The following is a 56,246-nucleotide window of genomic DNA, read 5'->3' as shown; positions in this document are numbered from 1 at the left end:
CGTCTGCCTGCTGGTCGACCTGTCCTACTCGATGGCGCTGCGCGGCACCTGGGCGGCGGCGAAACAGACCGCCCTCGCGTTGCAGGCGTTGGTGGCCTCGAAGTTCCCGCAGGACGCCGTCCAGATCATCGGCTTCTCCAACTACGCCCGGGTGCTCCAGCCCGACGAACTGGCCGGCCTCGAATGGGACATGGTCCAGGGCACGAACCTGCACCACGCGCTGCTGATCGCGGGCCGCCACCTCGACCGGCACCCCGACTTCGAGCCGGTCGTCCTGGTCGTGACCGACGGCGAGCCGACCGCCCACCTGATGCGCGACGGCAGCCCCCGCTTCGAGTGGCCTCCCTCGAAGGAGACCCTCGAACTGACGTTGGCCGAGGTCGACAAGATGACCCGCCGCCGGGCCACGCTGAACGTCTTCATGCTGGCCGCCGACGACCGCCTGCGGGCGTTCGTCGACGAGGTGGCCAGGCGCAACGGCGGCCGGGTGTTCGCCCCCGACGTCGACAACCTCGGAGAGTACGTCGTCAGCGACTTCCTGCGGGCCCGCAGGCGAAAATAGACAAAGGGTGATATCGGTCTAACACCGGGTGAGAGCAGGCTGTCCCGCACCTCACATCCGAGGCCCTCCGGAACCTCATAACGTGCGACTCACCGCAGCGATTGGAGTCGCGCACATGCTTCCGACCTTCGTCCTCGTCATCTCCTTAGTCCTCGCCTTCGGCGCCATGGCGAGCTTCGTCCTCGTGGTGCTCAGCATCAAGCGGGAGGACCGCCGGCGCAGCCTCACCTACAGCCCGCAGAGTGCTCTCTCTTCACTGTCGCGGCGCGTGCTCGGACTCACCGTGGACCACTCGGCTTGCGTGATCCACCCCGAGCACGCCTGCCCGACGTGCGCGAAGATCGACGACACCCTGACGGTGTGACGCGTGATCGCGATAGCCTTCGGCGCATGTCGTTCCTCGACAAGCTGCTCCTCTGGCTTCACATCGCCTTCGCCATCTTCACGATCGGCCCGCTGACCGTCGTCACGAGCTCGATCCCGCGCTACATCCGCAACAAGGACCTGAGCGTCCTGCGCTACCTGAAGCGGATGGGCCGGGTGTTCGGCCTGCTGACCCTGGGGGTCTTCCTCTTCGGTGTGCTGCTCGGGGGCAGCAAGCTCGGAGCGGTCTACCTCACCGTGTCCATGACGCTGTTCATAGTCGCGGCCGTGATGCTCGTCATCATCGACCGCGACACGAAGAACGCGATCGCGGCTCTGGAGAACGACGACCCGTCGGACGACGGGAAGGTCCAGACCGCCAAGATCGCCGCACTGGGCGGCATCGTCGCCCTGATCTGGCTGGTGATCCTCGTTCTGATGGTCTTCTTCAACCCGTAACGGCTAGCCGAGGGCCTGGGAGAGATCGTCGAGGAGATCCCCGACGGTCTCGATGCCGACGGAGAGACGTACCAGATCAGAGGGAACCTCCAGCGGTGAACCCGCCACGCTCGCGTGGGTCATCCGGCCGGGGTGCTCGATCAGCGACTCGACCCCGCCGAGCGACTCGCCCAGGGTGAACAGGCGGGCCCGGTCGCAGACCGCGACGGCCGCCTCCTCGCCGCCCGCGACCCGGAACGACACCATGCCGCCGAAGCGCTTCATCTGCTTGGCGGCGACCTCGTGACCGGGGTGGCGCTCGATCCCGGGGTAGAAGACCTCGATCACCTTCGGGTGGGAGAGCAGCAGGTCGACGACGCGCTCGGCGTTGTCGCAGTGGCGGTCCATGCGCACCCCGAGGGTCTTCACGCCGCGCAGCGTCAGCCACGCGTCGAACGGACCGGCCACCGCGCCCATGGCGTTCTGGTGGTAGGTGAGCTCCTCGCCCAGCGTGGTGTCGCGCGCGACCAGCGCGCCCCCGATGACGTCGGAGTGGCCGCCGACGTATTTGGTCGTCGAGTGGACGACCACGTCGGCGCCCAGCGCCAGGGGCTGCTGGAGGTAGGGGGAGGCGAAGGTGTTGTCGACCACGAGCAGCGCGCCGCCGTCGTGGGCGATCGAGGCGAGCTTCTCGATGTCGGCGATGCCGAGCAGCGGGTTGGTCGGCGTCTCGACCCAGATGACCTTGGTCTCCGGCCGCATGGCGGCGCGCACCGCGTCGGCGTCGCCGAGCGGGACCGGGTCGTAGGCGAGGCCCCAGCGCTCCAGCACCTTGGCGAACAGCCGGTAGGTGCCGCCATAGGCGTCGTCGGGGATGATCACGTGGTCGCCCGGCCTGCAGACCGTGCGGAGCAGGGTGTCTTCGGCGGCGAGACCGGAGGCGAACGCCAGCCCGCGCACCCCGCCTTCGAGGGCGGCCAGGCACGATTCGAGGGCGGTCCGGGTCGGATTCGCCGACCTGCTGTATTCGTAGCCGCCCCGCAGTCCGCCCACGCCGTCTTGCTTGTAGGTCGAGACGGCGTAGATGGGCGGGACCACGGCACCGGTCAGCGAGTCGGGTTCCTGGCCGGCGTGGATGGCCAGGGTTTCGAATCCTTCAGTCATGGGGTCGAGCGTATCGGCTAGGCCGCCTTCTGCTTTTCCTTCGGCCGCAACTCAACGACCTCGGCATCCTTCTCCGGCCTCTCCCGCTCGAACCACGAGAGCAGCACCGGGTCGGCGAACGCCAGGGCGCCGACGAGCACCATTCCTAACCCCACCAGCACGATCGCGACGACGGTCACGACAACCACCTCCACTACCCATGGAACAAGAAGGAGCCCCCGCTCCATCTCGCCCGCGCGAACGGTTCGGCGTCCCGGGGTCGGCCGATTGACCGATGCCCGATCTACCCCTTTCGTCGTAGCCTCGGCGTTCGTGTGGGAACGACTGAGCGTCTGGACCCAGCGGTTGAGCGAGATCGCGCTGCTCGGCGTGCTCGGCCTGCTCTGGGTGGTCGACGCCCTCCTGACGGCCGTGCCGGACGCCGGTGTCGGGCCGATCGTCTGCGTCGTCGGCGGCGGCGCCGGGATCCTGGCCGTGGTGCTGCGCAAGCGCAGAACCTGGCTGGTGGCGGCGGCGCTGATCGTGGTGTCGCTGGCGCTGTCACGGTTCATCGTCGGGCTGCCCAACGTGCGCGCGGTCGGGTTCACCGAGGCGGGCGCGTTCATGGTGCTGACGATCACCGTGCTCCGCCGGGTCGAGCCGATCAGGAACGCCGTCCTGCTCGCCGCCGGGATTCTGGCGGTGCTCGCCACGCTCCCGTCCCTCCGGTTCGAGGGGCCGGTGAACGGCTACGAGAGCGCGGCCAACCAGGCGGCCACGGTCGTGTTCGTCCTCGGCTGGGGTGCGGGCGCGGCGATCGGCGGCTATCTGCGGGTGCAGCAGGAGCGGCGCAAGCTCGGCGAGGAGCGGGTCAGGCGGGGTGAGCGCCTCGACCTGGCCAGGGAGCTCCACGACCTGGTCGCCCACCACATCACCGGCATCATCGTGCAGGCCCAGGCGGCCAGGACCGTCGCCGAGACCCACCCCGAGGCGGTACTCCCGGCGCTCGACGCCATCGCGGGGGCGGGGGGCGAGGCCCTGTCGTCGATGCGCCGCCTGGTCGGGGTGCTGCGCGCCGACGACCACGCGACCCGCAACGTCGGCGTCACCCTCGACGACCTGCGGAAGATGGTCGACCAGTTCTCCCCCGCCGCCACCTTCGACCTCGGCCCGGGGGTGACCTCGCTGACCCTGGCCCCCGAGGTGCTGACCACGCTGCACCGGGTGCTGACCGAGTCGCTCACCAACGTGCGCCGCCACGCGCCGCACGCACCGTGGGTCGAGGTGCGGCTGACCACCTTCGAGGATTCGGTACGTCTCCGCGTCGCCAACCCGCTGTCCGCCGCCGACCCGAGACTGTCCCGGCTCGGCGGCGGGTTCGGCCTGGTGGGGATGGCCGAACGCGTGGAGACGATGGGCGGCCACCTCGTCGCCGGCCCGGTGGCCGGGCACCTGTGGGAGGTGGCCGCAGTGGTCCCGCTACCGGCCCGCTAGGAACGCGAGGAGGTCCTGCCTGGTCACGAGCCCGGCGGGCTTGCCGTCGTCGAGCACGACCGCGGCGTCGGCCTTCTCCAGCGCCTCGATCGCGCGGGCCACCGCCTCGCCCGAGCCGATCATCGGCAGCGGCGCGGACATGTGGTCGCCCAGCGGGTCTTCGGCGTGGACCTTGCCCCGGTAGAGGCCGTCGAGCAGGTCGCGCTCGACGATCGAGCCGACCACCTCGGCCGCCATGACCGGAGGCTCCTCCTTCATCACGGGCAACTGCGAGACGCCGTATTCACGCATGATCGAGATGGCGGTGGATACGGTCTCATGAGGATGCACATGGACGAACTGGGGCAGCACCCCACCCTTGCGCACGAGCACCTCGCCCACGGCGTGCTCGTCGGCGGCGGTCGACAGGAAGCCGTAGTCGGCCATCCACTCGTCGTTGAAGATCTTCGACAGGTAGCCGCGCCCGCTGTCGGGCAGCAGCACCACCACGACGTCGTCGGGGCCGGCGTTGCGGGCCACCCGCAGGGCCGCGACCGTGGCCATCCCGCACGAGCCGCCGACCAGCAGCGCCTCCTCGCGGGCGAGGCGCCGGGTCATGCCGAACGAGTCACGGTCGGAGACCGCGATGATCTCGTCGCAGATGGTGGTGTCGTAGGTGGCCGGCCAGATGTCCTCGCCGACGCCCTCGACCAGGTAGGGACGGCCGGTGCCGCCCGAGTAGACCGAGCCCTCGGGGTCGGCACCGATGATCTTCACCCGGCCGCCGGAGACCTCTTTCAGGTACTTCCCGGTGCCGCTGATCGTGCCGCCGGTGCCGACGCCCGCGACGAAGTGGGTGATCCGGCCCTCGGTCTGCTCCCAGATCTCGGGACCCGTCGAGTGATAGTGGCTGGCCGGGTTCTCGGGGTTGGTGTACTGGTCGGGCTTCCAGGCGTTCGGGGTCTCCCGGGCCAGCCGGTCGGACACCGAGTAGTAGGAGTTGGGGTGGTCGGGGGAGACGGCCGTCGGGCAGACCACGACCTCGGCGCCGTAGGCCCGCAGCACCGCGATCTTGTCGTTGGCGACCTTGTCGGGCACGACGAAGAGGCACTTGTAGCCCTTCTCCTGCGCCACGATGGCCAGCCCGACGCCGGTGTTGCCCGAAGTCGGCTCGACGATCGTGCCGCCGGGGCGGAGCGCGCCGCTGCGCTCGGCCGCCTCGACCATCCGCACGGCGATGCGGTCTTTGACCGACCCGCCGGGGTTGAAGTATTCGACCTTCGCCAGCACCTGCGCCGGCGCGCCCGCCGTCACCTTGCGGAGCCTCACCAGCGGGGTGTTCCCCATGAGCTCGATCAGCGAGTCGTGTACGCGCACCGCGAGAACCACCTTGCGTTTTTGCCGAAGCTTTGTCGGCCGGACGGCAGCCTCAGCCCCAAGTGGGTGGCCGGGACTGAGCTAGTTTCACCTCACACCGTATAGGGGGTTGGGCCGGTGATCTGGACTCCGGGCGCGGCACGGGCCGCCAGGCGCATCGCGACCGCGGCGGCGCTGGGCGGGGGCGGCATGACCGCCCTCGGGGCGGCGGCCTACGCACTCTTGCTGACCGAGGCCGCGGTGGCCCGCCGCATCGTCGGCCGCCCGGCAGCGGAGGACGGGCCGCCCTCCGACGGCGTCTACGGCGACGGGACCGAAGAACCGATCTCCATGGTGGTGCTCGGCGACTCGACCTCGGTCGGGCTCGGCATGACCGATCCGAAGGACACCCCCGGCGTCAACCTCGCCCAGGGCCTCGCGTCCATGGCCGAGCGCCCGGTGCGGCTGACCGTGGTGGGCCGCTCGGGCGCGATCTCCCGCGACCTCGACGCCCAGGTCGACCGGGCCCTCGACGCCCGGCCCGATCTGGCGGTCATCTTCATCGGCGCCAACGACGTCACCACCCAGACCCGCCCGGCCACGGCGGTCCGCCACCTCCAGGACGCCGTGCGGCGGCTGCGCGAGTCGGGGGCACAGGTCGTCGTGGGCACCTGTCCCGATCTCGGCACGGTCCGGCCGATCGCCCAGCCGTTGCGCTGGGTGACGCGGCGGTGGAGCCGTCAGCTCGCCGCGGCGCAGACGATCGCGGTGATCGAGGCGGGCGGGCGGACGGTCAGCTTCGCCGACCTGCTCGGACCTTCCTTCATGACAAATCCGGCAGAAATGTTCGGACCGGATCGATTCCATCCAAGTGCCCGAGGCTACCTACAGGCTGCTTACACAGTGCTACCTTCTGTATGCGCCGCGCTCGATTTGTGGCCTGAGCCCTCCCCCGAGCGCGTCGAAGGCTCGCAATACCTTCTGGCGGCGATGGCCGTTGAGGAACCCGGAACCGAGGTCTCCGCGACCCGCGTCGCAGGCCGGGCGGTCGGTCCCCACGGACGGTGGGCCATGCTGCTCCGCCGCAGGCGTGACGCGGTGTCTCCGCACACCTGATTCCGGTCACCCTCGGCGTCCGGGCCGTCACCCCCTGGAGGAGTGAATCTTGAAACGGCCCCATGCCCTCGCGCTCGCCCTGCTCACCTGTGGAGCCCTGGCCGCCTGCTCGGGCAGTGACGCGGCCATCGCCCCCGACACCTTCCCGACGTGGAGCAACACCCAGATCAACACGGTCAGCCGGACCACCACGGGAGCCGGGGTGGCGGCTCTCACGTCGATGCGGGCCGACGGGGCCCTGGAGACCGTGGTCGTCGAGCTGAACAGCGGAAAGAAGCTCTGGGCCCAGCCCGCGACGATGGCCGGGCGGCTGCCCGGCATGGGGGTGCAGGCCCCAGCGACGGTCGAGACCGCGCCCGACCAGGGCGTCGTGGTCGCGCTCGACCCGGCCAAACAGGGCAGGTGGAACGCGACGCTGATCGCGCGCGAGGCACGTACCGGAAAACAGCTCTGGACCCGTCCGGTCCACTCGACGTTCGGGCCGCAGCGCTGCGGGGTGTACGTGTGCATGTCGGAGCACACCGCCCTGGCGAACGCCCGGATGATCGTGCTCGACCCGCTCACCGGCAAGCTGCTGTGGAAGATGCCCGGCATCGCCGAGGTCGAGTGGGCCGACGACAAGCACGTCGTCATCCTGCGCCTGGCGGCCAATCCCGTCGTCGAGGCGTACACGCTGAAGGACGGCAAGCCCCTGTGGCAGCAGCCGGTGCAGGCCGCCCTCGGCAACGGGGTCGACCTGTCGGGCGGCTGGGCGTTCGGGGTGGCCGGTGACCGGCTGGTGGGCTACATCGCTCCGTACACCCACCCGAAGACCGGGAAGACCTCCACGTTCGGGATGTTCTCGATCCGGATGAACGACGGGGTGATCGACTGGGTCCGCCCGTCGGTGGTGCGGGTCTACCCGAGCGGCAACCCGGCCGTGTCGCCGGTGGTGCGGCCGGTCGACGACGAGGGCACCTACGGCGGGTTCGCCCGGCTCGACGGCTCGACCGGCCGGGTGATGGGCCAGATCACGGCCACCCAGGTGCCCGGTTCCGGCTGGTGGCTGGCGTTCCCCTCAGCGATGAACACCCTCGGGTTCCTCAAGCACAACGCCCCCGGCACCGCCTTCGACCTGTCGAGCGGCCAGGCCACCCAGGCGAAGGGGGTGCGGAGCTGGTCGTTCTGCGTGACCGACCCCCAGCCTCTCGGCAAGGCCGCCGCCGGGTTCTTCTCGGTGGCCTCGCTGTGCGAGTTCGACCTGGCCACCGGCAAGCGCACGACCAGTCCGGGCGCCCCGCCGGCGTGGTTCACCGGCGCCCAGAGCGGCTGGCGCCTGTGGCGCGACGAGAAGGGCGGCCTCCACGGGATCAAGGACAGCACCACAACGCTGCCCGGCATGTACGGCTGATCCTTGTGCAACAGTACAAAGTTCTGTTTTCTGGCACCCTGACACCGACTTCGGGAATCCCAGGTAGTAGCTTGCTGGCAGAGGTCACCGTCTTACAGGAGAGCCCCCATGCCAGAGGCAGTCATCGTCGCGACCGCCCGCTCCCCCATCGGCCGCGCCAACAAGGGATCACTCAGGGACATCCGCGCCGACGACCTGACCGTCCAGATGGTCTCGGCCGCGCTGGCCAAGGTGCCACAGCTCGACCCGAACGAGATCGACGACCTGATGCTCGGCACCGGCCAGCCGGCCGGTGAGCAGGGCTTCAACCTGGCCCGGGTGGTGACCGTGCTGCTCGGGCTCGACCGGGTGCCGGGCACCACCGTCAACCGTTACTGCTCGTCGTCGTTGCAGACCACCCGCATGGCCTTCCACGCCATCAGGGCCGGTGAGGGCGACGTGTTCGTGTCGGCCGGAGTGGAGTGCGTGTCCCGGTTCGCGAAGGGCGCCGCCGACTCGTGGCCCGACACGCGCAACTCCCAATTCCTCGACGCCAAGGCGCGCACCGACGCGGCCGCCGCCGGGGGCACGCCCCCGTGGCACGACCCCCGCGACGACGGGAACATCCCCGACCTCTACATGGCGATGGGCCAGACCGCCGAGAACGTCGCCTCCAGCCGGGGCATCTCCCGCCGCGAGCAGGACGAATTCGGGGTGCGGTCGCAGAACCTGGCCGAGAAGGCGCTGGCCAACGGCTTCTGGGAGACCGACATCACCCCGGCGACCCTGCCCGACGGCACCGTCGTCAGCAAGGACGACGGCCCGAGGCCCGGCACCACCTACGAGGCGGTCTCGCAGCTCAAGCCGGTCTTCCGCCCCGACGGCACGGTCACCGCGGGCAACTGCTGCCCGCTCAACGACGGCGCCGCCGCCGTGGTGATCATGAGTGACGTGAAGGCCGCCCAGCTCGGCATCACCCCGCTGGCCCGGATCGTGTCGACCGGCGTCACCGGCCTGTCGCCCGAGATCATGGGCCTGGGCCCGGTCGAGGCGTCGAAGAAGGCGCTGGCCAAGGCCGGCATGGCGATCGGCGACGTCGACCTGGTGGAGATCAACGAGGCGTTCGCGGCCCAGGTGATCCCGTCGTACCAGGAGCTCGGCATCGACATCGACCGGCTCAACGTGAACGGCGGCGCGATCGCGGTCGGCCACCCCTTCGGGATGACCGGCGCGCGCATCACCTCGACCCTGCTCAACGGTCTGCGCTTCCACGACAAGACGATCGGCCTGGAGACCATGTGCGTCGGTGGCGGCCAGGGCATGGCGATGATCGTGGAGCGGCTGTCCTAACCGTGGAAGTCGGGACCGGCCTTGGTCACGGTAACTCCGATGATCACTCGCCGGTCCCGCTCCATGGCGGCGCGGTAGTCGGCCCAGTCGGGGTGCTCGCCGCTGATGTCGCGGTAGTAGTCGACCAGCGGTTCCATCGCCTCGGGCAGCGAGATCACCTCGGCCGTGCCCTCCAGCTGGAGCCACTGGCCGTAGAAGGCGTCGGTCATCACCGTCAGCACCACATCGGGGTTGTTCCGCACGTTCCTGGTCTTGACGGCGGTCTCCCGGCTGCTGATCACGACCCGATCGCCCGCGCCCACCCCGACCGTGACGGGGGACGACTGGACGCGGCCGTCGGCGTAACGGGTGATCATGACCGCGCGATGGTTGGCGCGGACGAACTCCAGCGCCTTCTGAATCTCCATGAACACAATGATGCGCCCGCGCCGGAGGGGGCGCGGGCGCAGGGATCTCTGACTTAGAACAGGTGGCCGCGTCGGCGACGCTCGTGCTCCAGCACGATGGCGGCGGCGTAGCCGTGGGTCAGCCCGTGTTCGTCGGCGAGCCAGTTGGCACGCTCGTCGCAGCGAGAGAACGACGGACCGTTGTCGATGGCTTGAAACCACTCGGGGAGTTCGCGTCCGGTGATGCTGGGGACACGGGCGATGAGCTTTGTTTGAGTCTCCAGTGAGTGGTTCAACGACATAAGCACCTCCACGGATAGGGCTCTTTGAGTCGACACTGCCTCACTGCCTGGGGCTTGACAAGACCCAACAGACATCTCTTCGTTACGAGATGTTGATCTTTTATTCCTTGCGGAGCAACGAAAAACGCCCCCGGCGCGGTGCCGGGGGCGTGATTCCGTCGTTCGATCAGTCGTCGCCGGAGAAGTACGACAGCAGCCGCAGGACCTCGAGGTAGATCCAGACGATGCTGAGCATCAGCCCGAAGACGAGCAGCCAGGACGTGCGCTCGGGGGCGCCGTTCTGGACCGCGTAGTTGATCTCGTCGAAGTCGAGCAGCAGGAAGAACATGCCCAGCAGGATCATCGCGACGCTGAACACGATCGCCAGCGCCCCGCCGGAGCGGAGGCCGAGCCCGCCCGGCACCCAGATGCCGACGAGCAGGTTGACCAGGATCAGACCGACGGCGGCGATTGCGGCGCCGATCACGAACTTGGTGAACTTCGGCGTGGGCCGGAAGATGTTCAGCGAGTAGACCGCGAGAACACCCAGAACGGCCATCATCGTGCCGACGATCGCCTGGAGGACGATGCCGTTACCGAAGCGGGCCGCGAAGATCAGGCTGATCCCGGCCAGCGCGACGCCCTCGAGCACCGCGTAGGTCAGGATGAGCGCCGGGTTGGTGCTCTGCTTGAAGGTGATGACCAAACCGAGGATCAGCGCGGCGATGAGCGCCACGACGGCGATCCCCATGGGGACCTCCATGATCCACGCCACGCCCGCCGACGCCATGAGCGCGCCGAGAACGATGAAGCCCTTCATGACGACGTCGTCCATCGTCAGGGTGCGGCCCATGTTGGTGGGCGGCGCGTAGGCCGGCTGGTTGTACATGTTCTGCAACTGCTGGGGGCTCGGCGCCGGCCCCGACCACTGTCCTTGGCCGACCGGGCCACGCCGACTGAAAATCGGGTTCCTGCTCTCCACCGCGGTTGCCTCCAACGATGCGGTTTAATGATCAGATTTTCGCCATGGTCCCGTGGAGTTCAGTCCTCCGCAAGACCAAGCGAGGGTTCACCGCCTCCTCAACGAGTGATCCGCCGGAGAAGTTCCGGGGGCGTGATGCGCGGTTTCGGCCCGGATGATGTGAATGATCGCGTTGATCAGCGCCAGGTGGGTGAACGCCTGCGGGAAGTTGCCGAGCTGGCGTCCGCTGACCGGGTCGATCTCCTCGGCGTACAGGCCGAGGGAGCTGGCGAACGAGAGCAGCTTCTCGCACAGGCGCCGGGCCCGCCGCAGCTCCCCGATCTCGGCCAGCGCGCTGACCAGCCAGAACGAGCAGATCGTGAAGGTGCCCTCTTCGCCGGACAGGCCGTCGTCGGTCTCCTTGGTGCGGTAACGCAGCACCAGGTCGTCGACCGTCAGGTCGTCGGCGATGGCCAGCACGGTCGCCCGCACGCGCGGGTCGTCGGGCGGCAGGAAGCGCACCAGCGGGATCAGCAGCAGCGAGGCGTCGAGCGCGTCGGTGGCGTAGTGCTGCCGGAAGATCCCGTTCTCGCTGACACCGTTGGTGCAGATGTCGTCCTTGATCTCGTCGGCGACCGCCTGCCAGGTCTCGGCCAGTTCGGGCTCGCCGCGCAGTTCGGCCAGGCGGGCGCCCCGGTCCATGGCCACCCAGCACATGACCTTGGACGAGGTGAAGTGCTGCGGCTCGCCGCGCACCTCCCAGATGCCCCGGTCGGGTTCCCGCCAGTGCTTCATGGCCGCCTCGACCTGGCGGACCAGGATGGGCCATATGCGGTCGTCGAGCCGGTCGCGCGACTTGATGTGGATGTAGAAGGAGTCGAGGACCGCGCCCCAGACGTCGTTCTGCCGGTGGTCGAAGGCGCCGTTGCCGACCCTGACCGGTTTGGCGCCCTCGTAGCCCTCGAGGTGGTCGAGGATGCGCTCGGTGAGGTCGCGTTCGCCGTCGACGCCGTACATGATCTGGAGTTCTTCGTCGCGTTCGGCGACGTCGGCGATGAACCAGAAGAAGTCGTCGGCCTCCCAGTCGAAGCCGAGCGTGTAGAGGCCCCAGAGCGCGAACGTGGAGTCGCGCACCCACGAGTAGCGGTAGTCCCAGTTGCGCTCGCCGCCCGGGGTCTCCGGCAGCGAGGTCGTCGCCGCCGCGACCAGCGCGCCCGTCGGGGCGAACGTGAGCCCCTTCAGGGTGAGGGCGCTGCGCTCCAGGTAACCCCGCCAGGGGTGGTCGGGGATGTCGCCGCGGGCCAGCCAGTGTTGCCAGTGGTGGGCCGTCCAGACGAGGCGCTTGTAGGCGTCGTCGTAGGTGTAGGGCGGTTCGTGCTCGGTCCAGGAGAGCGCGACGAACCGGGTCTCGCCCTCTCTGATGAGGGTCCGGGCCATCGCGCGGCCGGCTTCGAAGCCGAGGCGCATGTCGGTGGTGAGGCGCAGCCGCAGATCGCTGCCGTCTGCCGTCGCCAGTCCTTGGTGGTATCCCCTACCTGTGTATGACCAGGTCACGGGCTTACGGCCGTAGTCGAGGACCGGTTCGCAGTCCAATGTGATCTGAAGTTCGCCCGACACGCAGCGGACCGTCCGGAGCAGGACGTGGTCGCTGTCGTAGTCGGTGGGTGCTCTCCGGTGGGTGTGGGAGAGCTCGTTCTCGTGGTGCCAGGGGCCCATGAGGAGGACGTCCCTGACGATGATCCAGCCCTGGGGGGTGCCCCAGGAGGTCTCGAGCACCATCGTGCCCGGGAGATATCGGCGGGCGGCCGGGACGAAGGTGTCCGCCGGGCCGAGCCGGAACCGCCCCGCGCCCCGGTCGAGCACCGCGCCGAATACCGACGGGGAGTCGAGCCGTGGCAGGCAGAGCCACTCGATGTTCCCGCTGCTGGCGACCAGTGCGGTCACTTCGCAGTCGGAGAGGAAGCCGTAGTCCGCGATAGGGGGAAAGGGGGAAGATCCGTGAAGCGTGTCCATGTTCCACCCGTCCAATCGCCGTACCGTGTTCCGAGCAACGATACGCCGCGATCAACGCTAGCAAGATCACCTTAACGATGACTCGGGTCGAGTCGTGATGGAGTACGGGCTCCGTTCGGGGGCGGTTCACCTTTCCGGCCGAAAGGACGAGTCGCCACCGCCCTGAACTGGCCGTTCGGCTCAGGCCGGGCAGGGGTGCCGTGACCAGACTTTGGCCACATGTCACGACACTCCCCCCGGCCACGCATCGTGGCGCTCGACGTGATCCGCGGCTTCGCGCTCTGCGGGATCCTGGTCGCCAACGTCCGGCCGATCGCCACCACGATCGGTCTGCTCCCGCCCGGCGGCGCCCCGCCCTCCACGGCCGACCTCTGGCTCGGGCTGCTGGTCGACCACCGCTTCTTCCCCGTCTTCTCCCTGCTGTTCGGGATGGGCTTCTCCCTTCTCTACGAGTCGGCGCAGGCCCGTGGCGTGTCGCCGCGTCTGGTCCTGCTGCGGCGGCTCGTGGCGCTGTTCCTGCTCGGCCTGGCGCACCGGCTGCTCTGGGACGGCGACGTCCTGGCGATCTACGCCGTCGTCGGGCTGGTGGTCCTGCTGCCGTCGTCGTGGCTGCCCCGTCGGGTGGTCGCCGCGCTGTCGGTGGTGGCGCTCGGCCTGGCGCTGGCCTTCGGCGGCGGGATCATGGTGGTCCCGGGGCTGTTCCTGCTGGGATCGGCGCTGGTCAGGTATGGGGTGGCCGACCTGCTGGAGTCGTCCACGAGGGTTCCGCTGATCGTCGGGGCGGTGGCACTCGTGCCCGCCGTCGTGCTGGGCCATCTGCAGGGCTCGAACGTGAACCTGTTCACGGCCGCCGGGCTGGCGACCGCGACCGTCTACTTCTGCCTGTTCCTGGTGCTGCTGCGCAGCCCCCTCCGGGGGTTCCTGTACGACCTTCTCGCGCCCCTCGGCCGCATGGCCCTGACCAACTACCTGACGGCGACGGTGCTGGTCCTGGCCCTGTCGAAGGTGATCGGCGGCACCGCCGAGTCGTGGTCGACGGCGACCGTGCTGGGGGTCGCGGGGGCGATCCTGGGCGTGCAGTGGGTCTGGTCGACGCTGTGGCTGCGCCGGTTCCGGCAGGGACCGATCGAATACGCATGGCGCCAGGTCACCTGGGCAGGCACGGGCATTGCCCGGCAGGCTCCCCCTGTGACTTGATCGACCCATGGTCCAGCGATTACGCCCGTGGGTGCCGGAGATCTGCTTCGCCGGGGTGTTCCTCGTCCTCGCGGTCGCCCTGTGGTTCGTCGAGGACATCGACGGCGTGGTCGAGACCCTCGTCAAAGGGCTGCTCATCGGGATCGCGGTCAGCATCGGCGCCCGATATCGCACCCGCAGGAGATTGGTGGGGCCGGAAGACGGGCCGGGGCCGGGCCCATGGCTCTCGACGCTCTGGGTGAAGCCGGGACACGGGTCACCGCTCGACCCTGCCGCCTGCCCGGTGCCCTTCAGCGGACGCGACCGGGAACTGGCCCTGCTGGGCGAGTGGTTCGACGACCGCGACGCGCCACCGGTCATGGTGGTCGCCGGACCTCCCGGAGTGGGGAAGTCGCGGCTCATGGTGGAGTTCGCGCGGAGCCGTCCGGCGGGCTGGCGGACCGGACGGCTGCGCCCCGGAATGGGAAATGGCCTGATCAGGCTGCTGGAGGTGCGCTGGCGACCGGCGCTGGTCGTGGTGGAGGAGGGCGACCTCCGCGACGACATGGGCGACCTGCTGGCCGAACTGCGCGACCGGCAGGGAGATATGCCGATCCGGCTGCTGGTCGAGGTCCGGCATCCGGGCGCGCTGGCGCCGCACTCCTGGCCGGTGCTGCGCCTGGGCGACCCCGGCGACCTCGACCGCATCTTCCACGACGCGCTGAAGGCGTTCTGGCGGGAACCGGGCGAGGTCCGCAGGCCGGACGGCCCGGTGTTCGAGGTGGTCGCCGCGGCGTTGAACACCGATCCGCTGGCGGACGCGCGGAAGGAGGCCCCCGCGCTGGCCGCGAGCATGCTGGTGGGGGCACGGCCCGCAGTCCTGCGGCGCATCCCGGAACTGGCCGGTGGGAACGCCGGGGACCTGGCGTGGCTGGCCGGATGGACCGCCGACCACGCGGTCAGGCCGCCCTCGCTCGCCGGTCGGCTGCTCGGCGAGGTCGCGGCGGCCCGTCCCGAGCTGATCGGGCTGCTCACCCGGGATCTGTCGATCCCCCAGTCGCGGCGGGCGTTGTGGTGGCTGGCGCTGATCGCGGACGGGTCGCCGGAGGCCGCCGAGGCATTCCTCCGGCTGGCCGTCTCCCATTCCACGCTGCTGCCCCGGGCGGTCTGTTGCCTGGTCGGGGACGGGATGGCCGAGCGGATGGCGGCGCTCGTGGCGGCCCGCGAGTGGACGGCGGAGGAACTCGACGCCGTCGACTCTCCCGATCTTCCTCCGGCCGTCAGATCGGCTCTGGGGGCCCTCACCTGAACGGAACCTGGGAACTTCGGGCCCAGTTTGACCCCGGAGAAATGGTTCCACCAATCTGACTGCGGTTAGGTAACGGTTGCCTCGATCGACTTGGGAGAAATTTGACCGAGGGCTGAAAGATTTCCCCTTCAACACCACCCGCACATGTGGTCACTCCTATCCGGCCGAGACACGGGGCCTCTTCCGGGGCGAAATCGGGAGCCGTTCTTTCCGCCCGGAATGGGCGTCGGCCATGGCAGTGGATCAGCCCTCCACACCTGCTCTGACCTGCGGGAATCATCTAGCGGCCACTACAACACCCGGCTTCGCCGTCGCGGCCCGCGGCGCCGGGGCCGAACCACCCGATGACGGTCGGCGCATAAGCGCCAAGTCGTGTTCGTGCGGCCATTCTGTTTTCCGAATGCTCGCGAAAGTGAGCCGGTTCGGAGAAACTCCCGGAAATCAGATCGTCCGGGCATCTTCATCACTCCGGAATTGGCTGCCACCACGTCCGCGACAGGAATTCAGAGGCCACAACGGGGAAATGCTGCGTAACACCCATCGGCGCCCCGGCCCGACCCCTTCGAATCCATGATCACCATTTTATCGGTCAACCCTTAGTGGCGTTTTCCGTCATCCACTACTACACGCGGGTCCACTCCAAGGAATTCGGCCCAGGAAACGGATTCCGGCCCCGCGGTAAGGCGCGTCCACCGGCCCGGCGGGGAGGTCGGCGAGACGATCACTCACCGTCCTGACAGAACCCCGTTCGGTCACCTGTCCAACTGGACAGATTCTTCGCACCCAGAGGGGTTCCGGAGCTTGACGGAGCCGCTGACGCCCGGCGCCGCGAGCAGCCCACCCGCCCCCGCGCGGCCCGCGCGGAAGGCCCGGACGATCATCGTCGCAGGTCAGTTCGCGCCCATTCCGCGCGTTCATCCTGGAATCACAACAGCCCGTGACCGCATTTCTGCTGGTCACGGGCTGAATTACGCCGCAAAACGGTGCCCCCGGCGGGACTCGAACCCGCACTAAAGCCCTTTTAAGGGGCTTGCCTCTGCCATTGGGCTACGGGGGCGCCGCGATCATACGTCACGGAGCGCACAACTGTAACTGGTGAGACCTTACGCCGCATCCCCCGTACGATCCATCAAACTGGGCGGCAATACAGTAGCAGGGAGAATGGCTTGCGAAACGGGATGAAACAACCACGGTCGCGCCCTTCTCGCCTTCCAATGTGATAACGGCCCGCGCCTGATGGTAGGCGCGGGCCGTTAACAAAGGGAGATGCCGAGGTTACCCAGCGGCAGCGGCCTTGAACTGGTCGCGGGGGTGCTCGATCTCACCGAGCGACACGGTCTCGCGGCGGAAGAACAGCGAGAGGGTCCAGTCGGCCATGACGCGGACCTTCCGGTTGGTGGTCGGCACCCGCGACAGATGGTAGGTCCGGTGCATGAACCACGCGGGCCAGCCGCGCAGCTTGACTCCGTAGACGTTCGCGACGCCCTTGTGCAGGCCGAGCCCGGCGACCGAGCCGACGTACTTGTGGCGGTAGTCCTTCAGCGGGCGCTCGCGCAGGTAGGCGGTGATGTTGTCGCCGAGGACCTTCGCCTGGCGCACGGCGTGCTGGGCGTTGGGCGCGCAGTACTCCCCCGGGTGGGTGAGGTCGGGCACGCCGGCCACGTCACCGGCCGCGAAGGCGCCGTCGACGCCGTCGATCGTGAGCCGGGTGGTCGTCTTGATGCGGCCGCGCTCGTCGAGCGGGAAGTCGCCGGAGTTGACGATCGGGGCGGCCTTCACCCCGGCCGTCCACACCACCGTGGCCGCCTCGAACGAGTCTCCGTCGCTGGTCTCGACGTGTCCGCCGACGACCGAGTCGAGCCGGGTCTTCATCTTCAGCTCGATGCCGCGCTCGCGGAGCTGGTCGGCGGTCCAGAGACCCATTTCGGGCCCGACCTCGGGGAGGATGCGGTCGGAGGCCTCGATGAGCACCCACCGCATGTCGCTCTTCTTGATCGACGGGTAGTACTTGATCGCGTCGTCGGTCATGTCTTCAAGCTCGGCCAGCGCCTCGATCCCGGCGAAGCCGCCACCGACCACCACGAAGGTCAGCGCCCTGCGGCGCACCTCGTCGTCGTCGGCCGACTCGGCCCGGTCGAGCAGGGCCAGCACCCGGTTGCGCAGCGCGATGGCCTCGCCGACCGACTTGAACCCGATGGCCGCGTCGGCGAGCCCCGGGATGGGGAGGGTGCGGGAGACCGAACCGGCCGCCATCACCACGATGTCGTAGCCGATCTCCCGGGGTTCGCCCACGATCGGCTCGAAGGTCAGCGTGCGCTGCTCGTGATGGACCTTGGCGACCTTGCCGTTGAGGATCCGGACCTTGGGCAGCACGCGGCGCAGCGGCGCGACCACGTGGCGCGGCGAGATGCTGCCCGCGGCGGCCTCCGGCAGGAACGGCTGGTAGGTCATGTAGGACTGAGGGTCGATGAGGGTGATGCGGACCGATCCGTCGCGCAGTTCGCGGCGGAGCGTGCGCTGGAGGCGCAGGCCGGTGTACATGCCCACGTATCCACCGCCAACGATGACGATGTGCTTCGACGTGCGGTTCACCACGGATGCCCTTCGTGTGTTCACCTGTGCTTGTGAAAGCATTCACAAGCTACCTGAACAACACCCGCCGAAGCCAATCCCTTCCCAAGGGAACTTGACCGAACTTTCCAGATCAAGAAGTTTCTGTACGTATTCACGCGGCAACTTTGACCAAATTTCCCAACGTGACCGACTTCACACATGTGAAGCAATTCACAAGCCCTCCCACCTGGGAGAACGCGACAGCTCAGGCGACCTCCGGCGAGAGGGTCTCACCTGTCGAGATGGACCCGCCCCGCGCAAGGCCGGCCACGGCTCCATGCCTCGGAGAGCGAGGTGCTGGGCCGAGAGGGAACAGGTCACACGGGCCGACCGTGGCTCCATGCTTCGAACGGCTGGCTACCGGGCCAACGGAACAGGTCGTACGGGAGAGGCCACGACTCCATGCCTCAAACGGCCGAGGTACCCGACCGGCGGAGCAGGTCACACGGGCAGGCTGCGGCTCCATACCTCGAACGGCCGGGCTGGCGGGCCAACGGAACAGGTCGTACGGGCCGATCATGGCTCCATGCCAGGGTGCGGGGCCGACGGAACAGGTCATACGGGCAGGCTGCGGCTCCATGCCTCGAATGGCCGGGCTGGCGGCCGAGAGAGGACAGGTCGGATTAGTCAGGCCACAGCTCTCCCGCCGTTGCGGCGGAACGCGGCGCGGCCGGTTGGCGTCGGCTGCGGCGCCCCGGCCTCGGCGGTGGGCGGTGCCGGGGTGGGCGGAGCCGTAACGGAAGAAGCGCCTTTGAGACCTGAGCGGCGCCGCGTGATGTGTCCACCGAGCGTGTCGGCGGTGCCGTCGTTTTCCACAGGTGTGGTCGGCGGGGCGGGAATCGTCGGTCGGGGGCGGGAGGATCGGTCCCACCATGAGGGCGGGGGCGGCGCCCGTCAGAGGCTCGCCGCGCGGGTGAAGATCGCGTCGAGCATGGGTTCGGTGACGCGGCCGGTGAAGGTGTTCTGCTGGCTCGGGTGGTAGCAGCCGAGCAGGGTCAGGGGGCCGAGCGGGACCTCCACGCCGTGGCCGAAAGCCGGGCGGGGCGTCGGCAGGGCATGGCCGGCGGCTCTGAGTGCGGGCCAGACGGCCTGCCAGGCGAAGCCGCCCAGGGCGACCACCACGCGGGGGCGCACCAGTTGGAGTTCCCTCAGTAGCCAGGGGAAGCAGTTGTCGCGTTCGCCCGGTGTGGGCTTGTTGGCGGGCGGGGCGCAGCGGACGGCGGCGACCATCCGGGCGCCGATCAGGCGCTGGCCGTCGCCCGCACGCACGCTCGTCGGCTGGGACGCCAGGCCGGTGCGGTGGAGGGAGGCGAAGAGCCAGTCGCCGCTGCGGTCGCCGGTGAAGATGCGGCCGGTGCGGTTGCCGCCGTGGGCGGCGGGGGCCAGGCCCACGATCAGGACCCGCGGGTCGTCGTCGCCCCAGCCGGCGATGGGGCGGCCCCAGTAGGTCTCGTCCTGGAAGGATCTGCGCTTCACGTCGGCGACCTCCTCCCGCCACTCGACCAGCCTCGGGCAGGCCCGGCACACCGACTGGCGGGCGGTCAGCTCTCCCAGGGACGGGCTGGTCGCGGCCAGGTCGGCCACCTGCGCGGGGGTGGTCGCGACGGGGGTGGCGGGCGTGGCGGGGTCGTCCGGCCAGCCGGTGCCCGGAGGAACGAAACTCATGGCCCCAAGCGTGCCAGCGGGAGGCGTGGGGAAGGACAACGCCGTGTCCCTCCCTCCACTTTTCGGCCCCGCCTTCGACGCCGATCCCTATCCGGCCTACGAATGGCTGCGCCACAACGCCCCGGTGACCAAGGTGCCGCTGCCCGGCTGCGAGGCCTGGCTGATCACGCGTTACGCCGACGCCGTGACGGCCCTGACCCATCCCGCGCTGGCGAAGGACCCGGCGCTGGGCTCCCCCGAATGGTTCCGCGCCCAGCTCGGTCTCCCCCTCGACCACCGCTCGACGCTGGCCCGCCACATGCTCAACGTCGACAGCCCCGACCACCCCCGGCTGCGCCGCCTGGTCAGCGCCGCGTTCACGCCCCGCCGGGTGGCCGGGTTACGGGCCAGGGCCGAAGAGCTGACCGAGGGCCTGCTCACGGTGATGGCCGCCAAAGACGAGGCCGACCTGATCGCCGACCTGGCCTACCCGCTGCCCATCGCGATCATCTGCGACCTGCTGGGCGTGCCCGAGTCGGAACGCACGACCTTCCACCACCTGGCCTCGGTGATCGACTCGGCCGCGGCCTCCGAGATCGAACAGATCGCCGCGGCGACCGACGGCCTGGAGCTGTTCCTGGCCGACCTGGTCGCCCACAAGCGCACCCACCCGGGCGACGACCTGCTGACCGAGCTGGTCCGCCGCCCCGACATCAGCCCCGACGAACTCACCTCGACGGCGTTCCTGCTGCTGATCGCGGGCCACGAGACCACGGTCGCGCTGATCGGCAACGGCCTGCTGGCCCTGCTGAAGCACCCCGCGCAGTTCGCGTCCCTGCGCGCCGACCCGTCGACGCTGCCCGACGCGATCGACGAGATGCTCCGCTACGACGGCCCCGTGCGCAACGCGACGTGGCGCTTCCCGACCGAGCGCGTCGTCATCGGCGGCCAGGAGATGCTCCCCGGCGAACCGATCCTGGTGTCCCTGCTGGCGGCCAACCGCGACCCCGAGGCGTTCGACGACCCCGACGCGTTCCGCCCGGGACGCATCGACGAACCCCATCTCGCTTTCGGACGAGGCCCGCACTACTGCGTGGGAGCGGCCCTGGCGAAGATCGAGGGCGAGGTCGCGATCGGCGGTGTCATCCGCCGCTTCCCCGACCTGGCCCTGACGACCGACGACCTGGTCTGGTGGCCGAGCAACATCATGCGCGGCCTGTTCTCGCTACCGGTCAGACTCCGCAAGTGACCAGGCGATGCCGTCGAGGATGTCGTGTTCGCTCACGATCACCTCGCCGAAACCGAAGTCTCTGACGATCCGGTCGATGATGAGCGCGCCCGCGCTGATCACGTCGACCCGGCCGGGGTGCATGACCGGGATCGCGGCGCGCTCCTCGCGGGTCATCCCGAGGAGCCGCTCGGTCACCTCGTGGACGTCACCCGCCGAGATGCGCGAGTGGTGGATGCGGGCCGAGTCGTAGGCGGGCAGGCCAAGGGCGATGCCCGCGACCGTCGTCACCGAACCGGCGAGACCGACCAGCGTCCGCGCGTCGCGCACCGGAACGGTGTCGGCGACCACCGCGAGGGCGGCGTCGATGTCCTTGCGCATGGCGTCGAAGTCGGAGTCGTGGCGCTCGGTCAGGCGGACACAGCCGATGTCCATCGACAGGGCGCCCTTCACCGACGACGAACCCACGACGAACTCGGTCGAACCGCCGCCGATGTCCACGACCAGATAGGGCCCCGGAGGGTCGGAAATGCCCCTTACGGCCCCGTTGAAGGAGAGGTTGGCCTCGACGTCACCCGTCACGACTTCGGGCTCCACGCCGAAAATGGCGCGCACACCGTCGACGAAGACGTCGCGGTTCCCGGCGTCGCGGGTGGCGGAGGTCGCGACCACGCGGGTCGTCACCGCGCCCTCGTCGACGATCTCCGTGGCGTAGCCGCGCATCGCGGCGAACGTGCGCTCCAGGGCCTCGGGGGCGAGCATGCCGGTCTTGTCGACCCCCTGGCCGAGCCGGACGATCTCCATCCGCCGGGTGACGTCGGTGAGGGTGTCACCCTCGACGTCGGCGATGAGCAACCGGACCGAGTTGGTCCCACAGTCGATGGCGGCCACACGCGTCACTTCTCAACCCCACCTCATCAGGCACCAGCGTTCGCAGCCCACGCTATCGGGGTCATCGAGCGAAAGACCCCGGGCGGGTCAGCAGACGCAGGGGCCCTCTGACCACCAGTCCGGCAGCGCGTCGAGGGCTTCGCGGCCGAAGGGATTCGTGCCGGGGGCGGCGAGTTCGTGGCCGACCAGGGCGTGGAGGCACTTGACGCGGTCGGGCATGCCGCCGGCCGTCTGGGTGCCCCGGGGCAGCGGCTCCAGGCCGTCTTCGGCCGCCGCCTTGTCGCGGCGGGCCAGGTAGTCGTCGTGGGCGGCCTGGTAGCGCGCGGCCAGCTCGGGGTCGGCGGCCAGGCGCTCGCGCATCTCGGCCATCATGCCGTCGGCCTCAAGAGTGCCGATGGCCGAGTTGGCGCGGGGGCACGTGAGGTAGAAGGTCGTGGGGAAGGGGGTGCCGTCGGGCAGGCGCGGGGAGGTCTCGACCACGTCGGGCAGGCCGCACGGGCATCGGTGCGCCACGGCGCGGACTCCACGCGGCGGGCGGCCCAGCTGGGCCTCGACCGCCGCCAGGTCGTCTGGACTGACCCCGGACACCTATCCCCCTATTTTCTTGCCCTCGCCACGGTCGGCCGCCTCGACCGACTGCCAGAGCGAGATGTACCACGGCGACACGGCGGGCTTGCGCGGGCCGGTCGCGGCCGATGTCTTGGTCTTGTCTTCGAGGACCCCGTAGCAGTGGGCGCCCGGCTCGCAGAAGTGGAGCTTCTCGCGGGCCGCGCGCTTGATGTATTCGGGATCTTCGAGACGCTTGCGCTCCTCTTCGAGGGAGCGGAGGTCGCTCAGGGCCTTGGCCTGCTGCTGTTCGAGCTGGGCGATCTGGCGCCGCTGCGCGAGGAACTCGCGGACGGGATAGGCCAGGCTCATCGCGATCGCGCAGACCACGACCGCGAGGATCGCGGCCCGGCCGGTGAGTTGCGGACGTTTCGCCAATCTAGACCCCGCTTCCCGGTATGGCCCGCGCCCGGTGAGCGCGGGCCGTACCGGTAAAACTTAGCCCTGGAAGCGCGGGAAAGCCGCGCGACCCGCGTAGCGGGCGGCGTCGTCGAGAAGTTCCTCGATGCGGAGCAGCTGGTTGTACTTCGCGACCCGGTCGGAGCGGGCGGGGGCGCCGGTCTTGATCTGGCCGGCGTTCACCGCGACCGCGAGGTCGGCGATGGTGACGTCTTCGGTCTCGCCCGAGCGGTGGCTCATCATGCAGCGGTAGCCGCTGCGGTGGGCCAGGTCGACGGCGTCGAGGGTCTCCGACAGGGTGCCGATCTGGTTGACCTTGACCAGCAGGGCGTTGGCGGTGCCGGTCTCGATGCCGCGCGCCAGACGCTCGGGGTTGGTGACGAACAGGTCGTCGCCGACGATCTGGACCTTGGCGCCGATGGTGTCGGTCAGGGTCTTCCAGCCCGACCAGTCTTCCTCGTCGAAGGGGTCTTCGATGGAGACCAGCGGGTAGTTGCGGACCAGGTCTTCGTAGTAGGCGGCGAGCTCGTCGGCCGACAGGCCCTTGCCGTCGATGGTGTAGACGCCGTCCTTGTGGAACTCGGTGGCGGCCACGTCGAGGGCGAGCGCGATGTCGGTGCCGGGGGTGTAGCCGGCCTTCTCGATCGCGACCAGGATCAGGTCGAGGGCGTCGCGGTTGCTGGGCAGGTTGGGGGCGAAGCCGCCCTCGTCGCCCAGGCCCGTGGCGTAGCCGCGGTCCTTCAGCACCGACTTCAGCGAGTGGTAGGTCTCGGCGCCGATGCGGACGGCCTCGGAGAAGGTGGCCGCGCCGATCGGCGCGATCATGAACTCCTGGATGTCGACGTTGCTGTCGGCGTGGGCGCCACCGTTGAGGATGTTCATCATCGGGACGGGCAGCACGTGGGCGTTGGGGCCACCGACGTAGCGGAACAGCTGCAGGTCGGACGACTCGGCCGCGGCCTTGGCGACGGCCAGCGACACGCCGAGGATGGCGTTGGCGCCGAGGCGCGCCTTGTTGGGCGTGCCGTCGAGGTCGATCATGACCTGGTCGATGATGCGCTGCTCTTCGGCGTCGATGCCGAGGATCTCGTCCTGGATCTCGTCGGTGACGGCCAGGACGGCCTTCTCCACGCCCTTGCCCTTGTAGCGGGAGCCGCCGTCACGGAGCTCGACCGCCTCGAACTGCCCGGTGGAGGCGCCACTCGGGACGGCCGCCCGGCCGGTGCTGCCGTCTTCGAGCAGGACCTCGACCTCGACAGTGGGGTTGCCGCGTGAGTCGAGGATCTCGCGGGCGTGAACGGCCTCGATGGAAGCCACGAAGCACTCCTAAATGTCGAAAGACAGTTTGCGACAAGAGCCTATCGATGCCTACTCGCGGGTAAGGCCGATCGTCCGCCATTCGAGACGGCTATCGAGATTCGTTCTCCCACGCTTCGACTCTGGCCCGATAGTCCCGCGCCGCCTGCCTCAGCGCGGCTTCGGGATCGTCGCCGCCGCTTTGGATTTCGTGTACGAGATCGAAGAGCCGCTGCCCGGGGGTGGCGGGCCCTTCGGCGAGTTCTTCCGGAGCGCCACCCCGGGCCGCCCGGCGGAGCAGTTGTGCCGCCAGGGATACCGAAGGCTGGCCCATCGGGACACCGCTCAGGGCTGAGGAGGACTCGCCCTTGGCGGCGCGTTCGGCCTTCTTGATCTCTTCCCAGTTGGCCACCACCGCGTCGGCCCCGTCGACCGAGACGTCGGCGAAGACATGGGGATGACGCCGGATCAGCTTGGTCACGACCGCGTCGGCGACGTCGTCGACGTCCCAGCCCTCGTCGCCGCGCTCCTGGGCGAGCCGGGCGTGGAAGACCACCTGGAACAGCAGGTCGCCGAGTTCCTCGCGGAGCCCGTCGAAGTCACCGTTCTCGATGGTCTCCAGGACCTCGTAGGACTCTTCGACCAGGTAGGGGATCAGCGACTCGTGGGTCTGCCGGCCGTCCCACGGGCACTCGCGGTGGAGCCGGTCCATCACGGCGACCATGTCGAGCAGGCGGGCGCCGGGCAGGTCGTACGAGCCCGGGATCACCTCGATCTCCGGCGGGTCGGGCAGCGCCAGCGCGGCGTGGGCGACGGCGCGGAAGAACTCCTCGTCACCGTCTTGCGCGGCGAGCCAGACCACCGTGTCGGCGACGCTCTCGCGCGCGATCCCCGCGGGGTCGTCGCGGACCTCGGCGCCCGGCACGTAGGGCAGCTGCGGATGGCCGGCGGAACCGGTGAACACCTTCCCCGCCCGCAGGGCCTCCCACGCGGGAGCGCTGAGGATCCCTGGGGCGACCCGGGGCGAGGAGGTGACGACGATCAGCGGCACGCGTCAGCCCGCAGCGGCGCCGTTGCCGGCGGGCGGGGCGCCGAAGCGGTCGTTCGGCAGCCAGCCCTGGGCGGGGTCGAACTTGCCGTAGCGCGGGTTGAAGGTCACCTGGATCTTGCCGGCCAGCTCGTTGATCTTGGCCTGGCCCTCGGCGATCTGCTGCTCGGTGGTGCCGCCGCCGAGCTTGGCGGCCAGCTTCTCCGAGCCGATGGAGACCTTGAGCCACTCGCGGGTCTGTCCCGGCGCCACACCCCGCTGGAGCAGGATCTGGTCGACGGCCGCCTGGCCGTTGTTCTTGGCGTAGAACGCGGCGACCTCGCCCTCGCTGACGGTGATGCCGTTCTGCGCCTCGAGCTGGGCGAACTGGCTCACGTTGACGAGCTGGAGGAGCACCGCCTGGGTCACCGTGCCGGGGAGCTGCTGGAGCTGGTCGGGCGCGATCTTCGCGTCGGCCAGCGCCTTCTGGAACTCGGCCACGTTCGTGTCGAGCGTGTCGGTGGTGATGCGGTGGTCGCCGACGGTGGCCGCGGAACCGGCCTCAATCGGCCCGCTGCACGCGGTCAGCGCCAACCCTGCGGCGACGGCCACGGCGGCCAGTTTGAGCTTCACGGAACGGCCCTTCTTTGAGGCAGGTTCACAACGCGCGCCTACTTTACTCGGTTGGGCTCCAGGAACAGAGCCTCGACCAGGTCTCCGCACCAGCGGAGCATTTCGAGATCGCGCAGCGGCTGCCCGCCGATCGGTTTGGTCTTCGGCACCGGCACCAGAAGCGTCTCGGCGGCCTGCTTGAGCAGGGCCTTCGGATAGAGCCGCTGGAGCCTCACCTGCTGCGAGTCACGCAGGCTGACCGGGGCGAACTTGACGTTGGGCCCCATCAGCTGGACGTCGGTCAGCCCCGCCTTGCGGGCCCGCATGCGGAACCGGGCCACTTCGAGCAGGTTCTCGACCTCCTGCGGCGGGCGGCCGTAGCGGTCGGTGAGCTCGTCGCGGACGGCCGTGATGTCGTCGTCGGTGACGATGGCGGCGATCCGCTTGTAGGCCTCCAGCCGCAGGCGCTCGCTGGTGACGTAGTCGTGCGGGATGTGCGCGTTGATCGGGAGCTCGACCTTGACGTCGGGCTGCTCGGTGACCGTCTCGCCGGACAGCTTGTTCTTCTGTTCCTGTACGGCCTCCGCCATCATCCGCACGTACAGGTCGAAGCCCACGCCCTGGATGTGGCCCGACTGCTCGGCGCCCAGGATGTTGCCGGCGCCCCGGATCTCCAGGTCCTTCATGGCGACGTACATGCCCGCGCCCATCTCCGTGTGCTGGGCGATCGTGGCGAGGCGCTCGTGGGCGGTCTCGGTGAGCGGGTTCTCCGGCGGGTAGAGGAAGTAGGCGTAGCCGCGCTCGCGGCCACGGCCGACGCGGCCACGGAGCTGGTGGAGCTGCGAGAGGCCGTAGTTGTCGGCCCGGTCGACGATCAGGGTGTTGGCGTTGGGCACGTCGAGGCCCGACTCGACGATCGTGGTCGAGACGAGCACGTCGAAGTCGCGCTCCCAGAAGCCCACCATGATCTTCTCGAGCTGCTGCTCGTTCATCTGGCCGTGGGCCACCGCCACACGTGCCTCCGGGACGAGTTCGTGCAGGCGGGCGGCCACCTTGTCGATGCTGCGCACCCGGTTGTGGACGAAGAACACCTGGCCGTCGCGCATCAGCTCACGCCGGATCGCGGCGGCGATCTGCTTCTCGTCGTAGGGCCCGACGAAGGTCAGGATCGGGTGGCGCTCCTCGGGCGGGGTGAGGATGGTCGACATCTCGCGGATGCCGGTCAGGCCCATCTCCAGCGTCCGCGGGATCGGGGTCGCCGACATGGCCAGGACGTCGACCTGGGTGCGCAGGTGCTTCATCGCCTCCTTGTGCTCGACGCCGAACCGCTGCTCCTCGTCGACGATGATCAGGCCCAGGTCCTTGAACCTGACCTCGGGCGAGAACAGCCGGTGGGTGCCGATGACGACGTCGATGCCGCCCAGCCGCAGCCCTTCGAGGGTGTCCTTCACCTCGGCGTCGGTCTGGAACCGGGAGACCGGCTTCACCGTCACCGGGAAGTTGGCGAAACGTTCACCGAAGGTCGACAGGTGCTGCTGCACCAGCAGCGTCGTCGGCACCAGCACCGCGACCTGCTTGCCATCTTGGACGGCCTTGAACGCCGCCCGTACCGCGATCTCGGTCTTGCCGTAACCGACGTCGCCGCAGATCAGCCTGTCCATCGGGACACCGCGCTCCATGTCGCGCTTGACCTCGTCGATGGCTTCGAGCTGGTCGCCGGTCTCGGCGTAGGGGAACGCGTCCTCCATCTCGCGCTGCCAGGGCGAGTCGGGCGCGAAGGCGTGGCCCGGGGAGGCCATGCGGGCCGAATAGAGGCGGATGAGCTCGCCCGCGATCTCCTTGACCGCCTTCTTGGCCCGGGTCTTGGCCTTGGCCCAGTCGGCGCCGCCCATGCGGTTGAGCGTCGGCGACTCGCCGCCGACGTAGCGGGTGACCTCGTCGAGCTGGTCGGTCGGCACGTAGAGCCGGTCGCCCTTGGCGTATTCGATGACGAGGTATTCGCGGGTGGCGCCCTGGACGGTCCGCTGGACCATCTCGATGTAGCGGCCGACGCCGTGCTGCTCGTGGACGACGTGGTCGCCGATCTTGAGCTGGAGCGGGTCGACCATGTTCCGGCGCCGGCTCGGCAGCCGCCGCATGTCCTTCGTGGACGCCTTCTGCCCGACCAGGTCGAGATGGGTCAGCACGGCCAGCGTCTTGGTGACGAAGCCGTGCTCCAGGCGTCCGGTCGTCACCTGCACGACGTCGCGCCCCGGCGGCTCGTCGATCGAGGCGACCAGCCGCGCCGCGACGTCGACCCCCTTGAGCAGCTCGACCATCCGCTCGGCCGGCCCGTGCCCCTCCGACATCAGCACCACCGAGCGCCCCGCGCCGAGCCAGCCCTTGATGTCCCCGAGGGCGCGCTGGGTGTCTCCTCTGTACGCCTCCACATCGTGCGCCCCCAGGTCGATGCCCTCACCGAACGGCGAGATCGACCACCAGGGCTGCCCCAGCTCACCGGCGTGCACGCGCACCTCGTCGAGGGTGCGGAACGCGGCGGCGTCGAGGTCGATCGGCGCCTCTCCCCCGGCGGCGGCGGTGATCCACGACGCCTCCAGGAACTCCTGGCTGGTACGGACGAGCTCGACCGCCCGCCCCCGGATGCGCTCGGGGTCGCAGACGAACACCCCGGACCGCAGCGGCAGGTGGTCGATCAGCATGTCCATCTCCCCGGCGAGCACCGGCGCGAACGCCTCCATGCCCTCGACCGGGATCCCGTCGGCCAGCGACCCGAGGATCTCCTTCAGCGCCGGATGGCGCTCGGCCAGCTCACGGGCGCGCTCGCGCACCTCGGGCGTGAGCAGCAGCTCCCGGCACGGCGCCGCGAACAGCCCGCCCTCGGCCACTTCGAGCGAGCGCTGGTCGGCGACCTTGAACCAGCGGATCTCCTCGACGGTGTCGCCCCAGAACTCCAGCCGCAGCGGGTGTTCCTCGGTCGGCGGGAACACGTCGAGCAGCCCGCCCCTGACCGCGACCTCCCCGCGCTTCTCCACCATGTCGACCCGGTGGTAGCCGTTCTCCACCAGCCGGACCACCACGTCTTCGAGATCGGCGTCGTCGCCGGGATGGAGGCGTACCGGCTCCAGATCCCCCAGACCGGCCACGATGGGCTGCAGGATCGCGCGCACCGGAGCCACCACCACCCGCAGCGGCCCCGCGGTGGCGTCCCCCGCGATGGGGTGCGCGAGCCGCCGCAGGACGGCGAGCCGCTGGCCGACCGTGTCGCTGCGCGGCGACAGGCGCTCGTGCGGCAGGGTCTCCCAGGCCGGGAAGACGGCCACCTGCGAGTCGGGCAGCAGCCCGGTCAGCGCGGCGGCGAGGTCTTCGGCCTCCCGCCCGGTGGCGGTCACCGCGAGGACCGGCCGGGTGCGCGCCACCGCCGCCACCCCGAACGGACGCAGCGCGGTCGGCGCGATCAGATCGGCGCCGGTCACCTCCTGGCCGAGTGCCTCGGCCAGCTCGGGTCCAGCGGCTACGAGGTCGAGAAGTCCGGAAAGAGTCATGCCGCGGGCCCCCACGTGAAGTCACTACAGCCGCCTGCCGGAGGAATCGACGGCACACGGACGACCCGGAACCCGAACAGGGACCGGGGTACACCACAAGGCTACCGGGATACGGGCCAGTGCTCCGGCTTCAGGCCGGAGTGCTTCTATACATCTGGTGAACCCATATGAACATTTACAGGTCGGCGGATAGACTGCTCTCCGTGCAGCTTCGCCACAACTTCCGCCTCTATCCCGATGCCGGTCAGCGTCAGTCGCTGGCCAGAGCGTTCGGGTGCGCAAGGACGGTGTTCAACGACGCGCTGCGACTGAGGCGGCGAGCCCACGAGCAGGGCCTGCCTTACATCTCCGACGGAGATCTGTCCAAGCTGGTCATCACCCAGGCCAAGAAGACGCCGGAGCGGGCGTGGCTGGGCGAGGCGTCGGCCGTGGTCTTACAGCAGGCGCTCGCGGACGCGAACCTTGGCTACCGCAACTTCTTCGCCTCCCTCACCGGCGAGCGCAAGGGACCGAGGGTCGGCCCGCCGCGGTTCCGATCGAAGAAGGACTCCCGGCAGACGATCCGGTTCACCAGGAACGCGCGCTTCGCGATCACGGCGAACGGGAACCTCCGGCTGCCCAAGATCGGAGACGTATCGGTCGTCTGGTCGCGCTCCCTGCCGTCGGAGCCGTCATCGGTGACCGTGATCAAAGACGCGGCGGGCCGATACTTCGCTTCTTTCGTGGTGCAGACGCCCGACGAGTCGTTGCCGGAGGCGACCTCTGAAGTGGGCATAGATATGGGGCTGACCCACTTCGCGGTCATGTCCGATGGCCGGAAGGTGGACAACCCGCGCTTCCTCCGCCGCGCCGAGGCCTGTCGGTGTCCGGCCTGGCTCGCACCCGGCTGGCTAAATCGGTGTACGACGCGGGCTGGTCGCAGTTCACGACCATGCTGGAATACAAGGCGAAGCGGTACGGGCGTTATTTCAGCAAGATCGACCGCTGGTTCCCATCGTCGAAGCTCTGCTCGGCCTGCGGGGTCGTCAGCGCCACGATGCCACTCCAGGTCCGCACGTGGACGTGTGAGTGCGGTGTCACGCACGACCGCGATCACAACGCGGCGAAGAACATCCTCGCGGCCGGACGAGCCGAGAGACTAAACGCCTGTGGAGACCGGATAAGACCAGGCTTCGGGCTGGCGCAGGTCCGTGAAGCAGGAACCCGCTCCACGCTGCCCGCCTCGGCGGCGTAGCAGAGGAGAATCCCCGTCTTTCAAGGCGGAGAGGACGTCAATGCGCTCGCGACTCGCCCATGATGGCGACCGATTCGGTGAGCGGATGACTACGCTTTGTGACATGTCCTTCGGAAAAATCATCGGCGAACGCGCTGCGGAGTCGCCCGGAACGCCGCTCGACGTCCTGGTGGCCGGATGCGGCCGGGGCGAACCTCTGGAGCTCGGCGGTGTCGACTGCCGGGTGACGGGGGTCGATGAAGACCGGCCCGCGCTGCGCGCACACACCACTCAACGCCCTGACCTGCACGTCTACGCCCTGGGCGACATGCGCTCCGTGCCGATGACGCCGCGCGGGTTCGACGTCGTCACCGTGGAGTTCCTGCTCGAGCGCATCGAATACGCCGAGCTGGTGCTCGACCGCATGGTCAACGCGCTGCGGCCGGGCGGGCTCCTGCTGGTTCGGGTGCGCGACCGCGAGTCGGCCTACGGGTTCGTCGACCGGATCGCGCCCGACTGGCTGCGCAAGCGGTTCGGCGAACCGCTACCAGCGGTCTACGAGTCGGTCTGTTCACGTGAGGGGCTGCGGGCCTACTGCCTGATGCGCGGGCTGATGATCGCCGAAGACCGGAGCGACACCACCGGCCCGGCCCGTCTCGGCCCCCGCAGGAAACTGGTCGAGACGGTGTGCCGGGCGGCGGCGTACCTGTCGCGGGGCAGGCTCGACTCGGTCTACGACGAGGTGACGCTGATCGTCCGCCGACCGAGGAACCACTTCGCGCGGATCATCTAGCGGCGCATGACGATCGGCTGCCAGATGGTGCCCGGACTCTGGAAGGTGCCGAGATCGATCCGGTCCGTTCCGGCGAGGCCGGAGACGAACATGGTGAACTCCGTCCCGTAGTCGCACGAGTCGCCGCCGGGGCAGACGTAGCCGAGCAGCCGGTCGTCGTCGACCCAGGCCAGGAGCCCGTGCCCCATCTGGCTGAAGAACGCGCCGAGGAATCGGCCGTCGGTCGTGTCCGCCAGGTAGTCACCGCCGCGGCCCCATTGGTCGACCGCCAGGCCCTCCGCCGAGCCGGCCTGACGGCCGTCGGCGGTGTAGTAGTTGCGCAGGAACCGGAACGGCTCGGTCTGCGGCGCCAGCCGATATTTCACCGTGCTCTGGGTCTGCTCGTAGGCCCAGACCCGGGTGTTGTCGGCGTCGTACTCGAAGTCGATCCGGGCCCCGCGGTCGGCGCGGACGGGAGGGATCTCCACCCAGGCGGCCTCGCCGGTGGCCACCTGGACGGTGGCGAAGCCGGTGCGGGCCAGGGGCCGCATCTCGCCCTCCGGAGGCAGTTTGTCGACGTGGGTGAACTCGTCGGGCGACGACGAGTAGGTCGTCACGACGAGTTTGGTGCCGTCGGGCGACCAGGCGAGCCCGCCCCCGGGGTGGTCGAGCGCGATCTCGCGGACCGGCCGCATCGTGGTCAGGTCGTAGATCGTGAGCCGGGTGGTGGGCAGTTCGCCCTCCAGGGCGGCGGCCTGCCTGCGGTCAGGGGAGATCGCGGCCCACTGCCAGTCGGTCTTCACATATCGGGCCTGTCCGGGGGAGTAGACCCACCAGGTGTAGGCGTACCTGCTGGTCTTGTCGTCGACGGGCACCTCCTTCTGCGCGTAGTAGGCGGCGACGACCCACGAACCGGCCGCCATCAGCGTCTGGGGCGGGTTGTTGGCGGTGTCGGCGCTGATCTCGTGCACGAGTTTCGGGCCGGTGGCGACCGTCGGCGGTTCGGCCAGCAGGCCGGGAAGGGCGACCCCGGCCACGACGGCGGCGGCGACCAGGACCGCGCCGAAACCGCTGTAGGCGTACCGGCGCCGCCTGCGGCCGCGCAGGACCCGCTCGGCCAGGTCGGCCGGGACGTGGACCTCTTCGGCCCAGTCGGTCAGGGTGTCCTTGATCAGGGTGTCCTCGTTCATCGCGACATCAGCTCCTTCAGGTCCTCGGAGCGCAGCCGGGCCAGGGATCGGTGGGTGGTGCTGCGGACGGTGCCGATCGAGCAGCCCATGAGGCGGGCGATCTCGTCTTCGGGCAGGTCCTCGTAGTAGCGGAGCACGAGCATGGCCCGTTGCCTCCGGGTGAGTCTGGCCATGGCCTCGCGCAGGGCCATGCGTAACTCGATCGAGCGGGTGCCGTCGTCGGCGGCGCATTCGGGGAGGATCGCGACGGTGGTCTCGTGTCTTCGCCAGGCGCGCCTCCACAGGCTGATGTGCTGGTTGTAGATGGTCCGTTTCACATACGCCTCGGGGTCTTCGACCTTCTCCCACACCGCCAGGGCGCGGACCAGCGACGACTGCACGAGATCCTCCGCGGCGTGCTGGTCGCCGGCGGTGAGCAGATAGGCCAACCTCATCAGGGCATGTGATCGCGCGGCCACGAATTCGCGGAAACGCAGTTCTGCCGCCGAGTCCACGAGCACCTCCGGAAGAATGGGTCAGCCTGAAGACGCCGTCGTACGGCTCCTCCTATGCCTGCCGAGATCGGATAATCGACCGCCATGACCGACTGGACCCCCGACGCCCGGGAACTGGCCGACCTTGAACTGCTCCTGTCGGGGGCGTTCGCGCCGCTGACCGGTTTCCTCGGGAAGGCCGACGCCACCTCCGTCGAGGAGACGGGCACGCTCGCCGACGGCACTCCCTGGCCCGACCCCATCACGATCGCACTGCCCGACGAGATCGCTGTGGGTGACCAGGTCACTCTCACCGATCCGGAAGGGGCCGCGCTGGCGATCATGACCGTGACCGAGCGCGACGGGCACCACGCCGCCGGGCCGGTGGAGGCCCTGGGAGCGGCGGTTTATGGGCCGTTCGCGCGCCTTCGTCGTACACCCGAGGAACTGAAGTTCGACGGTGAGGTGCTGGCCGTCACGATGCGCGGCCCGCTCGACGGGCCGGCGCTGGCCGATATCGCCGCGACCGCCGAGGAGCTGGAGGCGGCGATCCTGCTGATGCCGCTGTCGTTCGGCGAGGGCGGGCCCGCGGTGGTGCGGTCCGCGCTGAAGGCGCAGGCCGAGCTGCCCGGGTCGCAGGTGGTGGCGGTCCCGCTGGCGCCGCGCGAGGACGTCGAGATCGACCTCGAACTCCGTGAGTACGTCGCCCGCAACTACGGCGCCACCGAGCACTACGCCGGACCGGCCCCGATCCGCATCCCCGGCCCGCCGCACCGGCGCGGGCTGGTCGTCTTCTTCACCGGGCTGAGCGGCTCGGGCAAGTCGACCGTGGCCAGAGGCGTGCGCGACGCGCTGCTGGAGAAGGGCACCCGCACGGTCACCTACCTCGACGGCGACGTGGTGCGGCGGCTGCTGTCGAAGGGGCTGACCTTCTCGGCGGAGGACCGGGACCTGAACATCCGCAGGATCGGGTACGTCGCCTCGGAGGTCGCCCGGCACGGCGGTCTGGCCATCTGCGCCCCGATCGCGCCCCACGCGGAGACCCGCGACGAGGCGCGCGAGATGGCCGAGGAGGTCGGCGCCGACTTCCTGCTCGTGTGGATCTCCACCCCGATCGAGGAGTGCGAGCGCCGTGACCGCAAGGGCCTCTACGCCAAGGCCCGCGCCGGTCTGATCCCCGACTTCACCGGCGTCTCCGCCCCCTACGACGAGCCCGAAGACGCCGACCTGGAGATCGACACCTCGGGGCTCTCGGTCGACAGGGCCGTCGGGCTGGTGATGAACGCCCTCACCGCCGGAGGCTGGGTGAGGTAGGGCGAGCGGCCGAGCCGTCGGAACGCCTCGGCGGCCTCGGGCGTGGTGTCGAACCGGGTGTCGCCACGGGGCGCCCAGGGCGAGTCGAAGTAGACCAGGGCCTTGATCTGGGGGTAGGCGGCGATCTGGCGGCGTACGGAATCGAAGAAAGAGGCCTTGAACCCGGGACGCTCGAACACCCCCCATTCGGCCACCATGATCGGCTTGGCCGGGAAGCGCTTCTGCGCCCAGCGGTAGAAGCCCGGCCAGTCGGGGAAGTCGGGGCGGCGCTTGTCGACGAGCGAGGCGAAGTCGGTGACCCGGTCGTCGGCGTAGGGGTCGACGCCGATCCAGTCGACCACGGCGTCGCCCGGGTAGAGCCGCTCGAACCACGACGCCGACGACCAGTTGGGCGCGCCCATGTAGGTCATCACGGTCACCGCGTTGGTGACGCCCCGCTGGCGCAGCCGCAGCACGACGTGGCGGAACATCGCGGCGTAGTCGTCGGCCGCCATCCCCTCGACCGGCCGCACGTCGTTCTCCGGTTCGTGGTGGATCGTCAGGAAGAAGCGGCGGGGGAAGGTCGTGCGGATGTGGGCGGCGAGTTTGTCGATGCGCCGGTCGAGCGCGCCCGCGGCGATCTCGGCCCAGGTGTGGCGCAGTGACGGCTTCCAGTTGACCAGCAGCAGCCGGTCTTTCGCGAGGGCGCGCTCCTCGTCGGTCGGGAAGAGTTCGCCGGCGCGGTGGTAGACGTGCAGGATGTCGGCCTTGCGGCCCATGCGCTGCTCGGCCCTCGCCAGACCCCGGGTCGGCCCCTGGCCGGTGAAGACGCCCGGGGCGATGCCCCACCAGGTGCCGCAGGTCGGGATCAGCTCCCGGGTGACGGCGCAGGGCGCGGCGATCGGCGGCTCCGCCTTCGGGACCTTCTGCTCGGCGGCTCCCGAAGCCAGGGAACAGCCCGCCACCATCGACACGACCACCGTGATTGCCCAGCGCATGGATTCACCTTTCCACTGCCGGGGCAGAACATGTGGCCACCTTTTCCAGAACACAGCTCCGACATGTCCGGCGAATCGCTGTTATTGTTCCGTGATTCGCCAGCAGAAATTCTTCGATTGGCATCGGGAAAATCTTCGGGCCCGGCTAGGGTTCGTAGTCGCTTGACCCCCATCGGAGACCACCATGAGCCTGCCACCGCGGCACAGCCGCGACCTAGCGGAGTACGGCTCCGTGTTCCGCCGCCGCCGCACCATCGCCCTGACCTGCCTGTTCATCGGCATCATGGGCGGCATCGGGCTGCTGTGGACGGCGCCGACGGCCTACCTCGGGGTGGCCGAGGTACAGGTGTCCCCGACCGGTCTCGCGGAGCCGCAGAATCCGGTGACGACGAGACAGCGCGAAGCTCTCAATCTCGACACCGAGGCGCAGATTGCCCAATCCTCCGTCGTCGCCACGAATGCGTCACGCGTTATTGGAGGGGACCCGGAGGAACTTCGAGCGCTGGTTTCCGTTGATGTGCCCCCTAATTCGGGAATTCTTCGGATTTCGTTCACTTGGGACGACGCGACCGGTGCGGCGGCCGGGGCCCAGGCGTTCGCCGACGCCTACCTCGCCCATCGGCTGGCGGCGGCCGAGGGCGTGCTGACCGACCAGAAGCAGGCGATCCTGGCCAAGCTCCGCCTGGTGAACAGCCAGCTCAGCACCGCTCTGGTCACCATGTCCCGGCACGCGCGCGGCACCCCGCAGCGCGCCCTGGCCGCCCACCAGCAGTCGGTGCTGGCCCGCCAGGCGACGGCCCTCAGTCTCCGGTACGACGTCCTCAAGACGACCGCCGTCACCCCCGGGACCGTGATCACTCCGGCGACCCCGCCGACCTCGGCGAACCAGCCACAGGCGGGTGTGTACGTGGGCGGCGGCCTGTTCGCCGGCATCCTCCTCGGCACGGGCGCGGCCTTCGCCCGAGACCGCTACGACACCCGGCTCCGCACCCCGGCCGACGTGGAACGGCTCACGAACCTGGCCCTCCTCCCCCAGGGCGAGGAGTTCGCCGCCGTCGTGACGGCGGCCGGCCACCGCAGCGTCCTGGTCGAGGGCCTGGGGGTCGAACCGGCCCACGTGGCCTGGACACTGGAAGAAGGCTTCCCCCCAGCGAGCGGCATCCTCCTGGTCACCGCCGGGCCGACCGATTCGGCCGTGCTGGCCGTGGCCCTCGGCCGGGTCCGTGCCCCCTGGGTGCTCCGCGCGGCGCGATCCCTGAAGCGACGCGGCATCGACGTGCTCGGCGTGATCGCCGTCGACCAGGCGGGTGCCCCCGGGACCCTCGCGGTCGATGCCCTGCGCTCCCAGCAGCCCCCGACAGTAGACATCCCGCAACAACGCCGGGACCTACTGTGACCAGGGGATATCCCACCAGCCTCCGGTCCCTGCGGGGAGCACCCGCGCCGGTGAAGGTTCGCGTATGACCTGGCGACTGGCGCCCGCCGCGTGGCCGATCGCGGCGTTTCTCGTGGGCTACCCCGTCTGGTGGGCCCTCGGGTTCGGTGGGCTGTCGATCGTCGTCGTCGCGGTTCCCATGGCTTTGGTCCTCTGGTTCCGCCGGCCCGTCCAGATCCCTCGCGGCATGGGCCTGTGGGCGCTGCTCATCGTCGGTTATCTGGTCAGCGCCGTCATGCTCGGCGCCACCCCCGCCGGGACCTACGGCGAGTTCGGGCTTGGAAGAGTCCTCGGCTACGCCATGCGGCTCTCCGTCTACGTCGCCCTCTTCGTCGTCGTCCTCTACCTGGGCAATCTCACCAAAGAGGAGCTCCCCCAGCTCACCCTGGTCAGGATGCTCGGCGTCCTGTTCCTCACCGCCGTCGCGGGTGGCCTGCTCGGGGTCTTCGCGCCGGAGTTCGAGTTCACCGCGCCGATGGAGTACCTCCTCCCCGACCACGCCTTCGTCACGAACCTCGTGCACCCGACCGCTGCCCAAATTCAATACGTCTTAGGCCACGCCTCCCCCCGCCCCGAGGCCCCGTTCGAGTGGGCCAACGCGTGGGGCGGGAACGTCTCGATCCTGCTGGTCTGGTTCGTCGTCGGCTGGTGGACTTATGGCGGCCCGGCCCGTCGGGTGGTCGCGGTCGCAGCCATCGCGGTCGCCGCAGTGCCGATCGTGTACTCCCTCAACCGGGGGCTCTGGGCGGCGATCGCCATCGGGATCTCGTACATGATCATGAGGAACCGCAATCGGGCGGCCCTGCTGGTTCTCGCGGCCGCGACGGGGGCGGCCTTCGTGCTCTCCCCGCTGGGGCAGGTCGTCGCGGCCCGGATCGACAGCCCGCACTCCAACGACATCCGTGCCCACACCGTCGTCACCACCGTCAGGGTCGCCGCGACGTCGCCGGTCATCGGCTACGGCAACACGCGCAACGCGTTCGGGAACCATCGCACGATCACCACCGGCAAGACCGACTGGTGCCGGGGGTGCGGGCATCCGCCGCTCGGCTCCGACGGGCAGCTCTGGCTGCTGCTCATCACCCAGGGGTTCACCGGAGCCGCCCTCTACGTCGGGTTCTTCGCTGGGGCGATCCGGCGGCATCGGCATGATCGGTCGCCTGTCGGGCAGGCGGGGAGCCTGGTCATGCTCCTCGTCCTCTTCTACATGTTCATCTACGACGGCCTCGTCAGTGCCCTGGCCCTCTATCTGATCTCGTTCGCGGTTCTCTGGCGGAACGCGACATGAAGGACTTCCGCATACGTCTGCGCTATCTGGATGAGGTGATCTCCTTGCTGTTCCCGCCGTCCACTTCAGCTACGGCCCGGACCCTGCTGCCGAGCCGACTCGTCCCCCGGCGGCTGGTGCCCCGCGCACCGTGGCACGTCGGCGGGCGGGTGCTGGTCCCCGACGGGCCCGACACGATCGAGACGCACCTCGGCGACGTGCTCGGCCGCCGGGTGCGGGCCACACTGCACGTCCGCCCGGCCCGCCGGGCGAACAGAAAACCCATCCTCGAGCTGTACGGCGACACGGGCCTGCTCGCCTTCGTGAAGGTCGGCGACAGGCGGCAGACGAAAGACCTGATCCGCCACGAGACCGACACGCTGCGCGCGATCGCCCGCCACTCGTTCGACGTCGTCATGGCGCCCAAGGTCATGCACCACGGGGTGTGGCGCGACCTGGACATCCTGGTCCTGACCCCGCTCCCCGTCACCAAGGGCAGGCCGTCGCCCGAACTGCTCGCCGAGGCCGCCAAGGAGATCGCCGGGCTCGGCAAGGGCGCCTGGCACGGCGACTTCGCACCGTGGAACGTCGCCCCGATGGGCGACCGGCTGCTGGTCTGGGACTGGGAGCGGTTCGGCACCGGCGTGCCGCTGGGCTTCGACACGCTGCACTACTTCTTCCAGACCGCGCTGCGCCGGATGCGCCCCGCGTCGGCCGCGAAGGCCTGTATCGCCCAGTCGGGCCGCCTGCTCGAACCGTTCGGCATCACCTACGAGGACGCCCGCGTCACCGCCGCCGGCTATCTGATGACCCTGGCCGAACGCCACCGCGCCACCGGCCACGAGCCGCTGGGCCCGCCGTCGAAGTGGCTGAACCCCGTGCTCGACGGGCTGGAATCCCTGACGTGAACGCCCTGAAGACGACCGCCCACGCCGTGTCGATCACGGCGGGGCGGCTGACCGGGGGTGCCCGCATGCTCCCGTCGTTCCTGATCGTGGGCGCCCAGCGGTGCGGGACGACCTCGCTCTACCGCGCCCTGTCCCAGCACCCGCAGGTGGCCAAGCCGGTGCTCCGCAAGGGTGTGCACTACTTCGACATGGCCTACGGCCGGAGCCTGTCCTGGTATCGGGCGCACTTCCCGCTGCGCCGGACGGGCATGCTGGCCTTCGAGTCGTCGCCCTACTACCTCTTCCACCCTCTGGCCGGGCTCCGGATCGCCTGGGATCTCCCGGACGTGAAGATCGTCGTGCTGGTCCGGGATCCGGTGGAACGTGCCATTTCCGCCCACGCGCACGAACTGGCCCGAGGCTTCGAGTCGGAACCGTCGTTCGCCCGAGCGGTGGAGCTGGAACCCGAACGCCTGGCCGGTGAGAACGCCCGCCTGTGCGCAGCGCCGCTCTCCTCCAGCCACGCGCACAGACACCACGCCTACCTGGCCCGGGGCCGCTACGCCGAACAGCTCGCCCGCCTCGACCCGATCATCGCCCGCGACCGCATCAAGGTCATCGACAGCGGCCGCTTCTTCACCGACCCGCTGCCCGTGTACGCCGACCTCCTCGACTTCCTCGGCCTGCCCCCCGCGGCGGACCCCGTCTTCGACCGGCACAACGCGCGCACCCACGCGGAGATCGACCCCGCACTGCGCACCCGCCTGTCGAACGACTTCCTGCCCTGGGACGCCCTCCTCCTGCCCTGGCTCGACGCGACCCCGTCATGGCGCGCCTGAGGTCGCTCGCGGGCCTGGCCGGAGCCGGCACCACCGCAGTCGCCCAGTTCGCGATTACGTTGCTGATCACCCGAGCCCTCCCCCCAGCGGAGGCGGGCGCCTTCTTCACCACGACGGCCCTGGGATTGATGCTGGCCGGAGTCCTGAGGCTGGACACGGGCAACGGCCTGATCTACTTCCGAGCCCGCCAACCAGACGACCCCGTCGCGGCTCCTGTGGTTAGCCAGGCACATCGGCCAGACCACGAACGGGCAACCAGCGGAGCGTCGATCGGCCAGCCCTCCAACATCGGTGCCCGCTCGATCGCACATTACGTAGACGGCCCTGCCCCCAAACCCATGACCGCCGTCGATCCGGACACCAAGGTGTCCGGAAATTTCGGCATAACGGTTCCCCGGCCGCTCCTCCGCGTGGCTCTGTTACCTGTGGTCACGGGAAGCCTGGCCGCCGCCGTGATCCTCTCCGGAACCGAGCCCGCGCTCGCGGTCGTGCTGCCCTTCGTCGTGATCGCCGACGTGCTCGTCGCCGCGACCAGGGGGACCGGGGAGATGCGGGAGACACTGCTGCTCAGCGGCCTGCTGCAGCCCGCCGCTCAACTCCTTCTCGTGGGTGGCGCGCTGGCCGCCGGGCTCTCCGCGCCCTGGCTCATCGTCGCGTGGGGTGTTCCGGCCGTTCCGGTGGTGGTGATCGCGGCGGTGCGGCTCAGGCGGGTCGAGACGCGGATCTCCTGGCGGGAGTTCTGGGCCTACACGGGACCACGTTCATTGGGCGCGGCGCTTCAGGCCGTCTTCCAGCGGCTCGACGTCGTGATCGTCGCGCTGCTCGCGGGGCCCGCCGAGGCCGCGTTCTATGTCGCCGCGACCCGGTTCAAGGTGGTCGGGCAGCTCATCGGCCAGGGGTTGGCGCAGGGCGTACACGCGGAGCTGGTGAAGAAGTTCGCCGACGGGGAGCAGGAGGCGGCGCGCGCCCTGCATCGGCGGGCGGCGCGCACCCAAATGGCGCTGACCTGGCCTTTCTGGGTGATGTACGCCATCTTCGCGCCCCAGATCCTTCAGGTCTTCGGCGACGGCTACGCCCACGCGGCAGACGTCGTGGTCGTTCTCGCGATCACGATGATGATCGCCTCCGCCTGCGGGATGGTCGACGTGGTCATGATCGCCTCAGGGCGGACCAGGGCCAGTCTCGGAAACATCGTCGCCGCGCTGGCGACCACCGTCGTGCTCGATCTGCTGCTCGTCCCGGCCTACGGCGCGTTCGGCGCGGCGCTCGGCTGGGCGGGAGGGGTGCTCGTGAAGAACCTGCTGCCGCTCGCCCAGCTCGCCAGAGCGACCGCATGATCCTCGTCACCGGCCTCCCCCGCAGCGGCACCTCCTGGGCCGGCCGCATGCTCTGCGCCTCAGGAAAGCTCGTGTACGTCAACGAGCCCCTCAACCCCGAACGCCCCTACCGCGGCGTGCTGAACGCGCAGGTCGAGCACCGTTTCCAGTACATCTGCCGGGACAACGAGCAGACCTGGCTCAAGCCGTTCCAGGACACCCTGAAACTCAGGTTCCGCTGGCACGCCGAACTCCCCGTGCCCCCCTCGCCTGCCCGTTTCCTGAAATACGCGACCTCGTTCGCGCACGGCCGCCTGACCGGACGCAAGGCCCTCCTCGACGACCCCTTCGCCCTCTGGTCGGCCGAGTGGTTCGCCGACCGGCTCGACTGCCGCGTCGTCATCCTCACCCGCGACCCGATCACCTTCGCCGGCAGCTGGGAGCACCTCGGCTGGACCGCCGACCCCCGCGACCTGCTGACCCAGCCGCTCCTGCTCCGAGACCACCCCCACGTGGCGGACCTGGCCGAGGCGCACGACCGCCTCGCAAGAACAGCGGCGTTGTGGCGGGCCGCCCGCGAGTCGGTCCGCCGGATGCGCCACCCCAACATCCGCGTGGTCGGCTACGAAGACCTGGCCGCCGACCCGCACTACGGCTTCCGCGACCTGTACGAATGGTGCGGCATCCCCTGGACCGACCGGTCGGCCGCCACGATCACCCGGTCGTGCACCGGCAGGGCGCAGGAGTCGGGATTCGCCTGGCAGGGCACCTCGAAGACCGCGTTCCGCCCCACCGACAGCAGAACGGCGGCGGCCAGGTCGCGCCTGTCCGCCGCCGACGCCGCGAAGGTCAGCGCCCTCCTAGGTGAATAGCCGTCTCACCGCGCACACGGTCAGCAGCCGCACCGCGAACGGCAGGTCGTCGATCAGGTAGCGCCGAGCCAGCCGGGACGGCTCGCTGAGCAGCCGGAACAGCCACTCCAGCCCGCGATCCCGCATCCACGCCGGCGCCCGCACGACGGCGCCGCCCGCGAACGCGATGGCAGACCCGCACCCGACGAACCACGTCTCGGGCAGTTCCCCCCGCAGCCGTTCGATCAGTAGGTCCTGCTTCGGGAACCCCAGCCCGACGAACACCAGCAGGGGCCGCGCCGAGGTCAGCGCCTCGCTCATGGCCGCGAACTGCTCGGGGTCGTCTTCGAACCCCCACGGCGGGGCGTCCACCCCGGCGATGGACAGGCCTGGATACCGCTCGCACAGCGCCCGAGCGGCCCGATCGCCGACTCCGGGCGGGCCGCCGAGCAGGTAGATGGGCACCCGGTAGAAGGCCGCCGCCTCCGACAGCGACCAGATCAGGTCGGCCCCGGTGATCCGGGCGGGCACCGGTTTGCCGAGCAGCCGGGCCGCCCACACCAGCGGCATCCCGTCGGCCACCGCGATGGTGGCCCGGAGCACCAGGGCGCGCAGCGTGGGATCGCGGGCGCAGGCCCGGCAGATGTCCACGTTGGGCGTCACCAGATGCCCGCCGGACCCGCGCCGGATCGCCCCGATCACCCGGTCGACGACCTCGATCTCGGTCAACCGGTCGATGTCGACCCCGCCCACGGAGACCCGCCGCCGTTTGGGCGGCGCGACGATGCGCGTGCGCATCAGATGCCGTGCCCGCGCGTATGCAGCGCGCTCAGCACGGCCGGTGCCGACACCAGACCCGCGGCCACGACCAGCGCCAGCGCCACCCGGGGCTCCCGGTGCCGCGAGTGGAAGGCCAGGGCGGCGAACTTCCGCGCCTCCTTGCGGCGGCCGAGGGCGGCGTGGTGGAAGGCCAGCTGGCCGTAGATGCGGGCGGCGCCACGGGAGTCGTCGGCGATCTCGGGGTGCCGGGCCAGCATCCATTCGAGCCCGCTGATCCGGTCGGCCCAGCGGGTGGCGTAGTGGGACGAACCCCACCGCACCCGCACGAGCGGCCGGTCGACATGGGCGATCGGACGCCGCTTGGCCGCCCGCAGCGCCAGATCCCAGTCTTCGTTCTGGCCGCCGGGCGCGCTCTCGTCGACCCAGAGCGTGCCCTTCCTGAACAGGTAGGTCGACGAGTGCACCATCACCATCCGCGATCTGGTCAGGTCGGCGGCCGTGATCTCGGCGGCCCCGGCCAGCCGGGTGACCCGGCGCGAGCCGTATTCGACCTCGATCCCGCAGCTCACGAACTCGGCGCCGGTCTGTTCGAGCAGGCCGACCTGGCTGGCGAGCTTCCCTGGCAACCACACGTCGTCGTCGTCGCAGAAGGCCACCAGGTCGGTGTCGAGCGCCGCGATCCCGGTGTTGCGGGCGCCGGGCAGGCCGGGGCTGAGGCAGTTGGGCACCACTTTCACCCGGGGATCGTCAACGGAATCTAAGGGCGCTCCGTCGACGACGACCACGACGGCGGCCGGACGTTGGGCGAGCACACCTTCGATCGTGGCGCGCAGAGGACGGTCACCACGTGTGGGGATGACGACGCCGACGGTCGGGGTCATCGTGGCCTCCGATCGGGAGTTCAGTAATTGAGGCGGTAGCCGTACCAGAGAAGAAGGGGGAGAGTGAGCGCGGTGACCGCCCAGCGATGGGGGAAGGGCAGGTCGGGGCGCCGGTCGCGGAAGCGCACGCGGCCCACGTGGAAGCGCATCGGATTGCCCGAGACGGTGTGGGCGACGCTCAGCCGGGCGGTGCGGCCGGTGATGAAGGCCAGCGCCTCGGTGGTGTCGGGCAGCCCGAGCTTGCCGGCCAGCACGCGCAGAGTGTCGGCCGGCCGTTCGACCAGGTCTTCGTAGTGGACCCGGACGATCGGCACGCCCTTGCGGCGCAGCACCTCGTAGGCCAGGTTCTGCACGAACCAGTGGACGGCGGTGCGCGCGGGCGACCACCGCGCCATCGGACGGCCGTCTTCCGGCCGCGCGACCTTCCGCCGCCACGACGCCGCCACCGCACGCGGATCGCGCACGACGTGGACGACGGTCAGATCGAGGATCGCCGACAGGCAGTAGGCCAGCGAGGCGTGCTTGCTCGAATCGATGACGACCTGACCGCGCACGACCTCGGCCGCCGCCGCGTAGATGCGGTGGTAGGAGGAGACGTACTCGGTGAGCTGCGCCTCGCGGCTGATCAGGCCCAGCACGAACACGGGCACCCGGCGGGTGCGGTCGACCTTGTGCCGCAGTTCGAGCAGCCGGTCGGCCTTGGCCGGACGCCAGCCGCCGAACGCGCGGTCGCCGACCTCGTGCCAGAAACGGCACTGCGCGAACGGCCGCCCGCAACCGCACGGCTCGTTGGCGCGCACCCCTCGGTGCCAGAGATGGACGACCTCGCCGAGCGGCGCGACACCGGGGAGCTCACCGAGAAGGCGCTCCAGCAGTGTCGTCCCGCTACGCCCCAGCCCTCCAACAAAGATCATCGGCTGAGCGTCAGACACGTGCACGACCCCCGAAGTGGATACGGAACGTGCTGACGCTACAGCGGAGAGTAACTAAGCGTTCACCGAACGCTCAAGGATCTACCTAGCCACCGGTTTAGAGGATCATCCCGGCCCCGACGGTGCCGTTGGTGGCCTCGTCGATGAGGATGAACCCGCCCGTGAGGCGGTTGCGGGCGTAGTCGTCGACGAACAGCGGCTGGGTGATGCGCAGCGACACCCGGCCGATCTCGTTGAGCGACAGGCTGGTGGCGGCCTCGTCGCGGTGGAGGGTGTTGACGTCGAGCCGGTAGTGGAGGTCCTTCACCAGGGCGCGGGCCGTGCGGGTGGTGTGCTTGATGGTCAGCTTGGTGCGCGGGCCGAGCTTGGCGACGTCGGCCATCCAGCAGACCATGGCGTCGATCTCCTGGGCGACCTGCGGCTGGTTGTTCGGCCGGCAGATCATGTCGCCACGCGAGATGTCGATGTCGTCTTCGAGGCGCAGCGTCACCGACATGGGCGCGAACGCCTCGGCGACCGGGCCGTCGAAGGTGTCGATCGAGGCGATCTTCGTGGTCAGACCGGAGGGCAGGTGCATGACCTCGTCGCCCGGCTTGAGCACGCCGCCCGCGACCTGACCGGCGTAACCCCGGTAGTCGTGGAACTCGGTCTTGTGGGGCCGGATGACGTATTGCACCGGGAACCGCACGTCGACCATGTTGCGGTCGGAGGCGATGTGGACGTGCTCCAGGTGGTGGAGCAGCGAGGGCCCCTGGTACCACGGCATGTTCTCCGAGCGGGAGACCACGTTGTCGCCGTGGAGGGCGGAGATCGGGATGAAGCTCAGGTCGCTCGCGTTCAGCTTCGAGGCGAACTGGGTGAACTCCTCGCGGATCTCCTCGAAGCGCTCCTCGGCGTAGTCGACCAAGTCCATCTTGTTGATCGCGACGACCAGGTGGGGCACCCGCAGCAGCGTGGTCAGGAACGCGTGGCGGCGCGACTGCTCCAGCACGCCCTTGCGGGCGTCGATCAGGATGATCGCCAGGTCGGCGGTCGAGGCGCCGGTCACCATGTTCCGGGTGTACTGAATGTGGCCCGGGGTGTCGGCGATGATGAACTTCCGCTTCGGCGTGGCGAAGTAGCGGTAGGCCACGTCGATCGTGATGCCCTGCTCACGCTCGGCGCGCAGGCCGTCGGTCAGCAGCGACAGGTCGGTGTATTCGGTGCCCCGGTCGCGGCTGGTGCGCTCGACCGCTTCGAGCTGGTCTTCGAAGATGGCCTTGGAGTCGAACAGGAGGCGTCCGATCAGGGTCGACTTGCCGTCGTCGACACTGCCCGCCGTCGCGAAACGAAGGATGTCCATTAAAAGTAGCCTTCCTTCTTCCGGTCCTCCATGGCGGCCTCGGAGGCCCGGTCGTCGGCGCGGGTCGCGCCGCGCTCGGTGATCCGGGTCGCCGCGATCTCGGCGATGATCTCGTCGACCGTGGCGGCGGTCGAGGAGACGGCGCCGGTGCAGGTCATGTCGCCGACCGTGCGGTAGCGCACCGTCGACTCGAACAGCGGCTCGTCGTCGCCGCGCTGCACGACCTCGTGTTCGGGCAGCAGCATGCCGTCGCGCTCGAACACCCGGCGGGTGTGCGCGAAGTAGATGGACGGGATCTCGATGCCCTCGCGGCGGATGTAGTCCCACACGTCGAGCTCGGTCCAGTTGGACAGCGGGAAGACCCGGATGTGCTCACCCTTGCGGATCTTCGCGTTGTAGAGGTTCCAGAGCTCGGGGCGCTGGTTCTTCGGGTCCCACTGGCCGAAGTCGTCGCGGAAGGAGAACACCCGCTCCTTGGCGCGGGCCTTCTCCTCGTCGCGGCGGGCGCCGCCGAACACGGCGTCGAACTCGTGTTCCTCGATCGCGTCGAGCAGGGTGGTGGTCTGGAGCCGGTTGCGCGAGGCGCGCCGCCCGGTCTCCTCGACCACGCGCCCGGCGTCGATCGAGTCCTGTACGGAGGCCACGACCAGCCGCGCGCCCAGTTCGGCCGACCGCCGGTCGCGGTAGTCGATCACCTCGGGGAAGTTGTGCCCCGTGTCGACGTGCATGAGCGGGAACGGTATGGGCGCCGGCCAGAAGGCCTTCTCGGCGATGCGCAGCATGACGATCGAGTCCTTGCCGCCGGAGAAGAGCAGACAGGGCCGCTCGAACTCGGCCGCGACCTCACGCATGATGTGGATCGCCTCGGCTTCGAGGACGTCGAGCTGCGACGTCGTGTAGTCATGCTGCAGCAAAGCGAGTTCCTTATGAAGTTACTGGTGCAGGTCACGGATCCCGGCGAGCAGGGTCGGCGCCAGATCCGGTAGGGAAACAAGGATATCCGGCAACGAGGGGTCGGCCTGGTTGTAGACCAGCTCCGACCCGTCGATCCGGCTCGCGTGGGCTCCCGCGGCCAGCGCCACGGCCACCGGAGCGGCCGAGTCCCATTCGTACTGCCCACCGGCGTGGACGTATGCCTCGACCTGACCGGTCAGCACGGCGGCGATCTTCGCCCCGGCGCTTCCGATCGGGACGAGGTCGGCCCCCACCAGGTAGGCGAGCTTCTGTACGAACTCCGGCGGCCGCGTGCGGGAGACCGCGATCCGGATGCGCTGGTTGCCGCTGACCGGCAGCTTCGGCGGGTTGCCCGTGGTCAGCGTGGCGCCCTGGGCCGGCAGCGCGATGGCGCCGGCGGCGAGCTTCCCCTCTTCCCACAGGGCGACGTGGACGGCCCAGTCGACCCGGCCGGCCTCGGAGAACTCACGAGTGCCGTCGAGCGGGTCGACGATCCAGACCCGGTTGGCGGACAGGCGGGCCTTCTCGGTGCGCGCGCCCTCTTCCGACAGGATGTGGTCGCTGGGGCGCAGGCGCCCGAGGGACTCGACGAGGAACTCGTGGGACGACTGGTCTCCGGCGTCTTTCAGCGCCTTGGCGTCGTCGAAGCCGAGCTGGGCCCGCAGGCGGAGCAGTCTCTCACCCGCCTCCGTCGCGAGGTCTCCGGCGAGGGCGTGATCGTCTCTGATGCTCATCACTGCTTAGTAGGCTCCTGATCCGCGTGCCACGGCCGACCACGTCTTCCACATGATCTGGAGGTCGAGGGTGAGTGACCAGTTTTCCATGTAGCGCAGGTCCAACCGTACCGCTTCCTCCCACGACAGATCCGATCGGCCGCTGACCTGCCACAAGCCGGTCATCCCCGGCCTGACCAGAAGTCGTCTGCGCACGTCGTCGCCGTAGCGGGCGACCTCCTGGGGCAGCGGCGGGCGGGGCCCGACCAGCGACATGTCACCTTTCACGACGTTCACGAGCTGCGGCAGTTCGTCGAGCGAGTGGCGGCGCAGGAAGGCGCCGACGCGGGTGACCCGGGGGTCGTTCCTGACCTTGAAGAGCACGCCGTCGGCGTCGCTGACCAGCTCGACCTTGCGGCTCTCGGCGTCGCGCCCCATCGTGCGGAACTTCACGATGGTGAACGTCGCGCCGTCCTTGCCGACGCGGGTCTGCCGGAAGAACGCGGGCCCCGGGCTGCTCACCTTGACGGCGAACGCGATGGCCAGGAACAGCGGCGAGACGACGACCAGCCCGAACCCCGCCACGACCCGGTCGAAGACGTTCTTGACCAGCCGCCGCCCGCCCGCCAGCTCGGGGTGCTCGACGTGCAGCAGGGGCATCCCGGCGACCGGCCGGATCGTCGTGCGCGGCCCCGCGACCTCCATCAGCGCCGGGGCCACCACCAGATCGGTGCGCGACTTCTCCAGCCGCCAGGCCAGCCGCCGCAGCGCCGAGCCGTCGAACTCGGGACAGGCCAGCACCGCGACGGTGTCGGCCCCGCTCTGGTCGACCGCGATCGGCACGTCGGAGAACCCGCCCAGTACGGGCACGCCCACCTCCTCGTCGGAGGAGCTGTCATCGGGGAGACAGGCCCCGATGATGTGCATGCCGTGGTAGCGCTCCTTGCGGACGAGCCTGACGAGATCGGCGACGGCCCCCTTGTGCCCGACGGCGATGACCCGGCGCATGCACTGGAGTTTCGTCCGCTTGCGGTGCAGCCTGCGTCGCAGGGCATATCGGGCGAGCAGCGTAAAAACCGTCATCAGAGGTAACGCAATGATAACGTAACCACGTGCAACGTCGATCTTGGTCACATACGAGCCGACGGCCACGGCGGCCGTGAGCATCGCCCCCGCCCGTGCGACCCGCCGGAACTCCTCGGAGCCGACCCCGGCGAACCTCGGCTCGTAGGCCCGGCTCAGCCCGACCACCACGACCCACAGGACCGGCAGCGCCAGGCTCAACGCGGCATATGGCTCGACATAGGGAGTAACCTCGCCGAACCGGACGACGACCGCGAGCCCACCCGCGAGAAGAGCGCACAGGATGTCGGAGACGATCACCATGGCCCGATATCGCGCCGCCCACCCCGGCCCCATGCGCCTGACGGCCGTCTTCGGCCGGTCGACCACAGTCACCCACTCGCCCCCTTTACCGAACGTTTACCGACCGCAGGAATGCTAGCGCCAGCTCCTGGGAGAATTCAGTGAAAGCCGAGACGTACATTTCTGTCGACATCGAGGCGGACGGCCCCATTCCCGGTCCGTATTCCATGGTGAGTTTCGGGATGACGGTGGCCGGGAAGCGGCTGGGGCGCGGCTTCACCCGGAACGACCCGACCGAGACGACCTTCTACGCGGAGCTCCGCCCGATCAGCGACGCCTTCGTCCAGTCGGCGCTCGACGTCAGCGGCCTCGACCGTGACCTGCTGATCCGCGAGGGCCGCGACCCCAAAGAGGCGATGGAGTCGGCGGCCACATGGGTACGCAAGGTGTGCGACGGGACGACTCCGGTGTTGGTGGCGTTTCCGTTGTCGTTCGACTGGATGTGGATTTACTGGTACTTCATGAATTTCACGGGCGATTCGCCGTTCGGACATTCCAGGGCGATGGACATCAAGACCCTTTACGCCGCGAAGGCGGGGGTTCCACTCACCTGGTCATCGAAACGACAGATGCCGAAAGAGCTTCGTTCCACGCATCCCCACTCACACCACGCATTGGACGATGCGATCGAACAGGCGGAACTGTTCCAGAACATCATGGAATGGCGCGTTTAATGGCGTGTGCTCCGCACACGCAGGCCCGAGCGCTTTGATCCGGCGTCTTCCCTCGTCGCTCCGGTTCGCTGCGCTCTCCTGCGCTCCTCAGTCCAGACGCCGGCGCGCTCGGGCAATTCATGAGTAGACCTGGCTAGAGGTCTGGCGTGGCTGTCACTCTTCGCCGGAGAAGCGTTCCCAGGCCGACTGGCGGGTGATGCCGAGGGCCTCGCCCAGTTTCGTCCAGGTGACTCCGCGCCTTCTGAGTTCGCGGACCCAGGTGGCCAGGTCGGCCTCGGCGGCGTTGATGTGGGCGGCGACGCGGGGGATGTGGCCGAGCATCTCCTCGTCGGAGAGGGAGTTCCACATGGGCAGCTTGGGCTTGGTGAGGCCCTCGTCGGTGATCTTGGCGCTCTCGTCGATGACGGTGGCGGCCAGGCCGACGCAGCCGTCGCAGATGTAGACACCGGGACCGGCGACGATCCGGTTGACCTCGGCGTCGGCCTTGCCGCAGAACGAGCAGCGGATGCGGGTGGCCACGGTTTCGGGGGATGCCATGACGTCCTCCATTTCGTCAGGGTTACCCTGACAAATTAGCGCGTCAGGTTTTCCCTGACAACCCGGTGAGCAGGATGAGCACGCCCGCCGCCGCGATCGCCTCACGTACCCCGATGACCGAGGCCAGCAGCCCCCACAGAGCGGTCAGCACCGCGACGGTGCCGCTGGTGCTCACCGACCACGCGGTCAGCGTGCGGGCGACCCGGTCGGGCGCGATCCGCTCCAGCCGATACGTCGCCACGACCGGGTTGAACACCGCGCAGCAGGTCACCAGCCCGAACTGCACGACGATGACCAGCACGATCCCCGCCGTCCCCGGCTGCACGAACGCCAGCCAGAACGGCCAGCACACCCGCAGCGCCCCCGCCGCCCGCAGCACGGCGAGCTGCCCGAAGCGCGGCACCAGCCGCCGTGCCAGCCACGCCCCGAGGAGCCCGCCGAGGCAGGGCAGCGCGAACACCAGCCCGTACTGCCAGGGGGTGAACCCGAGCCGGCCGAGCAGCAGCACGGCGAGGAGTGGCTCGGTCGCCAGCAGCAGCCCGTTGAAGAAGATCACGTTGAGGAACAGCCGCCGCAGCGGCGGGTTCCCCAGGATGTCCCGCCACCCCTCCACCAGGTCGGCGGCCCGCATCCGGGCCACTCGCCGCTCCGGAGGCGGCTCACCGCCACCGATCGCCCGGACGAACGAAGCCGACACCAGATAGCTGAGGGCATCCGCCAGTACGGTCACGACCGGCCCGAACACCCCGATCGCGACCCCGCCGAGCGGCGGCCCGACCACGCTCGCCGACCACATGGTCGACTCCAGCCGGGCGTTCGCGACGAGCAGGTCCTCCCGCGACAGCAGGGTCTTCAGGTAGGCCCCCGAGGCGGCGTTGAAGGCGATCTTCGCCGCCGCCGCGACGACGGACACGACGAGCAGCTGGCCGAAGGTGAGCCACCCGAACACGAACGCGACGGGCACACTGGCGAGGGCCCCGAAACGCACCAGGTCCATCGCGACCATGACCCGCCGCTTCCCCCGGAACTCCACCCACGGCCCGAGCGGCACCGCGACCACGGCCCCCACCGCCAGCCCCGCGGCCGACAGCACCGACACCTGAGCGGGCCCCGCGTCCAGCACCACCACCGCGATCAGCGAGAACGCCCCGAACCCCAGCCACGTGCCGTAGGTACTGACCGCGTAAGCCGCCCACACCATGCCGAATCGCCGATCCACGCCGCGTATCCAACCGGCCGGAGACCACCCCTCTCAAACAACCATCCACCGTCAGACCACAACCCAAAGTTGTCATCCCAGCTACAACCCCTGGACCGGGATCGACACACCTTCCAGATCTCCACGTCACCCAGCGGCGCAACTCCACGCTGTGCCACACCGCCCGTCATGAGATGGGCAGCCCACCCGCCGGAGAGATCTCCCCACAGCACCACACCACCTTGCGCGACCAAGGCAGCCGACCTGCGAGGAAGATCCCCATGCAGCACCACCCTCCGCGCTCCACCACTGGGGAGATCTCCACACGGTGCCACCCTCGAAAGCTGGGTTGCACACCGCACCCGGCCGGGATGAACCTCTGCGTAACGCCGACGGGTCGACCCCCTTCGACCGGCTAACCTGCCGGGATGGATTTGGACGTCGTGCGTGGCTTCGTGGCCGTCGTGGACGCGGGGCGGTTCCAGGCGGCGGCCGATGATCTGGCGATCACCCAGCAGGCCGTCTCCAAGCGCATCGCCGCCCTGGAGAAGGCCCTCGGGGTGCGCCTGTTCACCCGCACCGCGAGAGGCGCGCGGCTCACCGCGGACGGGCAGGCGTTCCTCCCCCACGCTCGCGACCTGCTCCGGGCCGAGGAGCGGGCGCTGGCGAGTGTCCGGCCGGGGCGCCGGCCGTTGCGGGTGGACGTGATCGGGCGCAGGCTCGCCCCCGCGGCCGTGCTGGGCGGGTTCCACCGGGCGCGGCCCGAGGTCGAGCTCGACGTCGTGACGCTCTTCGACGCCGACGCGGCCATGGAGGCCCTCAGGTCGGGCGAGGTGAACGCGTCGTTCCGGGCCGTCGATCGCGAGCGGCTCTCCGGGGGCATCGCGGCGGCGCGGGTGTTCGACGAGCCCGTACAGCTGCTGACCGGGCCCGCCCACCCGCTCGCGGACGCCGCCGTGGTCAGCCCGGAGGAGCTCGCGGGGCATCGGATCTGGATGCCGGGCATCGTGGCCGGCACCGAGTGGGCCGGTTACTACGACGATCTCGCCGCCGCGTTCGGGCTGACCATCGAGGTCACCGGGCCCGACTTCGGCACCGATCCGCTGCTCGACACGATCGCGGGCGCGCCCTCACTGGCCACTTTCGTCGGCGCCGGGACCCGGTTGGTGTGGCCTGAGGAGATGGGGTTGCGCCGCATATCCGTACAGGAACCGACCCCGGTCTATCCCCATTCGCTGATCTGGCGCCGCGACGACTCCCACGCCGCGCTCGCCCTGCTCCGGGCGCATCTGGGCACCACCCGGACGGCGCCCGGCACGTGGACGCCCGCGTGGGCTAACGCGGGGGTTTGACCGGGTTCAGATCGCCGGCGTGGAATTTGTTCTGGGTGGGCTCCAGCCCGTCGACCATCAGCGACTCGACCATGTCGGCCGCCCGGTCGACCAGGAACGGCAGGTCCTTGCGCTCGGCGGTCGCGAAGTCCTTGAGGACGTAGACGGCGGTGTCCATCCGCCCGGGAGGCCGCCCGATGCCGAACCGCAGCCGCAGATAGTCGGGCGTCAGCACCTTCGTGATCGACTTCAGCCCGTTGTGCCCGTTGTCGCCGCCGCCCTTCTTGGCGCGCAGCGCGCCCCACGGCACGTCGAGTTCGTCGTGGACGACGATGAGGTTGAGCCCGGTCTTGTAGAAGTCGGCCAGCGCCTTCACCGGCCCGCCCGACAGGTTCATGAACGTCATGGGCTTGGCCAGCACCACCGGCACCCCGGCCAGCCGCCCTTCGAGCACCTCCGCGCGCGACCTGTGCGCCTTGAACCGCCCACCGACGCGCGCGGCCAGTTCGTCGGCCACCATGAAGCCCGCGTTGTGCCGGTTCCCGGCGTATTCAGGCCCGGGATTGCCCAGCCCGGCGATCAGCCAGCGGTCCACTGCATGTCTCCTCACACGCGGAAAGGTCCCCCACAGGATCTCCCTGTGGGGGACCTTACAGAAACGCCTTACTCGGCGGCGGGAGCGGACTCGCCCTCGGCGGCCTCGTCGGCCGGAGCAGCGGCGGCCTCGGCCTCCGCGCCGTCCTCGGGCAGCTCGGCGGTCGGCGCCGCGATGACGTGGAGCACCAGCGTGTCGGGCTCGACCGCGAGGGTCGTGCCCTTCGGCAGGTCGAGGTCACCGGCGTTGACGGTGAAACCGACGTCCTTGCCGTCGACGTCGATCTCGACACCGGTCGGCAGGTTGGTGGCCTCGGCCTCGACCGAGATCTGCACCAGCTGCTGGTCGAGGATGGCGCCGTTGACGACGTCACCGGTGACCGTGACCGGCATTTCGATGGTGACCTTCTCGCCACGGCGAACCAGGATCAGGTCGACGTGCTCGAGGAAGCCCTTGATCGGGTCACGCTGCACACCCTTGGGAAGGGCGAGCTCGTCGACAGCGCCCTCGATGCGGATGAGAACGTTGGGCGTGCGCAGCGCGAGCAGCAGTTCGTGCCCGGGCATCGTGAGGTGACGGGGCTCGGTGCCGTGACCGTAGAGAACGACCGGCACCTTGTCGGCGCGGCGGATCTTACGTGCGGCACCCTTGCCGAACTGGTCACGCAGCTCGGAAGCGATCTTGACTTCGGACACGACGATCTCCTAGGGATCTCGATGCGGATTAGCGCCACCCCTCACCCGCCCTAGCGGAAGGCGTTACAGGCACTCGTTCAAGCTTAGTGCAAGCTCGTGGACGACCCGACACCCAGGATGGGCCGATGCTCCGTACATGACTCAGGTAAAGATCGATAACCCACTCATCGACTCGACTCGCACGAATAGTCAAATAAGATCAGCCCAAAAAGCTATATATTGACCGCCCCATTTAAGGCCAAAGTGTTCACGAGCTGCGACTTTATGGGTGCAGCTCAGAACAGAAAAAAGTCCATTCTGGTTCATGCTGCGTCAAGGCTTTGGGAGGTAGCTTGTGGCCATGGAACGAGCGTAAGGAAATTCCATGTCCTCAGTGCAGCGCACTTCGCGCCCCATCTTCACCACTGTCGCAGTGGTGGCGGGGACCGTCGCCATCATCCTCGTGGCCTATTTCGTCGGCCGAAGCTCCCCCTCGAACGACAACCCGAATTCGTTGTTGCTCGCGTCGGCAGCGCCGACGCCGACGCCCTCGCCCACACCTTCGCCCACACCTACACCGACGGTCGAGGCCGACAACATCCTCAGTGAGGCGAAGAGCGCGAAGATCTTCATCGGGCACACCAAGGAATACACCGTCGTGCCGTTCACCTATAAGGAGCCCGAGAAGACCATCCTCGGTGTGACAGTCCCGGACATCATCTCCGGACGGAGTGTGGACTTGGTGGGAGTGGGAACGGTGGAGGCCGTCATCGACCTTTCCAGGCTCACCGACTATTCGATAGCGGTGTCCGCAGACGACTCGATCGTGCACGTGACCTTACCGAAGCCATATCTGCTTCCCGTCCGTCTCGACCACAAGAAGATCAAGGTCCTGGACACGGGCAGGGGGATCGCCGATTGGTTCCGCGACATACTGCCGTCCGAGGTTGCCGCCGTCCTCGCCGACAAGGTCTACGAAGACTTGTCCAAGAGAATCGACGCGGAGGCGGCAGCGGACGCCGAACTGTTCGCCAAAGCGAAGGTCTCCATCGAAAATTTCATCACTCTCATCGCGATGAAGTTCGGCGCCGAACAAGACAAGATCGAATTTGAGTACGCCTGAGCCCGATCCCGCCCAAGATCCCGACCCCGTCCACCCGTTGACCAGATTCCTGCGAATGCTCGGGGCCTTCATCGTGGGACTGGCCGGTGTTGTGGCCGCGGTCTCGGCCTTCTTCCAGTGGAAGACCGACTCGGGAGACTCGACCAGCCCGAAGGACGCCTGGAGTTTCGCCGTCCATCTGTGGAACCGACTTTATGCGGACTTCGACCACGCGGCCTTGGCGGCGGATCACTTTCTGAAGAGATTCCGGATCGAACTTCATCCCCTACTCGCTTTCTCCGCCGCTGTGGTTCTTATCGGCTTGTTCGCCGCAGTCGGGGTGACGCTCGGCAAGAATCGCCGAGGGTGGCCGGCGTTCCTCTACCTGGCCATCGCGGCGAACACCGCGTTCATCTGGATAGCATCCGTAACTGTCGCCGTGCCGCTGCTGGTGACCTTCACGGCGTCGTCCGTGCTGGCCTTCGGCGCAGGATGTCTCCTTACGCGCAAGGCTGGAAAACGACGAAAGGCCGATCGGTGAATCACCGATCGGCCCATGAGATCGCCTTGCCTACGAGTCGCCCTCGAACAGGCTGGTCACCGAACCGTCGGTGAAGACCTCGGTGATCGCGCGGGCGATCAGCGGGGCGATCGACAGCACCGTCAGCTTGTCGAACCGCTGCTCCTCCGAGATCGGCAGCGTGTTCGTCACGATGACCTCAGAGATCGCCGAGTTCTTCAACCGGTCGACCGCCGGATCGGAGAACACCGCGTGGGTCGCCGCCACGATCACATTGGTCGCACCGTGGTCGTACAGAGCGTCGGCCGCCTTGCAGATGGACCCACCGGTGTCGATCATGTCGTCGATCAGCACACAGGTCCGGCCGCGCACCTTACCGACGACCTCGTTGACCTTCACCTGGTTCGCCACGTCAAGATCACGACGCTTGTGGATGAACGCCACCGGCGTGCCCAGCGCGTCCGACCAGCGCTCGGCCAACCGCACACGCCCGGTGTCAGGCGAGACGATGGTCGTCGTCGCGGGGTCGATCTTGTCGCGCAGGTAGTCGATCAGGATCGGCATCGCGAACAGGTGGTCGACCGGGCCGTCGAAGAAGCCCTGGATCTGTGAGGTGTGCAGGTCGATCGACATCAGCCGGTCGGCGCCGGCCTGCTTGAACATGTCGGCCATCAACCGGGCCGTGATCGGCTCGCGGCCGCGGCCCTTCTTGTCCTGACGGGCGTAGCCGAAGAACGGCATGATGACCGTCACGCGCTTGGCCGACGCCCTCTTCAGAGCGTCCACCATGATCAGCTGTTCCATGATCCACTGGTTGATCGGAGCCGTGTGGCTCTGGATCACGAACGCGTCGCAGCCCCGGACCGACTCGAGGTAGCGGACGTAGATCTCTCCGTTGGC

53 protein-coding genes, 1 tRNA gene and 1 pseudogene (2 of these 55 cut by a window edge) are annotated in these 56,246 nt (G+C 69.1%); 23 read left to right on the top strand and 32 right to left on the bottom strand.

Annotated features, from left to right (window positions below):
* The 3 genes from ACYQ78_RS21850 to ACYQ78_RS21840 form a co-directional block, all read left to right on the top strand.
* A protein-coding gene (locus ACYQ78_RS21850) for a vWA domain-containing protein (RefSeq protein ID WP_459802724.1) crosses the window boundary here: on the top strand, positions 1-562 show its end. The gene continues 1,385 nt to the left of window position 1, outside the view; the window shows 562 of its 1,947 coding nt (coding positions 1,386-1,947); its start codon lies beyond the left edge, outside the window; the stop codon is at positions 560-562.
* A 115-nt stretch (positions 563-677) separates the two neighbouring features.
* On the top strand, positions 678-926 hold the full coding sequence (locus ACYQ78_RS21845; protein ID WP_459802723.1) for a hypothetical protein: 249 nt from the start codon (positions 678-680) through the stop codon (positions 924-926).
* Positions 927-952: 26 nt separating this feature from the next.
* Positions 953-1,384 (top strand): hypothetical protein, encoded by a 432-nt coding sequence (locus ACYQ78_RS21840; protein WP_459802722.1) that lies wholly within the window; start codon positions 953-955, stop codon positions 1,382-1,384.
* A 3-nt stretch (positions 1,385-1,387) separates the two neighbouring features.
* On the opposite strand, the gene ACYQ78_RS21835 is transcribed toward ACYQ78_RS21840, so the two are convergent.
* Together ACYQ78_RS21835 and ACYQ78_RS21830 are read right to left on the bottom strand one after the other, a co-directional pair.
* Positions 1,388-2,527 (bottom strand): cystathionine gamma-synthase, encoded by a 1,140-nt coding sequence (locus ACYQ78_RS21835; RefSeq protein ID WP_459802721.1) that lies wholly within the window; start codon positions 2,525-2,527, stop codon positions 1,388-1,390.
* Between the two features lie 17 nt (positions 2,528-2,544).
* Positions 2,545-2,706, bottom strand: a complete 162-nt coding sequence (locus tag ACYQ78_RS21830; RefSeq protein ID WP_459802720.1) for a hypothetical protein — start codon at positions 2,704-2,706, stop codon at positions 2,545-2,547.
* Positions 2,707-2,839: 133 nt separating this feature from the next.
* Between ACYQ78_RS21830 and ACYQ78_RS21825 the strand changes: the two genes are divergently transcribed.
* Positions 2,840-4,000: a sensor histidine kinase gene (locus tag ACYQ78_RS21825; protein WP_459802719.1), complete on the top strand. Its 1,161-nt coding sequence runs from the start codon at positions 2,840-2,842 to the stop codon at positions 3,998-4,000.
* Here ACYQ78_RS21825 and ACYQ78_RS21820 read toward each other — a convergent pair.
* Positions 3,986-5,356 carry a cystathionine beta-synthase gene (locus ACYQ78_RS21820; RefSeq protein ID WP_459802718.1) on the bottom strand — a complete coding sequence of 457 codons (1,371 nt, stop codon included), beginning with the start codon at positions 5,354-5,356 and terminating at the stop codon, positions 3,986-3,988. The two genes, ACYQ78_RS21825 and ACYQ78_RS21820, sit on opposite strands and share 15 nt — an antisense overlap.
* Positions 5,357-5,473: 117 nt before the next feature.
* Here ACYQ78_RS21820 and ACYQ78_RS21815 point away from each other — a divergent pair, with 117 nt between their 5' ends.
* The 3 genes from ACYQ78_RS21815 (at position 5,474) to ACYQ78_RS21805 (ending at position 9,170) form a co-directional block, all read left to right on the top strand.
* Positions 5,474-6,451, top strand: a complete 978-nt coding sequence (locus tag ACYQ78_RS21815) for an SGNH/GDSL hydrolase family protein (protein ID WP_459802717.1) — start codon at positions 5,474-5,476, stop codon at positions 6,449-6,451.
* Between the two features lie 49 nt (positions 6,452-6,500).
* The gene (locus ACYQ78_RS21810; protein WP_459802716.1) at positions 6,501-7,841 is read left to right on the top strand and encodes an outer membrane protein assembly factor BamB family protein; all 1,341 of its coding nucleotides are present in this window, start codon (positions 6,501-6,503) and stop codon (positions 7,839-7,841) included.
* A gap of 108 nt (positions 7,842-7,949) precedes the next feature.
* Complete coding sequence (locus ACYQ78_RS21805; RefSeq protein WP_459802715.1) at positions 7,950-9,170, top strand: acetyl-CoA C-acetyltransferase; 1,221 nt, start codon at positions 7,950-7,952, stop codon at positions 9,168-9,170.
* Here ACYQ78_RS21805 and ACYQ78_RS21800 read toward each other — a convergent pair.
* From ACYQ78_RS21800 to ACYQ78_RS21785, 4 genes are all read right to left on the bottom strand, one after another.
* Positions 9,167-9,577 (bottom strand): PPOX class F420-dependent oxidoreductase, encoded by a 411-nt coding sequence (locus tag ACYQ78_RS21800; RefSeq protein WP_459802714.1) that lies wholly within the window; start codon positions 9,575-9,577, stop codon positions 9,167-9,169. The two genes, ACYQ78_RS21805 and ACYQ78_RS21800, sit on opposite strands and share 4 nt — an antisense overlap.
* A 53-nt stretch (positions 9,578-9,630) precedes the next feature.
* The gene (locus ACYQ78_RS21795; protein ID WP_061298765.1) at positions 9,631-9,858 is read right to left on the bottom strand and encodes a DUF4287 domain-containing protein; all 228 of its coding nucleotides are present in this window, start codon (positions 9,856-9,858) and stop codon (positions 9,631-9,633) included.
* Positions 9,859-10,024: 166 nt separating this feature from the next.
* Positions 10,025-10,726 (bottom strand): Bax inhibitor-1/YccA family protein, encoded by a 702-nt coding sequence (locus tag ACYQ78_RS21790; protein ID WP_459802713.1) that lies wholly within the window; start codon positions 10,724-10,726, stop codon positions 10,025-10,027.
* A gap of 180 nt (positions 10,727-10,906) precedes the next feature.
* Complete coding sequence (locus tag ACYQ78_RS21785; RefSeq protein ID WP_459802712.1) at positions 10,907-12,811, bottom strand: glycoside hydrolase family 15 protein; 1,905 nt, start codon at positions 12,809-12,811, stop codon at positions 10,907-10,909.
* Positions 12,812-13,030: 219 nt separating this feature from the next.
* Here ACYQ78_RS21785 and ACYQ78_RS21780 point away from each other — a divergent pair, with 219 nt between their 5' ends.
* Together ACYQ78_RS21780 and ACYQ78_RS21775 are read left to right on the top strand one after the other, a co-directional pair.
* A complete protein-coding gene (locus tag ACYQ78_RS21780) occupies positions 13,031-14,008 on the top strand; it encodes a DUF418 domain-containing protein (protein WP_459802711.1) in 978 nt (325 codons plus the stop codon).
* Positions 14,009-14,015: 7 nt separating this feature from the next.
* Positions 14,016-15,296: a P-loop NTPase family protein gene (locus ACYQ78_RS21775; protein WP_459802710.1), complete on the top strand. Its 1,281-nt coding sequence runs from the start codon at positions 14,016-14,018 to the stop codon at positions 15,294-15,296.
* A gap of 984 nt (positions 15,297-16,280) precedes the next feature.
* Here the strand turns inward: ACYQ78_RS21775 and ACYQ78_RS21770 are convergent.
* From ACYQ78_RS21770 to ACYQ78_RS21760, 3 genes are all read right to left on the bottom strand, one after another.
* A tRNA-Leu gene (locus ACYQ78_RS21770) sits at positions 16,281-16,353 on the bottom strand.
* Positions 16,354-16,571: 218 nt separating this feature from the next.
* Complete coding sequence (locus ACYQ78_RS21765) at positions 16,572-17,837, bottom strand: NAD(P)/FAD-dependent oxidoreductase (protein WP_459802919.1); 1,266 nt, start codon at positions 17,835-17,837, stop codon at positions 16,572-16,574.
* 966 nt (positions 17,838-18,803) lie between these two features.
* Entirely contained in the window at positions 18,804-19,574 is a 771-nt protein-coding gene (locus ACYQ78_RS21760; protein ID WP_459802709.1) for a uracil-DNA glycosylase, read from the bottom strand.
* Positions 19,575-19,617: 43 nt separating this feature from the next.
* Here ACYQ78_RS21760 and ACYQ78_RS21755 point away from each other — a divergent pair, with 43 nt between their 5' ends.
* Positions 19,618-20,802 carry a cytochrome P450 family protein gene (locus ACYQ78_RS21755; protein ID WP_459802708.1) on the top strand — a complete coding sequence of 395 codons (1,185 nt, stop codon included), beginning with the start codon at positions 19,618-19,620 and terminating at the stop codon, positions 20,800-20,802.
* Here ACYQ78_RS21755 and ACYQ78_RS21750 read toward each other — a convergent pair.
* From ACYQ78_RS21750 to mfd, 7 genes are all read right to left on the bottom strand, one after another.
* Entirely contained in the window at positions 20,779-21,681 is a 903-nt protein-coding gene (locus ACYQ78_RS21750) for a Ppx/GppA phosphatase family protein (protein ID WP_459802707.1), read from the bottom strand. The genes ACYQ78_RS21755 and ACYQ78_RS21750 overlap by 24 nt on opposite strands.
* Before the next feature lie 78 nt (positions 21,682-21,759).
* A complete protein-coding gene (locus tag ACYQ78_RS21745) occupies positions 21,760-22,260 on the bottom strand; it encodes a DUF501 domain-containing protein (RefSeq protein ID WP_459802706.1) in 501 nt (166 codons plus the stop codon).
* Positions 22,261-22,656 carry an FtsB family cell division protein gene (locus tag ACYQ78_RS21740; RefSeq protein WP_459802705.1) on the bottom strand — a complete coding sequence of 132 codons (396 nt, stop codon included), beginning with the start codon at positions 22,654-22,656 and terminating at the stop codon, positions 22,261-22,263.
* 60 nt (positions 22,657-22,716) lie between these two features.
* Entirely contained in the window at positions 22,717-23,994 is a 1,278-nt protein-coding gene (gene eno, locus ACYQ78_RS21735) for a phosphopyruvate hydratase (RefSeq protein ID WP_459802704.1), read from the bottom strand.
* Positions 23,995-24,085: 91 nt separating this feature from the next.
* Positions 24,086-25,024 (bottom strand): nucleoside triphosphate pyrophosphohydrolase, encoded by a 939-nt coding sequence (locus ACYQ78_RS21730; RefSeq protein WP_459802703.1) that lies wholly within the window; start codon positions 25,022-25,024, stop codon positions 24,086-24,088.
* 3 nt (positions 25,025-25,027) lie between these two features.
* A complete protein-coding gene (locus ACYQ78_RS21725; RefSeq protein ID WP_459802702.1) occupies positions 25,028-25,633 on the bottom strand; it encodes a SurA N-terminal domain-containing protein in 606 nt (201 codons plus the stop codon).
* Between the two features lie 38 nt (positions 25,634-25,671).
* Entirely contained in the window at positions 25,672-29,154 is a 3,483-nt protein-coding gene (gene mfd / locus ACYQ78_RS21720) for a transcription-repair coupling factor (RefSeq protein ID WP_459802701.1), read from the bottom strand.
* 203 nt (positions 29,155-29,357) lie between these two features.
* On the opposite strand from mfd, the pseudogene ACYQ78_RS21715 reads away from it, so the two are divergent.
* Together ACYQ78_RS21715 and ACYQ78_RS21710 are read left to right on the top strand one after the other, a co-directional pair.
* Positions 29,358-30,388, top strand: a pseudogene (locus ACYQ78_RS21715) (RNA-guided endonuclease InsQ/TnpB family protein).
* Positions 30,389-30,491: 103 nt separating this feature from the next.
* Positions 30,492-31,160 carry a class I SAM-dependent methyltransferase gene (locus ACYQ78_RS21710; protein WP_459802700.1) on the top strand — a complete coding sequence of 223 codons (669 nt, stop codon included), beginning with the start codon at positions 30,492-30,494 and terminating at the stop codon, positions 31,158-31,160.
* Here the strand turns inward: ACYQ78_RS21710 and ACYQ78_RS21705 are convergent.
* Both ACYQ78_RS21705 and ACYQ78_RS21700 read right to left on the bottom strand, forming a co-directional pair.
* Complete coding sequence (locus tag ACYQ78_RS21705; RefSeq protein WP_459802699.1) at positions 31,157-32,329, bottom strand: hypothetical protein; 1,173 nt, start codon at positions 32,327-32,329, stop codon at positions 31,157-31,159. The two genes, ACYQ78_RS21710 and ACYQ78_RS21705, sit on opposite strands and share 4 nt — an antisense overlap.
* The gene (locus tag ACYQ78_RS21700; protein ID WP_459802918.1) at positions 32,326-32,823 is read right to left on the bottom strand and encodes a SigE family RNA polymerase sigma factor; all 498 of its coding nucleotides are present in this window, start codon (positions 32,821-32,823) and stop codon (positions 32,326-32,328) included. The genes ACYQ78_RS21705 and ACYQ78_RS21700 overlap by 4 nt, the downstream gene beginning before the upstream one ends.
* Before the next feature lie 84 nt (positions 32,824-32,907).
* On the opposite strand from ACYQ78_RS21700, the gene cysC reads away from it, so the two are divergent.
* Complete coding sequence (gene cysC, locus ACYQ78_RS21695) at positions 32,908-34,116, top strand: adenylyl-sulfate kinase (RefSeq protein ID WP_459802698.1); 1,209 nt, start codon at positions 32,908-32,910, stop codon at positions 34,114-34,116.
* Here the strand turns inward: cysC and ACYQ78_RS21690 are convergent.
* Positions 34,005-35,093: a glycoside hydrolase family 26 protein gene (locus ACYQ78_RS21690; protein ID WP_459802697.1), complete on the bottom strand. Its 1,089-nt coding sequence runs from the start codon at positions 35,091-35,093 to the stop codon at positions 34,005-34,007. The genes cysC and ACYQ78_RS21690 overlap by 112 nt on opposite strands.
* A gap of 184 nt (positions 35,094-35,277) precedes the next feature.
* Here ACYQ78_RS21690 and ACYQ78_RS21685 point away from each other — a divergent pair, with 184 nt between their 5' ends.
* The 6 genes from ACYQ78_RS21685 (at position 35,278) to ACYQ78_RS21660 (ending at position 41,709) form a co-directional block, all read left to right on the top strand.
* A complete protein-coding gene (locus tag ACYQ78_RS21685) occupies positions 35,278-36,489 on the top strand; it encodes a YveK family protein (protein WP_459802696.1) in 1,212 nt (403 codons plus the stop codon).
* 64 nt (positions 36,490-36,553) lie between these two features.
* Positions 36,554-37,816 carry a hypothetical protein gene (locus ACYQ78_RS21680; protein WP_459802695.1) on the top strand — a complete coding sequence of 421 codons (1,263 nt, stop codon included), beginning with the start codon at positions 36,554-36,556 and terminating at the stop codon, positions 37,814-37,816.
* The gene (locus tag ACYQ78_RS21675; protein ID WP_459802694.1) at positions 37,813-38,703 is read left to right on the top strand and encodes a hypothetical protein; all 891 of its coding nucleotides are present in this window, start codon (positions 37,813-37,815) and stop codon (positions 38,701-38,703) included. The genes ACYQ78_RS21680 and ACYQ78_RS21675 overlap by 4 nt, the downstream gene beginning before the upstream one ends.
* Positions 38,691-39,521: a sulfotransferase family protein gene (locus ACYQ78_RS21670; protein ID WP_459802917.1), complete on the top strand. Its 831-nt coding sequence runs from the start codon at positions 38,691-38,693 to the stop codon at positions 39,519-39,521. Before ACYQ78_RS21675 ends, ACYQ78_RS21670 begins: the two co-directional genes overlap by 13 nt.
* Positions 39,522-39,931: 410 nt before the next feature.
* The gene (locus ACYQ78_RS21665; RefSeq protein ID WP_459802693.1) at positions 39,932-40,858 is read left to right on the top strand and encodes a lipopolysaccharide biosynthesis protein; all 927 of its coding nucleotides are present in this window, start codon (positions 39,932-39,934) and stop codon (positions 40,856-40,858) included.
* Positions 40,855-41,709 carry a sulfotransferase gene (locus ACYQ78_RS21660; protein WP_459802692.1) on the top strand — a complete coding sequence of 285 codons (855 nt, stop codon included), beginning with the start codon at positions 40,855-40,857 and terminating at the stop codon, positions 41,707-41,709. The genes ACYQ78_RS21665 and ACYQ78_RS21660 overlap by 4 nt, the downstream gene beginning before the upstream one ends.
* On the opposite strand, the gene ACYQ78_RS21655 is transcribed toward ACYQ78_RS21660, so the two are convergent.
* The 7 genes from ACYQ78_RS21655 to ACYQ78_RS21625 all read right to left on the bottom strand — a co-directional run bounded on the left by ACYQ78_RS21655 (position 41,698) and on the right by ACYQ78_RS21625 (position 48,709).
* Positions 41,698-42,486 (bottom strand): WecB/TagA/CpsF family glycosyltransferase, encoded by a 789-nt coding sequence (locus ACYQ78_RS21655; protein WP_459802691.1) that lies wholly within the window; start codon positions 42,484-42,486, stop codon positions 41,698-41,700. The two genes, ACYQ78_RS21660 and ACYQ78_RS21655, sit on opposite strands and share 12 nt — an antisense overlap.
* Positions 42,486-43,349, bottom strand: coding sequence for a glycosyltransferase family 2 protein (locus ACYQ78_RS21650; protein WP_459802690.1), 864 nt, complete (start codon positions 43,347-43,349; stop codon positions 42,486-42,488). The genes ACYQ78_RS21655 and ACYQ78_RS21650 overlap by 1 nt, the downstream gene beginning before the upstream one ends.
* A 20-nt stretch (positions 43,350-43,369) precedes the next feature.
* Positions 43,370-44,263, bottom strand: coding sequence for a sulfotransferase (locus tag ACYQ78_RS21645; RefSeq protein WP_459802689.1), 894 nt, complete (start codon positions 44,261-44,263; stop codon positions 43,370-43,372).
* 115 nt (positions 44,264-44,378) lie between these two features.
* Entirely contained in the window at positions 44,379-45,623 is a 1,245-nt protein-coding gene (gene cysN / locus ACYQ78_RS21640; protein ID WP_459802688.1) for a sulfate adenylyltransferase subunit CysN, read from the bottom strand.
* Positions 45,623-46,537 carry a sulfate adenylyltransferase subunit CysD gene (gene cysD / locus ACYQ78_RS21635; protein ID WP_459802687.1) on the bottom strand — a complete coding sequence of 305 codons (915 nt, stop codon included), beginning with the start codon at positions 46,535-46,537 and terminating at the stop codon, positions 45,623-45,625. The genes cysN and cysD overlap by 1 nt, the downstream gene beginning before the upstream one ends.
* Positions 46,538-46,555: 18 nt before the next feature.
* The gene (locus ACYQ78_RS21630) at positions 46,556-47,311 is read right to left on the bottom strand and encodes a 3'(2'),5'-bisphosphate nucleotidase CysQ (protein ID WP_459802686.1); all 756 of its coding nucleotides are present in this window, start codon (positions 47,309-47,311) and stop codon (positions 46,556-46,558) included.
* Positions 47,312-47,317: 6 nt separating this feature from the next.
* Complete coding sequence (locus ACYQ78_RS21625; protein WP_459802916.1) at positions 47,318-48,709, bottom strand: sugar transferase; 1,392 nt, start codon at positions 48,707-48,709, stop codon at positions 47,318-47,320.
* 107 nt (positions 48,710-48,816) lie between these two features.
* Here ACYQ78_RS21625 and ACYQ78_RS21620 point away from each other — a divergent pair, with 107 nt between their 5' ends.
* A complete protein-coding gene (locus ACYQ78_RS21620) occupies positions 48,817-49,389 on the top strand; it encodes a 3'-5' exoribonuclease domain-containing protein (RefSeq protein ID WP_459802685.1) in 573 nt (190 codons plus the stop codon).
* 153 nt (positions 49,390-49,542) lie between these two features.
* Here ACYQ78_RS21620 and ACYQ78_RS21615 read toward each other — a convergent pair whose 3' ends face one another.
* The gene (locus ACYQ78_RS21615; protein ID WP_459802684.1) at positions 49,543-49,926 is read right to left on the bottom strand and encodes a ClpX C4-type zinc finger protein; all 384 of its coding nucleotides are present in this window, start codon (positions 49,924-49,926) and stop codon (positions 49,543-49,545) included.
* 43 nt (positions 49,927-49,969) lie between these two features.
* Positions 49,970-51,145 (bottom strand): MFS transporter, encoded by a 1,176-nt coding sequence (locus tag ACYQ78_RS21610; RefSeq protein ID WP_459802683.1) that lies wholly within the window; start codon positions 51,143-51,145, stop codon positions 49,970-49,972.
* A 407-nt stretch (positions 51,146-51,552) separates the two neighbouring features.
* Here ACYQ78_RS21610 and ACYQ78_RS21605 point away from each other — a divergent pair, with 407 nt between their 5' ends.
* Entirely contained in the window at positions 51,553-52,476 is a 924-nt protein-coding gene (locus tag ACYQ78_RS21605) for a LysR family transcriptional regulator (protein ID WP_459802682.1), read from the top strand.
* Here ACYQ78_RS21605 and pth read toward each other — a convergent pair.
* Entirely contained in the window at positions 52,460-53,050 is a 591-nt protein-coding gene (gene pth / locus ACYQ78_RS21600) for an aminoacyl-tRNA hydrolase (protein ID WP_459802681.1), read from the bottom strand. The two genes, ACYQ78_RS21605 and pth, sit on opposite strands and share 17 nt — an antisense overlap.
* 68 nt (positions 53,051-53,118) lie before the next feature.
* Positions 53,119-53,745, bottom strand: a complete 627-nt coding sequence (locus tag ACYQ78_RS21595; RefSeq protein ID WP_459802680.1) for a 50S ribosomal protein L25/general stress protein Ctc — start codon at positions 53,743-53,745, stop codon at positions 53,119-53,121.
* A gap of 364 nt (positions 53,746-54,109) precedes the next feature.
* Here ACYQ78_RS21595 and ACYQ78_RS21590 point away from each other — a divergent pair, with 364 nt between their 5' ends.
* Both ACYQ78_RS21590 and ACYQ78_RS21585 read left to right on the top strand, forming a co-directional pair.
* Positions 54,110-54,847 carry a DUF4230 domain-containing protein gene (locus tag ACYQ78_RS21590; RefSeq protein WP_459802679.1) on the top strand — a complete coding sequence of 246 codons (738 nt, stop codon included), beginning with the start codon at positions 54,110-54,112 and terminating at the stop codon, positions 54,845-54,847.
* Between the two features lie 55 nt (positions 54,848-54,902).
* On the top strand, positions 54,903-55,367 hold the full coding sequence (locus ACYQ78_RS21585; protein ID WP_459802678.1) for a hypothetical protein: 465 nt from the start codon (positions 54,903-54,905) through the stop codon (positions 55,365-55,367).
* Between the two features lie 30 nt (positions 55,368-55,397).
* Here ACYQ78_RS21585 and ACYQ78_RS21580 read toward each other — a convergent pair whose 3' ends face one another.
* Positions 55,398-56,246, bottom strand: partial view of a ribose-phosphate diphosphokinase gene (locus ACYQ78_RS21580; protein WP_459802677.1) — the 3' portion only. Its footprint extends 129 nt past the window's final position; the window shows 849 of its 978 coding nt (coding positions 130-978); its start codon lies beyond the right edge, outside the window; the stop codon is at positions 55,398-55,400.

This window comes from Herbidospora sp. RD11066 (assembly GCF_054661255.1).
This window is presented reverse-complemented; position numbering and strand designations above follow the sequence as displayed.

What these genes read in the sequence shown, in the direction of transcription:
- ACYQ78_RS21765 (WP_459802919.1), bottom strand. Translation starts at nt 17,837, where the DNA reads ATGTACACCGGCCTGCGCCTCCAGCGCACGCTCCGCCGCGAACTGCGC.
- ACYQ78_RS21605 (WP_459802682.1), top strand. Translation starts at nt 51,553, where the DNA reads ATGGATTTGGACGTCGTGCGTGGCTTCGTGGCCGTCGTGGACGCGGGG.
- ACYQ78_RS21775 (WP_459802710.1), top strand. Translation starts at nt 14,016, where the DNA reads ATGGTCCAGCGATTACGCCCGTGGGTGCCGGAGATCTGCTTCGCCGGG.
- cysN (WP_459802688.1), bottom strand. Translation starts at nt 45,623, where the DNA reads ATGGACATCCTTCGTTTCGCGACGGCGGGCAGTGTCGACGACGGCAAG.
- ACYQ78_RS21835 (WP_459802721.1), bottom strand. Translation starts at nt 2,527, where the DNA reads ATGACTGAAGGATTCGAAACCCTGGCCATCCACGCCGGCCAGGAACCC.
- ACYQ78_RS21675 (WP_459802694.1), top strand. Translation starts at nt 37,813, where the DNA reads ATGAAGGACTTCCGCATACGTCTGCGCTATCTGGATGAGGTGATCTCC.
- ACYQ78_RS21800 (WP_459802714.1), bottom strand. Translation starts at nt 9,577, where the DNA reads ATGGAGATTCAGAAGGCGCTGGAGTTCGTCCGCGCCAACCATCGCGCG.
- ACYQ78_RS21845 (WP_459802723.1), top strand. Translation starts at nt 678, where the DNA reads ATGCTTCCGACCTTCGTCCTCGTCATCTCCTTAGTCCTCGCCTTCGGC.
- ACYQ78_RS21805 (WP_459802715.1), top strand. Translation starts at nt 7,950, where the DNA reads ATGCCAGAGGCAGTCATCGTCGCGACCGCCCGCTCCCCCATCGGCCGC.
- ACYQ78_RS21690 (WP_459802697.1), bottom strand. Translation starts at nt 35,093, where the DNA reads ATGCGCTGGGCAATCACGGTGGTCGTGTCGATGGTGGCGGGCTGTTCC.
- ACYQ78_RS21840 (WP_459802722.1), top strand. Translation starts at nt 953, where the DNA reads ATGTCGTTCCTCGACAAGCTGCTCCTCTGGCTTCACATCGCCTTCGCC.
- ACYQ78_RS21790 (WP_459802713.1), bottom strand. Translation starts at nt 10,726, where the DNA reads ATGTACAACCAGCCGGCCTACGCGCCGCCCACCAACATGGGCCGCACC.
- ACYQ78_RS21710 (WP_459802700.1), top strand. Translation starts at nt 30,492, where the DNA reads ATGTCCTTCGGAAAAATCATCGGCGAACGCGCTGCGGAGTCGCCCGGA.
- ACYQ78_RS21685 (WP_459802696.1), top strand. Translation starts at nt 35,278, where the DNA reads ATGAGCCTGCCACCGCGGCACAGCCGCGACCTAGCGGAGTACGGCTCC.
- ACYQ78_RS21760 (WP_459802709.1), bottom strand. Translation starts at nt 19,574, where the DNA reads ATGAGTTTCGTTCCTCCGGGCACCGGCTGGCCGGACGACCCCGCCACG.
- ACYQ78_RS21705 (WP_459802699.1), bottom strand. Translation starts at nt 32,329, where the DNA reads ATGAACGAGGACACCCTGATCAAGGACACCCTGACCGACTGGGCCGAA.
- ACYQ78_RS21780 (WP_459802711.1), top strand. Translation starts at nt 13,031, where the DNA reads ATGTCACGACACTCCCCCCGGCCACGCATCGTGGCGCTCGACGTGATC.
- ACYQ78_RS21615 (WP_459802684.1), bottom strand. Translation starts at nt 49,926, where the DNA reads ATGGCATCCCCCGAAACCGTGGCCACCCGCATCCGCTGCTCGTTCTGC.
- ACYQ78_RS21785 (WP_459802712.1), bottom strand. Translation starts at nt 12,811, where the DNA reads ATGGACACGCTTCACGGATCTTCCCCCTTTCCCCCTATCGCGGACTAC.
- ACYQ78_RS21795 (WP_061298765.1), bottom strand. Translation starts at nt 9,858, where the DNA reads ATGTCGTTGAACCACTCACTGGAGACTCAAACAAAGCTCATCGCCCGT.
- ACYQ78_RS21650 (WP_459802690.1), bottom strand. Translation starts at nt 43,349, where the DNA reads ATGACCCCGACCGTCGGCGTCGTCATCCCCACACGTGGTGACCGTCCT.
- ACYQ78_RS21645 (WP_459802689.1), bottom strand. Translation starts at nt 44,263, where the DNA reads ATGATCTTTGTTGGAGGGCTGGGGCGTAGCGGGACGACACTGCTGGAG.
- ACYQ78_RS21625 (WP_459802916.1), bottom strand. Translation starts at nt 48,709, where the DNA reads ATGGGGCCGGGGTGGGCGGCGCGATATCGGGCCATGGTGATCGTCTCC.
- ACYQ78_RS21590 (WP_459802679.1), top strand. Translation starts at nt 54,110, where the DNA reads ATGTCCTCAGTGCAGCGCACTTCGCGCCCCATCTTCACCACTGTCGCA.
- ACYQ78_RS21680 (WP_459802695.1), top strand. Translation starts at nt 36,554, where the DNA reads ATGACCTGGCGACTGGCGCCCGCCGCGTGGCCGATCGCGGCGTTTCTC.
- ACYQ78_RS21660 (WP_459802692.1), top strand. Translation starts at nt 40,855, where the DNA reads ATGATCCTCGTCACCGGCCTCCCCCGCAGCGGCACCTCCTGGGCCGGC.
- ACYQ78_RS21585 (WP_459802678.1), top strand. Translation starts at nt 54,903, where the DNA reads ATGCTCGGGGCCTTCATCGTGGGACTGGCCGGTGTTGTGGCCGCGGTC.
- ACYQ78_RS21655 (WP_459802691.1), bottom strand. Translation starts at nt 42,486, where the DNA reads ATGCGCACGCGCATCGTCGCGCCGCCCAAACGGCGGCGGGTCTCCGTG.
- cysC (WP_459802698.1), top strand. Translation starts at nt 32,908, where the DNA reads ATGACCGACTGGACCCCCGACGCCCGGGAACTGGCCGACCTTGAACTG.
- ACYQ78_RS21630 (WP_459802686.1), bottom strand. Translation starts at nt 47,311, where the DNA reads ATGAGCATCAGAGACGATCACGCCCTCGCCGGAGACCTCGCGACGGAG.
- mfd (WP_459802701.1), bottom strand. Translation starts at nt 29,154, where the DNA reads ATGACTCTTTCCGGACTTCTCGACCTCGTAGCCGCTGGACCCGAGCTG.